This window comes from Nocardioides sp. Z40_12, assembly GCF_058215795.1.
The window spans coordinates 1-55312 of sequence record NZ_JBZAJA010000012.1 but is presented as its reverse complement, the minus strand read 5'-3'; the positions used below and the strand labels follow the sequence as shown (position 1 = coordinate 55312).

The 55312-nt window shown below is 73.2% G+C and carries 56 protein-coding genes and 1 tRNA gene (1 of these 57 cut by a window edge); 31 read left to right on the top strand and 26 right to left on the bottom strand.

All coding sequences use genetic code 11. The features are described 5' to 3' along the window. The 8 genes from AC4BG9_RS18130 to AC4BG9_RS18095 form a co-directional block, all read left to right on the top strand. Positions 1–374, top strand: partial view of a signal peptidase I gene (locus AC4BG9_RS18130; RefSeq protein ID WP_490572523.1) — the 3' portion only. 235 nt of this gene lie to the left of the window's left edge; the window shows 374 of its 609 coding nt (coding positions 236–609); its start codon lies off the left edge, out of view; the stop codon is at positions 372–374. Between the two features lie 82 nt (positions 375–456). Then, a complete protein-coding gene (locus tag AC4BG9_RS18125) occupies positions 457–936 on the top strand; it encodes a hypothetical protein (RefSeq protein WP_490572522.1) in 480 nt (159 codons plus the stop codon). A gap of 127 nt (positions 937–1063) precedes the next feature. After that, positions 1064–2359 carry a sensor histidine kinase gene (locus AC4BG9_RS18120; protein WP_490572521.1) on the top strand — a complete coding sequence of 432 codons (1296 nt, stop codon included), beginning with the start codon at positions 1064–1066 and terminating at the stop codon, positions 2357–2359. Next, the gene (locus AC4BG9_RS18115; RefSeq protein WP_490572520.1) at positions 2356–3021 is read left to right on the top strand and encodes a response regulator; all 666 of its coding nucleotides are present in this window, start codon (positions 2356–2358) and stop codon (positions 3019–3021) included. Before AC4BG9_RS18120 ends, AC4BG9_RS18115 begins: the two co-directional genes overlap by 4 nt. Before the next feature lie 147 nt (positions 3022–3168). Continuing rightward, positions 3169–3954, top strand: coding sequence for an ABC transporter ATP-binding protein (locus tag AC4BG9_RS18110; RefSeq protein ID WP_490572519.1), 786 nt, complete (start codon positions 3169–3171; stop codon positions 3952–3954). Next, on the top strand, positions 3951–5873 hold the full coding sequence (locus AC4BG9_RS18105; protein WP_490572518.1) for an FtsX-like permease family protein: 1923 nt from the start codon (positions 3951–3953) through the stop codon (positions 5871–5873). Before AC4BG9_RS18110 ends, AC4BG9_RS18105 begins: the two co-directional genes overlap by 4 nt. Before the next feature lie 26 nt (positions 5874–5899). After that, positions 5900–6583: an NAD-dependent deacylase gene (locus AC4BG9_RS18100; RefSeq protein ID WP_490572517.1), complete on the top strand. Its 684-nt coding sequence runs from the start codon at positions 5900–5902 to the stop codon at positions 6581–6583. A gap of 40 nt (positions 6584–6623) precedes the next feature. Beyond that, positions 6624–7139, top strand: coding sequence for a DUF4333 domain-containing protein (locus tag AC4BG9_RS18095; RefSeq protein ID WP_490572516.1), 516 nt, complete (start codon positions 6624–6626; stop codon positions 7137–7139). Positions 7140–7171: 32 nt separating this feature from the next. Here AC4BG9_RS18095 and AC4BG9_RS18090 read toward each other — a convergent pair whose 3' ends face one another. Beyond that, on the bottom strand, positions 7172–8956 hold the full coding sequence (locus AC4BG9_RS18090; RefSeq protein WP_490572515.1) for a GAF domain-containing sensor histidine kinase: 1785 nt from the start codon (positions 8954–8956) through the stop codon (positions 7172–7174). A gap of 106 nt (positions 8957–9062) precedes the next feature. On the opposite strand from AC4BG9_RS18090, the gene AC4BG9_RS18085 reads away from it, so the two are divergent. The 3 genes from AC4BG9_RS18085 (at position 9063) to AC4BG9_RS18075 (ending at position 12014) form a co-directional block, all read left to right on the top strand. Continuing rightward, the gene (locus AC4BG9_RS18085; RefSeq protein WP_490572514.1) at positions 9063–10208 is read left to right on the top strand and encodes an acyl-CoA dehydrogenase family protein; all 1146 of its coding nucleotides are present in this window, start codon (positions 9063–9065) and stop codon (positions 10206–10208) included. Between the two features lie 143 nt (positions 10209–10351). After that, complete coding sequence (locus tag AC4BG9_RS18080) at positions 10352–11080, top strand: VIT1/CCC1 transporter family protein (protein ID WP_490572513.1); 729 nt, start codon at positions 10352–10354, stop codon at positions 11078–11080. Between the two features lie 40 nt (positions 11081–11120). Further along, positions 11121–12014 carry a glycoside hydrolase family protein gene (locus AC4BG9_RS18075; RefSeq protein ID WP_490572512.1) on the top strand — a complete coding sequence of 298 codons (894 nt, stop codon included), beginning with the start codon at positions 11121–11123 and terminating at the stop codon, positions 12012–12014. Here the strand turns inward: AC4BG9_RS18075 and AC4BG9_RS18070 are convergent. Next, positions 12001–12975, bottom strand: a complete 975-nt coding sequence (locus AC4BG9_RS18070; protein ID WP_490572511.1) for a sulfotransferase family protein — start codon at positions 12973–12975, stop codon at positions 12001–12003. The genes AC4BG9_RS18075 and AC4BG9_RS18070 overlap by 14 nt on opposite strands. A gap of 192 nt (positions 12976–13167) precedes the next feature. Between AC4BG9_RS18070 and thpR the strand changes: the two genes are divergently transcribed. Then, positions 13168–13743, top strand: coding sequence for an RNA 2',3'-cyclic phosphodiesterase (gene thpR / locus AC4BG9_RS18065; protein WP_490572510.1), 576 nt, complete (start codon positions 13168–13170; stop codon positions 13741–13743). A 70-nt stretch (positions 13744–13813) separates the two neighbouring features. On the opposite strand, the gene pntB is transcribed toward thpR, so the two are convergent. The 5 genes from pntB to AC4BG9_RS18040 form a co-directional block, all read right to left on the bottom strand. Further along, the gene (pntB, locus tag AC4BG9_RS18060; RefSeq protein ID WP_490572509.1) at positions 13814–15280 is read right to left on the bottom strand and encodes a Re/Si-specific NAD(P)(+) transhydrogenase subunit beta; all 1467 of its coding nucleotides are present in this window, start codon (positions 15278–15280) and stop codon (positions 13814–13816) included. 3 nt (positions 15281–15283) lie between these two features. Continuing rightward, positions 15284–16813, bottom strand: coding sequence for a Re/Si-specific NAD(P)(+) transhydrogenase subunit alpha (locus AC4BG9_RS18055; protein ID WP_490572508.1), 1530 nt, complete (start codon positions 16811–16813; stop codon positions 15284–15286). Positions 16814–16984: 171 nt separating this feature from the next. Beyond that, positions 16985–19291, bottom strand: a complete 2307-nt coding sequence (locus AC4BG9_RS18050) for an MMPL family transporter (protein ID WP_490572507.1) — start codon at positions 19289–19291, stop codon at positions 16985–16987. Positions 19292–19368: 77 nt separating this feature from the next. After that, positions 19369–20007 carry a TetR/AcrR family transcriptional regulator gene (locus AC4BG9_RS18045; RefSeq protein WP_490572506.1) on the bottom strand — a complete coding sequence of 213 codons (639 nt, stop codon included), beginning with the start codon at positions 20005–20007 and terminating at the stop codon, positions 19369–19371. A 38-nt stretch (positions 20008–20045) separates the two neighbouring features. Continuing rightward, the gene (locus AC4BG9_RS18040; RefSeq protein WP_490572505.1) at positions 20046–21320 is read right to left on the bottom strand and encodes an MFS transporter; all 1275 of its coding nucleotides are present in this window, start codon (positions 21318–21320) and stop codon (positions 20046–20048) included. 75 nt (positions 21321–21395) lie between these two features. Here AC4BG9_RS18040 and AC4BG9_RS18035 point away from each other — a divergent pair, with 75 nt between their 5' ends. Then, positions 21396–22013, top strand: a complete 618-nt coding sequence (locus AC4BG9_RS18035) for a winged helix-turn-helix domain-containing protein (RefSeq protein ID WP_490572504.1) — start codon at positions 21396–21398, stop codon at positions 22011–22013. Positions 22014–22058: 45 nt separating this feature from the next. Here the strand turns inward: AC4BG9_RS18035 and upp are convergent, their stop codons facing one another. Further along, the gene (upp, locus tag AC4BG9_RS18030; RefSeq protein ID WP_490572503.1) at positions 22059–22700 is read right to left on the bottom strand and encodes a uracil phosphoribosyltransferase; all 642 of its coding nucleotides are present in this window, start codon (positions 22698–22700) and stop codon (positions 22059–22061) included. Positions 22701–22839: 139 nt separating this feature from the next. On the opposite strand from upp, the gene AC4BG9_RS18025 reads away from it, so the two are divergent. Further along, complete coding sequence (locus tag AC4BG9_RS18025) at positions 22840–23331, top strand: tRNA adenosine deaminase-associated protein (RefSeq protein ID WP_490572502.1); 492 nt, start codon at positions 22840–22842, stop codon at positions 23329–23331. Positions 23332–23362: 31 nt separating this feature from the next. Beyond that, entirely contained in the window at positions 23363–23812 is a 450-nt protein-coding gene (locus AC4BG9_RS18020) for a nucleoside deaminase (RefSeq protein ID WP_490572537.1), read from the top strand. Here the strand turns inward: AC4BG9_RS18020 and AC4BG9_RS18015 are convergent. Continuing rightward, positions 23793–24734 (bottom strand): SPFH domain-containing protein, encoded by a 942-nt coding sequence (locus AC4BG9_RS18015; RefSeq protein ID WP_490572501.1) that lies wholly within the window; start codon positions 24732–24734, stop codon positions 23793–23795. The genes AC4BG9_RS18020 and AC4BG9_RS18015 overlap by 20 nt on opposite strands. A gap of 106 nt (positions 24735–24840) precedes the next feature. Beyond that, positions 24841–25179: a hypothetical protein gene (locus tag AC4BG9_RS18010; RefSeq protein WP_490572500.1), complete on the bottom strand. Its 339-nt coding sequence runs from the start codon at positions 25177–25179 to the stop codon at positions 24841–24843. 72 nt (positions 25180–25251) lie between these two features. Between AC4BG9_RS18010 and AC4BG9_RS18005 the strand changes: the two genes are divergently transcribed. From AC4BG9_RS18005 to AC4BG9_RS17995, 3 genes are all read left to right on the top strand, one after another. Continuing rightward, the gene (locus AC4BG9_RS18005) at positions 25252–26763 is read left to right on the top strand and encodes a sulfatase family protein (RefSeq protein WP_490572499.1); all 1512 of its coding nucleotides are present in this window, start codon (positions 25252–25254) and stop codon (positions 26761–26763) included. A gap of 9 nt (positions 26764–26772) precedes the next feature. Continuing rightward, positions 26773–27240: an NUDIX hydrolase gene (locus tag AC4BG9_RS18000; RefSeq protein ID WP_490572498.1), complete on the top strand. Its 468-nt coding sequence runs from the start codon at positions 26773–26775 to the stop codon at positions 27238–27240. A 72-nt stretch (positions 27241–27312) separates the two neighbouring features. Continuing rightward, positions 27313–27402: transfer RNA gene (locus tag AC4BG9_RS17995), tRNA-Ser, on the top strand. A gap of 779 nt (positions 27403–28181) precedes the next feature. Here the strand turns inward: AC4BG9_RS17995 and AC4BG9_RS17990 are convergent. The 5 genes from AC4BG9_RS17990 to AC4BG9_RS17970 form a co-directional block, all read right to left on the bottom strand. Then, positions 28182–28877, bottom strand: a complete 696-nt coding sequence (locus tag AC4BG9_RS17990; RefSeq protein WP_490572497.1) for a hypothetical protein — start codon at positions 28875–28877, stop codon at positions 28182–28184. Between the two features lie 371 nt (positions 28878–29248). Beyond that, on the bottom strand, positions 29249–31630 hold the full coding sequence (locus AC4BG9_RS17985) for an SCO7613 C-terminal domain-containing membrane protein (protein WP_490572496.1): 2382 nt from the start codon (positions 31628–31630) through the stop codon (positions 29249–29251). A gap of 38 nt (positions 31631–31668) precedes the next feature. Then, a complete protein-coding gene (locus AC4BG9_RS17980; RefSeq protein WP_490572495.1) occupies positions 31669–31899 on the bottom strand; it encodes a biotin/lipoyl-binding carrier protein in 231 nt (76 codons plus the stop codon). 81 nt (positions 31900–31980) lie between these two features. After that, a complete protein-coding gene (locus AC4BG9_RS17975) occupies positions 31981–33246 on the bottom strand; it encodes a hypothetical protein (RefSeq protein ID WP_490572494.1) in 1266 nt (421 codons plus the stop codon). 108 nt (positions 33247–33354) lie between these two features. Next, a complete protein-coding gene (locus AC4BG9_RS17970; RefSeq protein ID WP_490572493.1) occupies positions 33355–34122 on the bottom strand; it encodes a carbon-nitrogen hydrolase family protein in 768 nt (255 codons plus the stop codon). Between the two features lie 26 nt (positions 34123–34148). Here AC4BG9_RS17970 and mobA point away from each other — a divergent pair, with 26 nt between their 5' ends. The 4 genes from mobA to AC4BG9_RS17950 are packed head-to-tail and all read left to right on the top strand — an operon-like array spanning position 34149 to position 36818. Beyond that, complete coding sequence (mobA, locus tag AC4BG9_RS17965) at positions 34149–34781, top strand: molybdenum cofactor guanylyltransferase (RefSeq protein ID WP_490572492.1); 633 nt, start codon at positions 34149–34151, stop codon at positions 34779–34781. A 14-nt stretch (positions 34782–34795) separates the two neighbouring features. Beyond that, positions 34796–35116: a DUF6457 domain-containing protein gene (locus tag AC4BG9_RS17960; RefSeq protein ID WP_490572491.1), complete on the top strand. Its 321-nt coding sequence runs from the start codon at positions 34796–34798 to the stop codon at positions 35114–35116. A gap of 24 nt (positions 35117–35140) precedes the next feature. Continuing rightward, complete coding sequence (locus tag AC4BG9_RS17955) at positions 35141–36130, top strand: NAD(P)H-quinone oxidoreductase (RefSeq protein ID WP_490572490.1); 990 nt, start codon at positions 35141–35143, stop codon at positions 36128–36130. Positions 36131–36152: 22 nt separating this feature from the next. Beyond that, positions 36153–36818 carry a bacterial proteasome activator family protein gene (locus tag AC4BG9_RS17950; RefSeq protein WP_490572489.1) on the top strand — a complete coding sequence of 222 codons (666 nt, stop codon included), beginning with the start codon at positions 36153–36155 and terminating at the stop codon, positions 36816–36818. A gap of 151 nt (positions 36819–36969) precedes the next feature. Here the strand turns inward: AC4BG9_RS17950 and AC4BG9_RS17945 are convergent, their stop codons facing one another. Genes AC4BG9_RS17945 through serS form a run of 4 tightly spaced genes read right to left on the bottom strand, consistent with a single transcriptional unit; the run spans position 36970 to position 40589 of the window. Then, on the bottom strand, positions 36970–37548 hold the full coding sequence (locus AC4BG9_RS17945; RefSeq protein WP_490572488.1) for a hypothetical protein: 579 nt from the start codon (positions 37546–37548) through the stop codon (positions 36970–36972). Positions 37549–37574: 26 nt separating this feature from the next. Continuing rightward, on the bottom strand, positions 37575–38432 hold the full coding sequence (locus AC4BG9_RS17940; RefSeq protein ID WP_490572487.1) for an HAD family hydrolase: 858 nt from the start codon (positions 38430–38432) through the stop codon (positions 37575–37577). After that, positions 38420–39307 carry an HAD family hydrolase gene (locus tag AC4BG9_RS17935; RefSeq protein WP_490572486.1) on the bottom strand — a complete coding sequence of 296 codons (888 nt, stop codon included), beginning with the start codon at positions 39305–39307 and terminating at the stop codon, positions 38420–38422. Before AC4BG9_RS17935 ends, AC4BG9_RS17940 begins: the two co-directional genes overlap by 13 nt. Continuing rightward, positions 39300–40589, bottom strand: coding sequence for a serine--tRNA ligase (gene serS / locus AC4BG9_RS17930; RefSeq protein ID WP_490572485.1), 1290 nt, complete (start codon positions 40587–40589; stop codon positions 39300–39302). Before serS ends, AC4BG9_RS17935 begins: the two co-directional genes overlap by 8 nt. 90 nt (positions 40590–40679) lie before the next feature. Between serS and AC4BG9_RS17925 the strand changes: the two genes are divergently transcribed. Continuing rightward, positions 40680–42254 carry a bifunctional phosphatase PAP2/diacylglycerol kinase family protein gene (locus tag AC4BG9_RS17925; protein WP_490572484.1) on the top strand — a complete coding sequence of 525 codons (1575 nt, stop codon included), beginning with the start codon at positions 40680–40682 and terminating at the stop codon, positions 42252–42254. Positions 42255–42278: 24 nt separating this feature from the next. On the opposite strand, the gene AC4BG9_RS17920 is transcribed toward AC4BG9_RS17925, so the two are convergent. The 3 genes from AC4BG9_RS17920 to AC4BG9_RS17910 all read right to left on the bottom strand — a co-directional run bounded on the left by AC4BG9_RS17920 (position 42279) and on the right by AC4BG9_RS17910 (position 43663). Beyond that, positions 42279–42875: a hypothetical protein gene (locus AC4BG9_RS17920; RefSeq protein ID WP_490572483.1), complete on the bottom strand. Its 597-nt coding sequence runs from the start codon at positions 42873–42875 to the stop codon at positions 42279–42281. Further along, a complete protein-coding gene (locus tag AC4BG9_RS17915; RefSeq protein WP_490572482.1) occupies positions 42862–43104 on the bottom strand; it encodes a hypothetical protein in 243 nt (80 codons plus the stop codon). The genes AC4BG9_RS17920 and AC4BG9_RS17915 overlap by 14 nt, the downstream gene beginning before the upstream one ends. Positions 43105–43264: 160 nt before the next feature. Continuing rightward, entirely contained in the window at positions 43265–43663 is a 399-nt protein-coding gene (locus AC4BG9_RS17910; RefSeq protein ID WP_490572481.1) for a DUF4446 family protein, read from the bottom strand. Between the two features lie 28 nt (positions 43664–43691). Between AC4BG9_RS17910 and AC4BG9_RS17905 the strand changes: the two genes are divergently transcribed. The 3 genes from AC4BG9_RS17905 (at position 43692) to AC4BG9_RS17895 (ending at position 48716) form a co-directional block, all read left to right on the top strand. Then, on the top strand, positions 43692–44540 hold the full coding sequence (locus tag AC4BG9_RS17905; protein ID WP_490572480.1) for a prephenate dehydratase: 849 nt from the start codon (positions 43692–43694) through the stop codon (positions 44538–44540). 123 nt (positions 44541–44663) lie between these two features. Continuing rightward, complete coding sequence (locus tag AC4BG9_RS17900) at positions 44664–46631, top strand: ATP-binding protein (RefSeq protein ID WP_490572479.1); 1968 nt, start codon at positions 44664–44666, stop codon at positions 46629–46631. Positions 46632–46787: 156 nt separating this feature from the next. Further along, positions 46788–48716 (top strand): sensor histidine kinase, encoded by a 1929-nt coding sequence (locus AC4BG9_RS17895; protein ID WP_490572478.1) that lies wholly within the window; start codon positions 46788–46790, stop codon positions 48714–48716. A 7-nt stretch (positions 48717–48723) separates the two neighbouring features. Here AC4BG9_RS17895 and AC4BG9_RS17890 read toward each other — a convergent pair whose 3' ends face one another. From AC4BG9_RS17890 to rimK, 3 genes are all read right to left on the bottom strand, one after another. Then, positions 48724–49731, bottom strand: a complete 1008-nt coding sequence (locus AC4BG9_RS17890; RefSeq protein ID WP_490572477.1) for a hypothetical protein — start codon at positions 49729–49731, stop codon at positions 48724–48726. Positions 49732–49910: 179 nt separating this feature from the next. Continuing rightward, positions 49911–50669: an alpha/beta fold hydrolase gene (locus tag AC4BG9_RS17885; protein WP_490572476.1), complete on the bottom strand. Its 759-nt coding sequence runs from the start codon at positions 50667–50669 to the stop codon at positions 49911–49913. Positions 50670–50826: 157 nt separating this feature from the next. Beyond that, positions 50827–52017: a 30S ribosomal protein S6--L-glutamate ligase gene (rimK, locus tag AC4BG9_RS17880; protein WP_490572475.1), complete on the bottom strand. Its 1191-nt coding sequence runs from the start codon at positions 52015–52017 to the stop codon at positions 50827–50829. A gap of 35 nt (positions 52018–52052) precedes the next feature. Between rimK and AC4BG9_RS17875 the strand changes: the two genes are divergently transcribed. The 3 genes from AC4BG9_RS17875 to AC4BG9_RS17865 are packed head-to-tail and all read left to right on the top strand — an operon-like array spanning position 52053 to position 53899. Next, positions 52053–52562: an ATP-dependent zinc protease family protein gene (locus tag AC4BG9_RS17875; protein ID WP_490572474.1), complete on the top strand. Its 510-nt coding sequence runs from the start codon at positions 52053–52055 to the stop codon at positions 52560–52562. Then, positions 52559–53530: a succinylglutamate desuccinylase/aspartoacylase family protein gene (locus AC4BG9_RS17870; RefSeq protein WP_490572473.1), complete on the top strand. Its 972-nt coding sequence runs from the start codon at positions 52559–52561 to the stop codon at positions 53528–53530. Before AC4BG9_RS17875 ends, AC4BG9_RS17870 begins: the two co-directional genes overlap by 4 nt. Positions 53531–53539: 9 nt before the next feature. Next, positions 53540–53899 (top strand): VOC family protein, encoded by a 360-nt coding sequence (locus AC4BG9_RS17865; protein WP_490572472.1) that lies wholly within the window; start codon positions 53540–53542, stop codon positions 53897–53899. 51 nt (positions 53900–53950) lie between these two features. Here AC4BG9_RS17865 and AC4BG9_RS17860 read toward each other — a convergent pair whose 3' ends face one another. Then, on the bottom strand, positions 53951–54379 hold the full coding sequence (locus tag AC4BG9_RS17860; RefSeq protein WP_490572471.1) for a nuclear transport factor 2 family protein: 429 nt from the start codon (positions 54377–54379) through the stop codon (positions 53951–53953). A 75-nt stretch (positions 54380–54454) separates the two neighbouring features. On the opposite strand from AC4BG9_RS17860, the gene AC4BG9_RS17855 reads away from it, so the two are divergent. Together AC4BG9_RS17855 and AC4BG9_RS17850 are read left to right on the top strand one after the other, a co-directional pair. After that, positions 54455–54664: a helix-turn-helix domain-containing protein gene (locus AC4BG9_RS17855; RefSeq protein WP_489965611.1), complete on the top strand. Its 210-nt coding sequence runs from the start codon at positions 54455–54457 to the stop codon at positions 54662–54664. Next, a complete protein-coding gene (locus tag AC4BG9_RS17850) occupies positions 54664–55194 on the top strand; it encodes a Clp protease N-terminal domain-containing protein (RefSeq protein ID WP_490572470.1) in 531 nt (176 codons plus the stop codon). Before AC4BG9_RS17855 ends, AC4BG9_RS17850 begins: the two co-directional genes overlap by 1 nt. The last annotated feature ends 118 nt before the right edge of the window (positions 55195–55312 follow it).

The following is a 55312-nucleotide window of genomic DNA, read 5'->3' as shown; positions in this document are numbered from 1 at the left end:
TGCGCAACGACGTCTCGGACCGGCTCGTCACGCACCGCGTCATCGACGTGGCGCAGCACGACGACGGTTCGTGGCACGTCCGGATGCAGGGCGACGCCAACGACAGCCCGGACGCGGGTGAGTACGTCGTCACCGACGACACGGTGCTCTCCCCGCGCTGGCAGTTCGCGGGCCTGGGTGAGGCCTGGATGCGGCTGACGCGCCCGAGCGTCGCCGTACCCCTGGTGATCGCGGTCGCCGCGATCCTCGCCCTGAGCCTGATGCCCCGGCCCTGCACCGCCCCGGCGGGCAGGCCCCAGCACGTGGCGCGCGACCCGCACCACGACGAAGGGGCAGGCGACCTGGTCGCCGCCTCGCCGAGCCAGACCCCGTGAGCGGGCTGCTGGGCGCGGCCGGTCACGGCCGCGCCCAGTCCCGCTCCAACCATGAAGACGTGATGAAGAAGGGAGCCAGCGCATGACCTGGCCCGCCACGCGCCGACGTCTGCTGGCCGCGACGGGCGCGCTCGTGGCCCTCGTCCTCATCGCCGCGACGACCGCGACCCGGACCGTCGCGGGGTGGAACGACGGGGCCGCCTTCGCCGCCCGGGCCACCTCCGGCACCTGGGCCACCGCAGGCGGCGACAGCTGCGAGATCCTGAACCGCACCACCAACGAGGTCGTCGGGACGTGCACCGTCGACGGGGTGACCTTCAGCGACCCGTGGTCCAACGGCACCAGGTTCTACGTGTCCATCAGCGGCTTCCAGCCGAGCAACGACCGGGTGGCCAGGGTGACCGTCGACATGGCGAAGTACGACCCCTCGTGGGACTGGGAGACCGGCCTGCTGCAGATGGACAGCGCGCAGAACATCCAGTGGAACGCGCCCGTCCTGACGTTCACGACGTACCCGAACGGCTTCTCCCCGTTCAGCGGCACCTTCGTGCAGCGCGCGTAGCGGCTCGGCTCGCACCACCCGGCCCGCCGGCGCGCGGCGGGAGCGGCGCCGGGCATGATGTCCCCGTGTGGGAGGTAGCTCAGTCGCGAGCCGGTGCCGCGCGTCTCCTGGTCGGGGACCGAGGCCGATGACTACCCACGTGCGCCTCACCGCGGTCGACCTGAGCGTCGCCGGGGCCTGCGGCGCGCTCGCGCTCGCCGGGCTGGCCGCCGTCCCCGCCCTCGCGGCGGCAGACCCCTCCGCCGAGCTGACGCTCCCCGCGCTGGGCGGGACGAGCTGGTGGCTGGGCTCCGGGACGCTGCTGGCCCAGGCCGCCGTCCTGCTGCTGCGCCGTACGGCGCCCCGGGCGGTGCTGCTGCTGGTCGCGGCGGCGGTGCCGGTGGCCGCCGCCTGCGGGCTGGGTGACGCGACGGGCCTGGCCACCCTGGCGGTCATGGTCGCGGTCCTCACCCTGGGGCTGGCGCTGCCGGCGTCCCGCTCCTGGCCCGCCCTGCTGGGCGCCGGTCTGCTGGTCGCCGTCGGCATCACGATGAGCGCCCTGGACGCCGGGGAGGCCACCGGGGCCGCGCTCGGTGGCGGCCTGCTGCAGGGCGTCGGCAGCGTCGGCCTCCCGCTGGTGCTCGCGGTCGTGCTCACCGCCAGGCGGGAGACCCGGCTGGCGCGGGAGAGCCAGGCCGCCGCGGTCGCCCGCGAGCAGGACGCGCTCCTGGCCGCCGCCGTGGCCCGCGAGCGGATCGCGATGGCGCGCGAGCTGCACGACATCGCCGCGCACCACCTCTCCGGCATCGCGGTGATGACGGCCGCCATCGGCACCCAGATCGACTCCGACCCCGCGGCCGCCAAGGATGGGGTCGCCCAGGTACGCCGGCAGAGCACCGCCGTGCTGCGCGACCTGCGCCGCCTGGTCGGGCTGCTGCGCGAGCAGGACCACCCGGCCGATCCGGCGCGGGTGCGCCCGGAGTCGCTGACCGGCGTCACCGCCCTGGTCGAGGACGCCGTCGCCGCCGGACGCACGGTCGGCCTGACCGTGCTCTCCGGGCCAGACCCGCTCGGCGCCCGCATCGGCCCGCTGGCCCAGCTGGCCGGCTACCGGATGGTGCAGGAGTCCCTGGCCAACGCCGCCCGCCACGCGCCCGGCGCCGAGGTCACCGTGGTCGTCGACGACCGCGACCCGGCCGTGGCCCAGCTCACGGTGCGCAACGGCCCGCCCCCGGCGCCGCCGGACACCGCGGCTCGCAGCGGCTTCGGGCTGCTGGGCATGCGCGAGCGGGCCGAGCTCACCGGGGCGCAGCTGGAGCACGGACCCACGCCCGAGGGCGGCTGGCAGGTGGTGCTGCGGATGCCGCGCGAGGGTGCGCTCGGGGCCGACCTCCCCGACCTGGACCGGGCCCCCCGCAACGAGATCGAGAGTGAGGACCGATGATCCGCGTCGTCGTCGCCGACGACCAGCCGCTGGTGCGAGCCGGGCTCGGCACCCTGCTCGGCGCCGAGCCGGACCTCACCGTCGTGGCGCTGGCCGCGGACGGCCGCGAGGCGGTCGAGGCCGCGCGCAGACTCCGCCCCGACGTGGTCTGCATGGATGTCCGGATGCCCCACCAGGACGGCATCAGCGCCACCCGCGAGCTCTGCGGTCCCGGGGTCGAGGACCCGATCCCGGTGCTGGTGCTGACCACCTTCGACATCGACGAGCACCTCTTCGGCGCGCTGGAGGCCGGGGCGTCGGGCTTCCTGCTCAAGGACGCCGAGCCCGAGGTGCTGGTCGCCGCGGTGCGCAGCGTGGCGCGCGGGCACGGCACCCTGGACGACGCGCTCACCAAGCGGGTGCTCCGCGAGGTGGTGACCCGGCGCGAGACCCGGCCGGTCACCGCCGGGCGGGCCTCGGAGCTCCTCACCGCCCGCGAGCTCGACATCCTGCTGCTGCTGGCCCAGGGGATGTCGAACGACGAGATCGCCGCCGAGCTGTTCCTGGAGACCTCGACGGTGAAGTCGCACCTGGCCCGGATGATGCCCAAGATCGGCGTGCGCTCACGTCTCCAGGCCGCGGTCTGGGCCTACCAGAACAAGGTCGTCGCCATCCCCGAGTGAGCCCGACCGGGGTGCCGCCGGGGTCGCAGCCGGCCGGTTGCATCGAAGGATGGAACCCGCCGATCTCCATCCCGCGGCGCTCGCGGCAGGGGTGGGCGGAAACCTAGCGTCGAAGGCGTTCCCCCCGCCTCGACCCAGGAGCCCCCGATGACCACCTCCACCCCCGACCGAAGCCCGGTCCACAGCACCGGCACCGGCACCGATGCCGGCACCGACGCCGTCCGGCTGCTCGACGTCCACCGCCAGTACGACGGCACCGCGGCGCCGGTCCACGCCCTGCGCGGCGTCTCGCTGACGCTGCCCACCGGCTCGTTCACCGCGGTGACCGGCCCGTCCGGCTCGGGCAAGTCGACCCTGCTCCACTGCGCGGCCGGACTCGACGTGCCGACCAGCGGCAGCGTCGTCGTCGGCGGCCACGACATCAGCCTCCTCTCCCCCGACGCCCTGACCCGGTTCCGCCGTGAGCACGTCGGCTTCGTCTTCCAGGAGTACAACCTGGTCGCCCACCTCAGCGTCACCGACAACGTGCAGCTCCCGCTCGTGCTGGCCGGTCGCGAGCCGGACCTGGCCTGGCAGACCCAGCTGCTGGAGACCGTCGGCCTGGCCGGGATGGAGGACCGCCGCCCGGGCGAGCTCTCCGGCGGGCAGGCCCAGCGGGTCGCGATCGCACGGGCGCTGCTGACCCGGCCCACCGTCGTCTTCGCCGACGAGCCGACCGGCGCGCTCGACTCGCGCACCGGCGCCGGGGTGCTCGCGCTGCTCCGCGACACCGCCCGACGGCTCGGGCAGACCGTGGTCGTGGTGACCCACGACGCCCAGGTGGCCGCCACCGCCGACCGGGTGCTCTTCCTCGCCGACGGCCGGCTGGTCGACCAGCTCGACGACCCGACCGCCGAGACCGTCGCCGCTCGCATGCTCGGACTGGGCCGATGAGCGCCATGTGGCGGCTGGCCCGCTCCGGTGCGACCGCGCACCTGCCCGGGCTCGCCGGCACCTTCCTGGTGCTCGCGCTGGCGGGGGCCCTGCTCTCGGCCACCGGCGTGCTGATCGAGTCCGGGCTCCGCTCCGGCGGCGACTCCGGACTGCTGGTCGCGCTCGCCACCTCGTTCTCCGGCACCGCGCTGATGATGGTCGTCCTGGTCGTCGCCGCCACGGTCTCGCTGGCCCTGCGGCAGCGGCAGCGCGACTTCGCCCTGCTCCGCGCTGTCGGGGCGACCCGCCGCCAGGTACGGCGGATGGTCGGCCTGGAGATCGTGCTGATCACCCTGGTCGCGGCGCCCCTCGGCGCGGTCCCCGGCCTCTTCGTCGTCCGGCTGCTGACCCCGCTGCTCGTCGACGACCAGGTGGTGGCGCCGGGGTTCGCGACGACGACCTCGCCGCTCCCGGTGGTCGCCGCCACGCTGATCCTGCTCCCCGTCTCCTACCTGGCGGCCCGGCTGGCCACCCGCGAGACCCTGCGCACCCCGCCCACCACCGCGGTCCGCGGCAGCGTCGTCGAGCCGCGCGGGCTCAACCGGGCCCGCCGCGTCTCCGCGCTCGTCCTGACGGTCGCCGGCCTCACCGCGGCGTTCAGCCCGCTCGTCGTCCCCGGGACGATCGGCAGCGCGGCCGCCGCGCTCTCGGCGTTCCTGCTCGTGGGGGCGGCGGCGCTCGCCGGTCCGCTGCTGGTCGGGTGGCTGCTCGGCACCACCAGCCGGCTCGGCGGCGGCCCCGCCACCCGGCTGGCGCTGGCCAACACCCGCGGCTTCTCGCGGCGGCTGACCACCGCGGTGGTCCCGCTCGCGCTGGCGGTCTCCGTGGGCACGGTGCAGAGCACCGTCGACGACACCGTGGTGGAGGCCGCCGCCCAGCAGCTGGCCGACGGCCTCCGGGCCGACCTGGTCGTCGCGCCCGGCAGCGGCACCGGCACCGGCACCGGGGAGGAGGCGCGCCTCGCGGAGCTCGCCGCCCTGCCCGGCGTCGAGGCGGCGGTCCCGCTCTCCTCGGTCGCGGCCCGGGTGCGCACCGACGACGAGATGGGGGGCTTCGGGGGCGACTCCACCAGCGCCCTTGCCTGGGAGTCGATGCGGCTCTCCGCCCTCCCCGCCGGCGGTGTCGGGGGGACGCTCGACGTGGGCGTCGTGGACGGCGCGCTCGCCGAGCTGGACCGCCTCGACACCGTGGCGATCAGCGTCGACGCCCGGCTCGAGACGGGCAAGGGGGTGGGCGAGGCGATCACCGTCCGCTGGGGGGAGGGCCCCGAGGTACAGGCGACGGTGGTCGCGGTCTACGACCGGGGCCTCGGGTTCGGCGACTTCCTGGTCGGCGGGGCCACCCCCGCTGCGCACGGCGTCGACCCCCGTCTGGAGAGCGTGCTGCTGCGTGCCCCGGACGCCGGGGGCGCCGGGGCCACCACCGTTCTGCGCGACGCCGTCACGGGCCTCGGCCTCACCGCGATGACCGAGCAGGAGTACGTCGCCTCCGCGCGCGCGGCGGGCTCCAGCGGCACGCTGTCGACGGTGCTGCTGCTCGCCCTGCTGGTCTTCGTGGGGGTGGCGGGCGCCAACACCCTGGCCCTCACCACGGCCGGCCGGCGCAGCGAGCTGAACCTGCTGCGCCGGACCGGTGCCACCGGCCGCCAGCTGGTCGCGATGGCCGGTGTCGAAGCCCTGGTGGTCGGGGTGGCGGCGTGGGCGATCGGCACGGTGGCGGTGGTCCCGGCCACGCTGGGCGTGGGACTGGGCCTCCTCGGTCCGACGGTTCCCCCCGTCGATCTGGCGACCTACGGCGCGCTCACCCTGGCCGTCTTCCTGGTGCCGCTGCTGACCATGGTGCCGGTGGTGCGCACCCTGGCCCGGTCCACGGCCGGGTGACGGCCCCCGTGGTAATACTCGTGACCATGAAGGTCGTCGTCCTCACCGGCGCGGGCATCTCCGCCGAGAGCGGGGTGCCCACCTTCCGCGACGCCGACGGGCTCTGGGAGGGCCACGACCCGATGATGGTCGCCACCCCGGAGGCCTACGACGCCGACCCGGATCTCGTGCACCGGTTCTACGACGAGCGCCGCGCGGCGCTGGGGCGGGTGGAGCCCAACGCGGCACACCGGGCGCTGGCGCGGCTCGAGGAGGCGCTGGGCGACGACCTGCTGCTGGTCACCCAGAACGTCGACGACCTGCACGAGCGCGGCGGCTCGGAGCGGGTGCACCACATGCACGGCCGCCTCGACTCCGCCTGGTGCACGGCCTGCGACGCCCGCCACGAGTGGCACGGGCCGCTCGGGCACCGTCCGCCCTGTCCGGCCTGCGGCGCCCGGGAGCTGCGGCCCGACATCGTCTGGTTCGGCGAGGTGCCCCACGGCATGGACCTGGTGGAGGACGCGCTGTGGGAGTGCGACCTCTTCGTCGCCGTCGGGACCTCCGGACTCGTCTACCCGGCCGCCGCCTTCGTGCACTGGGCGCGCGGCGACACCCTCGAGCTCAACCTGGGCGCCAGCGTGGGCGCAGGTGACTTCGCCCGCGCCCGCCAGGGCCCGGCCACCGAGCTGGTCCCGGCCTGGGTCGAGGAGATGCTCACCGGGCGCTGAGGCCGGTCCGCGGGCGCCGGTGTCTGGTTGACTGACCCGCATGCGACGCATGCCCTCCCGTCTCCTGCCCGCCGCCGGAGCCGCCCTGCTGCTGGCCCTCGGCGCCTGCGGCACCCAGGCCTCGGCGATCGACTCCGCCACGCTCAAGGAGCGGGTCGAGGAGGGCATCACCGGTGAGGACGCCGACACGCTGACCGTGGAGTGCACCGAGGACCTCGACGCCGAGGTCGACGCCACGGCCGACTGCGTCGTCTCCGACGCCGAGGACGGCCGCACCGGGGTGCGGTTCACCACCACCGAGGTCGACGGCGAGAAGCTCTCCTACGACACCATGCCGTTCCTGGAGCCCGAGACGCTGGAGACGACCCTGGCCGCCCAGCTCGGTGAGCAGGGGATCGACGTGACCGAGGTCGAGTGCCCCGAGGAGCTCGAGGGGATCCCCGACTCGACCACCGAGTGCACGGCCGTCTCCGCGGGTGAGGAGGGCGTCATCGAGCTGACCACGACCGACATCGACGGCCTGCGCGTCGGGTTCGACTGGAAGGTCGTGGGCTGACCCGAGCCCTCCCCTGTCCCCGGGCCGACGTCCTACTCCGCCCCCACCGGCAGCCAGATCCGGACGACGGTCCCGCGGCCGAGCTCGGACTCCACCGTCACGGTGCCGCCGTGGCCCTCGACGATCCGCTGCACGATCGGCAGGCCGAGACCCGTCCCCGGCCGGGCCAGTGCCTCGGGGTTGGTGGAGCGGAAGAAGTGCGCGAAGAGCCGGGCCTGGTCGGCCTGGCTGATGCCCAGCCCCTCGTCCTCGCAGGTGAGGAGCACGCCGCGGCCGCTCGGGGTCAGCCACAGCCGGACCGTGTCGCCGGCCGCGGAGTACTTGACCGCGTTGCCCACCACGTTGACCAGCACCCGCAGCAGGCCCTCGTGGTCCCCGAGCACGGTCGTCCCCGGGGGCGGAGGCGCCACCACCAGGGTGACCCGGTGCTGCTCGACGTCGAGGCGCAGGGCTTCCTCCACCTCCGCCATCAGGGCGCCGAGGTCCAACGGCGCCCGCCGGCGTGCGAGGCCGCCGGCCCCCAGCCGGCTCAGGACCAGCAGGTCGTCGGCCAGCGCCTGGACCCGGCGGGCGGCGCGGGCCATCGCGCGTCGACTCTCCTCCCCGGCGTCCTGCGGGAGCGACCCGGAGTCGAGCATCTCCAGGTGCCCCAGGATCACCCCGATCGGGTTCTTCAGCTCGTGGGCGACGGTGGAGAGGAGCTCCTGCCGGTAGTCGTCCATCCGCCGCAGCTCCTCGTTGAGCTGGCGCTCGCTCTCCAGCGCCCGCGCCTGGAGGATCGCGCTGGCCAGGTCCTGACCGACGTCGAGGGCCGCGGAGCTCTCGCTGTCGGTCCACCGGGCGCCACCCGGGCGGCGGTGGATGACCAGGGCGCCGAGCAGGCGGCCCGCCGTGCCGATCGGCACCAGCACCAGCGCCGCCATCCCGGCCTCGACCAGGCTCCGGCCGAGCAGCTCGTGGTGCTCGGCCTCGAGGTCGGGGTCGCCCCACACCTGCTCGGGCTCGACGATCAGCACCCGTTCGTGGCGCCAGGCCCGGATCATCGCCTCCTCGATGCCGACGAAGAAGTCGCGACCCACGCCGTCCGCCCCGCGCGTCTCGACCAGGGGGTCGAGGACGTGGAGCTCGAGACGCTCCGCGCAGAAGGCGTCCTTGAGCTCCTGGGTCGCCATCTGCAGCACCTCCGGCAGCTGGAGCCGGCCGCTCGCGCTCCGGATCATCGTCCGGGCCGCCTGGGCCATCCGGACCTGCTGGGCCAGCCCCTCCCGCTCGACGGTGGTGACGACGGCCCGGAACGCCAGCTGCAGGGCGTCCGAGAGCGCCAGCAGCTCGGCGGGCGTCGGCCGTCGCCCGCTCGCCGGCTGGTCGAGGTGGAGCACGGCCCGCAGCTCCCCGGCGTCGTCGTGGAGCCGCGCCACCAGCATGTCCTGGGGCCGCCACGCGTCCTGGTGCGGCGACTCGGGGAGCTCCGGCACGTAGGCGTACCGGCCGACGACGTCGTAGGCGTCGCGGCTGAGCCACTCGGCGGCCACGAAGGTCAGCTGCCCGAAGGTCGCCCCGCAGGTGAACGCCGGGGCCTTGGCCTCCAGCGGCACCCCGTGGCCCAGCAGCCACCCCTCCGGGGGCAGGCGGCCGGCGGCGGCCACCGTCTCCAGCATGCTGTCGGCCCGGAGCACCTCGATCGCGCACACCGCGAAGCCCGAACGGTGCGCCACGTCCTCCGCGATCTGCTGGAGCGCCTGACGGTCCGTGGCACCGCCCCAGGCCCCGGAGCGCGGCCGTGCCGCGGCCCGGTCCTCTCGGTCCTTGTCCTGCACAGCACCCCCCTACCCGCGGCAGCCCGGCCCGGGACGGCTCCTCCGCGAGTGACTGTATTCCCCGGCGCGCTGTCGCGCCTCCTGACTGGTGAGTAACCTTGAGGACATGACGCGCGACATCTACGACGAGGACCACGAGGCCTTCCGCGCCTCGGTCAAGGAATTCCTGGACCGGCAGGTCGTCCCCCACCTCGAGGAGTACGAGAAGAACCACGGCCTCACCCGCCAGTTCTGGCTCGACGCCGGGGCGCAGGGGCTGCTGGGGCTCGAGATCCCCGAGGAGCACGGCGGCGTCGACGCCGGCGACTACCGCTTCAACGCGGTCCTCACCGAGGAGCTGGCCAAGGTCAACATGACCCTGCCCTCGTGCGTGGGCATCCACGCCGACATCACCGCCCCCTACCTGGTGCACCTGACCAACGAGGAGCAGCGCAAGCGCTGGCTGCCCGGCGTCGCCTCCGGCGAGACGCTGCTCGCCATCGGCATGACCGAGCCCGGCGGTGGCTCCGACCTCGCCAACCTCAAGACCACCGCGGTCCGCGACGGCGACGACTGGATCATCAACGGCTCCAAGACCTTCATCACCAACGGCGGCTCCGCCGACATCGTGGTGGTGGCGGCGCGCACCGCCCCGGAGAAGAAGGCCAAGGGCATCTCCCTCTTCGCCGTCGACACCAAGACCCCCGGGTTCTCCGTCGGCCGGGTGCTGGACAAGGTCGGCCAGGACGACTCCGACACCGCCGAGCTCTCCTTCGAGGACGTCCGGGTCAGCAACGACGACCTGGTCGGCCCGCTCGACACCGGCTTCATCTCGATGATGCAGTTCCTGCCGCAGGAGCGCCTCGGCACCGCGATTACCGGGGTCGCGCACGCCAAGCAGATCCTCGAGGAGACCGTCCAGTACGCCAAGGACCGGGTGGCCTTCGGCCAGCCGATCGGCAAGTTCCAGAACACCCAGTTCCTGCTGGCCGACCTGGTCACCCGGGTCGAGGTGGCCGAGGCCTACATCGACCAGTGCGTCATGCGGCACACCCGCAAGGAGCTGACCGCGGTCGACGCCGCGAAGGCCAAGTGGTGGGCCACCCAGGTGCAGTCCGAGGTCCTCGACCACTGCCTGCAGATCCACGGCGGCTACGGCTACATGAACGAGTACCGCGTCGCGCGCGCCTGGCGCGACGCCCGCGTCACCAAGATCTGGGCCGGGTCCAACGAGATCATGAAGATGCTGATCGCGCGCGACCTGGGTCTCTGACCCGGCACCACCGCGCAGCGGTGCGGTGCGCCGGGCCTCGTCCTCGGCGCACCGCACCGGTTCCTCGGCCACCGGTCGACCAGCCCGCCACGCAGGGCCGCCCGACCCTTGCCCCACCCGCTCCGAGCGGGTCTGATGGGGCCATGAGCGACCCGACCACCGGCTCTCCGGGCCCGCACGAGGAGGAGCCGCACGAGCAGAGCTTCGCCTCGCGGCTCAACTGGCTGCGCGCGGGCGTGCTCGGGGCCAACGACGGCATCGTCTCCACCGCGGGCCTGGTGGTCGGCGTCGCCGGGGCCACCGAGGCCACCTCCGCCGTGCTGGTCGCCGGCGTCGCGGGGCTGGTCTCCGGCTCGATCAGCATGGCCGCCGGCGAGTACGTCTCGGTCAGCACCCAGCGCGACTCCGAGCTGGCCCTGCTCGAGAGGGAGCGGGCCGAGCTGCGCGACGACCCGGAGGCCGAGCTGTCCGAGCTGGCGGGGCTCTACGTCGCCCGGGGGGTCAGCGAGCGGGTCGCCCTGGAGGTGGCCAAGGAGCTCACCGAGCACGACGCCCTGGCCGCCCATGCGGAGGTCGAGCTGGGCATCGACTCCCAGGAGCAGACCAACCCCTGGCACGCCGCCTTGGCCTCGATGCTCTCGTTCACCCTCGGCGCCCTGCTGCCGTTGCTGGTGATCGTCTTCTCGCCGGTCGACCTGCGGGTCTACATCACCGCCGCGTCCGTGGCCGTGATGCTGGCCCTCACCGGCTGGGTCAGCGCCCGGCTCGGCGGCTCCCCGGCGGGGCGCGCGGTGGTCCGCAACGTCTGCGGCGGGGTCTTCGCCATGGTCGTCACCCACGTCGTGGGGCTGCTGATCGGCGGCCAGGTCTGAGCCCGTGCCCAAACTCGATAGGTTCGGTACGCTTTAACGCATGAGCCTGCCCACCCTGCCGCTGCCCGAGCTCGACGGAGCCGAGGTCGTCGTCGCCGCCCCGGGGTCCGGACCCGGCCACTGGGCCGGCGCGGCCACGGTCACCCTGGTCGACGACGCCTTCTGGCTGGCCTACCGGGTGCGCCGGCCGCTGAGCGCGGGCCGGGGCCTGTCCACGGTGGTGGCCACCTCGGCCGACGGCGTTCGCTTCCACACGGTGGCCCAGGTCTTCCGCGACGACCTCGGCGCCGAGTCGTTCGAGCGGCCGGTCGTGCTGCGCCGTCCCGACGGCGGCTGGCGCCTCTACCTCTCCTGCGCCACCCCCGGCTCCAAGCACTGGTGGATCGAGGCGCTGGACGCCGACACTCCGCAGGGCCTGCCCGCCGGCCGCCGCACGGTGGTGCTGCCCGGCGACGAGCGGGTGGCGGTCAAGGACCCGGTGATCCTCGAGCGCGACGGACGGTGGGAGATGTGGGTGTGCGAGCACCCGCTGACCGAGCCCGGCCAGGAGGACCGGATGAGCACCGCCTACCTGACCAGCGACGACGGCCTGGTCTGGCAGCGGCAGGGCACGGTGCTGGCACCGCGGCCCGGCGCCTGGGACGCCCGCGGCGCCCGCGTCACCGCCGTCCTCTCCCGGGAGCCGCTGACGGTGCTCTACGACGGCCGCGCCCGGGCCGAGGACAACTGGCACGAGACCACCGGGATCGCCCGGGCCGAGGACGGGGTCCTGGTCGCCGACGACTCCGTCCCCCCGCTGCGCTCGCCGCACTCCGACGGCGCGCTGCGCTACGCCTCGGCCGTCCCGCTGCCCGACGGCTCCACCCGGTTCTACGTCGAGGTCGCCCGCCCCGACGGGGCGCACGACCTGGTGACCTCGCTCAGCCGGCCCTGACCGCGCCGCTGCGACTGGAGAAGGTGCCGCCCTCGCGGTAGGCCCGCCAGTCGGCGAACGACTCGCCGGTCAGCTGCTCGAGCAGCGCGATGTCGGGCAGGTGCGGCTCCAGCAGGGAGGCCCGCTGCTCCGGGGTGAGCCGGGGGCGCGACTCGTCGCCCCCGCGGTGCAGCCGGGCGACCAGCGGGCGGCTCACGGTGCGCCAGACCTCCGGCGGGAGGAACTGCCCCACCGCCGCGCCGGCCCGGATCACCGGGGCCAGCGCACGCACCCGGGCACCGTCACGGACGAAGGGCCGCGAGTTGTCCCTCGGGATCGAGGCCACGTCGGCGGTGTCGACGCCGAGGAAGCGGAAGACCCGGTCGAGCGCCTGGGAGGGCTGGTCGACCAGCTCGCGGTAGCGCAGCAGCAGCAGCTGCTCGCGCGGGAAGTGGTCGAGCAGGTCGGCCAGCTGGCGGCCGTACATGCCCACGTTGCGGTAGTGCCAGAACGGCGCCCAGCCGGCGTCGATGCGCTGCTGCTCGCGTGCCACCGCCTCGAGGATGTCGCCGCGCGGCTCGAGGCCGTCGGTCCACAGGTGCATCCAGTTGGAGTAGGCGCGGTCGACCGGGTCGCGCAGCACCGCCACCAGCCTCGCGTCGGGCCGGTCCGCGGCGATCCGGCGGCGGGCGTCGCGGTTGTAGAGGTAGAACGGAGTGCTCTCGCCGGCCAGCACGCCCTCGGGCACGTCGCGGAAGAGGTCGAGGTAGCGCCGGCGCTGCCAGATCCACTCCCGGTTGCTGTGCGCGTCGCCCGGCCCCTTGTAGGCGGGAGGCGGCGAGTCGCCGCACATGTAGTACTTCGGCTCCTTGATCCGGCTCATGTGCAGCTGCGGGTGCTGGGCCAGCGCGGCGTGCAACGCGCTGGTGCCGGCCTTCGGGGCACCGATCAGGAAGAAGTCCGGGAGACGATCCGTCGCCATCCCAAAAGACTAGTGATCTAGGTGGGTTTGACAAGGGGCGTCCGTGCCCGGCGCGGGGCCGCCCGGCGACGACGTCCGGCCAGCGACCTCGCGGGCGGGTGGAGAAGTGCGCAGCGGACACCGCTGTCCCACACTGTGAGCAGCCGGACGGCAGAGGGCAGCGCCGGGCGCCTGAGCAGGAGGAGGTGGGTGATGAGGCTCTTCGTGGCCGTGGTGCCGCCGGCCGGGGCGGTGGAGGACCTCGACGACTTCCTCGAGGTCCGGCGCGACGCCGCGCCGTTCCGGTGGACCCTGGCAGACCAGCTCCACCTGACCCTGGCGTTCCTCCCCGAGGTCGCCGACCGGCACCTCGACGAGCTCGTGGAGCGGCTCGCCCGCGCCGCGAGCCGCCGCAGCCCCTTCCGCACCCGGATCGCCGGGGGCGGCGCCTTCCCCCACGCGGCGGGGGCCAAGGTGCTGTGGGCGGGCCTGGAGCTCGACGAGCCGGGCCGGCTCCAGCTGCGCCGGCTCGCCGAGGGCGCCCGCGCGGCGGCCTCCCGGACCGGGACCACCGTGGAGGGCCGGCGCTTCCGCCCGCACCTGACGGTGGCCAGGACGGGCCGCCCGACCGAGGTCACCCGCTGGGTGCGGCTGCTCGACTCCTACGCCGGACCGCAGTGGCCGGTCGACACCGTGTCGCTGGTCCGCTCGCACCTGGGCGAGGGGCCCCGCCGACGCCCGCGCTACGAGGTGCTCGCCGAGCTCCCGGTCGGGGTCCCCACGTCCTGACCGGGGCGCTCACCCGGGTCCTGCCCGGGTGCCGAGCGGAGGTGCTGGGCGGAGGACCGCCCAGCACCCGTCAGCGGACGCCGGCCTCCCGCGGCACCGAGCGCAGGATGTCCTCGACCCGCTCCTTGGCGTCGCCGAAGAGCATCCGGGTGTTCTCCTTGAAGAAGAGCGGGTTCTGGACGCCGGCGTAGCCGGTGGCCATGGAGCGCTTGAAGACGATGACCTCGCGGGCGTTCCACACCTCCAGCACGGGCATCCCGGCGATCGGGGAGTCCGGCTCCTCGACCGCGGCCGGGTTGACGGTGTCGTTGGCGCCGATCACCAGGACCACGTCGGTCTCGGGGAGGTCGTCGTTGATCTCGTCCATCTCGAGCACGATGTCGTAGGGCACCTTGGCCTCGGCGAGCAGCACGTTCATGTGACCGGGCAGCCGGCCGGCGACCGGGTGGATGCCGAAGCGCACCTCGACGCCCTTGGCGCGCAGCGCCGCGGTGAGCTCGGCGACCGGGTACTGCGCCTGCGCCACCGCCATGCCGTAGCCGGGGGTGATGACCACCGAGCTCGCGCCGGTGAGCAGCTCGGCGGTCTCCTCGGCGGTGATCTCGCGGTGCTCGCCGTAGTCGCGGTCCGCGCCGGCCGAGCCGCCGTCGGACCCGAAGCCGCCGGCGATGACGGAGATGAACGAGCGGTTCATCGCCTTGCACATGATGTAGCTCAGGATCGCACCCGAGGAGCCCACCAGGGAGCCGGTGATGATCAGCAGGTCGTTGCTCAGCATGAAGCCCGCCGCGGCCGCCGCCCAGCCCGAGTAGGAGTTCAGCATCGAGACCACGACCGGCATGTCGCCGCCACCGATGGCCGCCACCAGGTGGAAGCCCAGGACCAGCGCCAGGACCGTCATGATCACCAGCGGGACCACCCCGACCTCGACGTCGCCGGTGAGGGTCTCCTGCGACGACATGAACCAGACCATCAGGCCCAGCGAGACCAGCAGGATCGCGCCGTTGAGCAGGTGACGGCCGGGCAGCGTCAGCGGCGAGGACTTCATCTTCGCGCTCAGCTTGAGGTTGGCCACGATCGAGCCGGTGAAGGTGACCGCGCCGATGAAGACGCCGAGGAAGACCTCGACCGCGTGGACCTTGTCGCCGGTGCCGTGCTCGAAGAACGAGTTGAAGCCGACCAGCACGGCGGCCAGGCCGACGAAGCTGTGCAGCAGCGCGATCAGCTCGGGCATCCCGGTCATCTCGACCGTGCGCGCCCGCCAGGCGCCGATGGCACCGCCGATCAGCATCGGGACGGCGATCAGCACCAGGGTGATCGGCAGGTCGCGGTAGCCGGCGTACTGGGACTGGCGGGCGGCGAGCAGCACCGTGGCGACCAGCGCCAGGCCCATGCCGGCCATCCCGGCCTGGTTGCCGCGCATGGCGGTCTCGTGCTTGGAGAGACCGGCCAGCGCGGCGATGAAGAGCACGCCGGCGATGATGTAGAGGCCCTGGACCAGGCCCACCAGCTCCGAGGACGTCAGGAAGTCGTTCATGGCTCAGTCCTTCCGGAACATCTCGAGCATGCGGAGGGTGACCAGGAAGCCACCGAAGATGTTGATGCTCGCCACCAGCACGGCCACCACGGCCAGTGCGGAGACCAGCAGGCTCTCGGAGCCCACCTGCAGGATGCCGCCGACCACGATGATCCCGGAGATCGCGTTGGTCTCGCTCATCAGCGGGGTGTGCAGCGCGTGCGCCACGTTGGAGATCACGTAGTAGCCGACGAAGACGGCCAGCGCGAAGACGGTGAAGTGGTTGAGGAACGCCCCCGGCGAGACCGTGGCGAGCGCCGCGAAGGCGACCGCGCCCAGGGCGGCGGCGAAGACCTTGCGGCGGGGGTCCGGCGGCGGCTTCGGCGCCTTCGGCTCCACCGGGGCGGCGGGCGCGGCGGCCGGGGCGGCGGAGACCTGGACCGGCGGCGGCGGCCACATCGACTCGCCGTCGCGGACCACGGTGATGCCACGCTGGACGACGTCGTCCATGTCGAGGACGAGCTCGCCGTCCTTGCCGGGGGTGAGCAGCTTGAAGAGGTTGACGATGTTGGTGCCGTAGAGCTGGCTGGTCTGCGCGGCCAGCCGCCCGGCCAGGTCGGTGTAGCCCAGGATCGTGACCAGGTTGTCGGTCACGATCTTCTCGTCCTTGACCGTGACCTCGCAGTTGCCGCCGTTGGCGGCCGCCATGTCGACGATCACCGAGCCCGGCTTCATCTGGCTCACCGTCTCGGCGCTGATCAGCCGCGGCGCCGGACGCCCCGGGATCAGGGCGGTGGTGATGACGATGTCGGCGGCGCGCGCCTCCTCGTCGTACATCACCGCGGTCGCCTTCTCCTGCTCCGCGGTCATCTCACGCGCATAGCCGTCGGAGGAGACCTCCGCCTCCATGTCGACGGTGACGAACTCCGCGCCCATCGACTGCACCTGCTCGGCGACCTCGGGGCGGACGTCGAAGGCGCGGACGATCGCGCCCATCGCGCCGGCGGCCCCGATCGCGGCCAGGCCCGCCACCCCGGCACCGACCACGAAGACCCGCGCCGGCGGCACCTTGCCCGCCGCGGTCACCTGGCCGGTGAACTGGCGGCCGAAGGAGTGCGCGGCCTCCACCACGGCGCGGTAGCCCGCGACGTTGGCCATCGAGGAGAGCACGTCCATCGACTGGGCGCGCGAGATGCGCGGCACCGCGTCCATCGCCAGCCCGGTCACGCCGGCCGCCTGCAGCTGCTCGAGGAGCTCGGGGCTCCGCGCCGGCGCCATCAGCGAGACCACGCATCCGCCGCGGCGCATCCTGGCGATCTCGTCGGCGGTCGGGGCGTTGACCTTGACCACCACGTCGCTGGACCAGACCTCGGCCGAGTCGGTCACCCGGATGCCGGCCTCGGCGTACGACTCGTCGCGCAGGTCGGCCGCCTGCCCGGCGCCGGACTCCACCACGACCTCGTAGCCGAGCGCGGTGAGCTGCTCCGCCGTTTTGGCCGTGGCCGCGACGAGGGTCTCTCCGTCGCGTGACTCACGAGGGATACCGATCCGCACGAGTTCCTCCTAGTTGTGGGCGGGGTCACCGTACATCGGGTGCTGCGCGGGGCTGTCGTCGTCCACTCGTCGGGACCTCGGAACAGCACGGCACCTCCGGAAAGGACAAGGGCCGCGGCACCCGTGGGTGCCGCGGCCCGTGGCCGTCACGTCGCGCTGGACGCGCGGGGGTCAGACGTAGTCGTCCTCCCGGGTTCCCGCACGCAGGTGGGGACGGTCGAGCTTCTCGCCCTCCACGTCGACGTTGGGGAGGATCCGGTCCAGCCACTTCGGGATCCACCACGCCTTCTCGCCCATCATGTAGAGCAGCGCCGGGATCAGCACCAGCCGGACGATGAAGGCGTCGAAGACGATCGCCGCGGCGAGCGCGAAGCCCATGGACTTGATGATCGGCTCGGTCTGCAGGATGAAGGCGGCGAAGACGGCGATCATGATCGCCGCGGCGGCCGTCACCACCCGCGCGCTGTTGCGGAAGCCGTCGACCACCGCGTCGCGGGTCGACATGCCGTGCACGTGCGCCTCCCGCATCCGGGTCACCAGGAAGACCTGGTAGTCCATCGCGAGGCCGAAGACCATGCCGATCAGGATGATCGGCATGAAGGAGACGATCGGCTGCCCTTCGATGATGCCGAACGTGCCCTTCTGGAAGACCATCACCGTGGCGCCCAGGGTGGCCAGCACCGAGAGCAGGAAGCCCAGGGTGGCGGTCAGCGGGACCAGGATCGAGCGGAAGACCAGGACCAGCAGGATGAACGCCAGCCCGATCACGACCGCCAGGTAGACCGGCAGCGCATCACTGAGCCGGTCCGAGACGTCGGTGGTGATCGCGGTCAGGCCGGTGACGCCGGTGGTGGCGCCGGTCTCCTCCTCGATCTCGGGCTGGCCCTCGCGCAGCGCGTCGAGCAGCTCGGTGGTCTCCTCCTCGTCCGGCCCGGTGGTGGGGGTGACCAGCACCTGGGCACCGGTTCCCTCCTCGTTGGCCATGACGACCTGGGCGTTGGCGACGCCGTCCATCTCTGCCGCCCAGCCGGCGACCGCGCCGAAGGCCTGGCCGCGCTCCTCCTCGGGCAGGTCGCGGGCGTCCACGACGACCACGAGCGGACCCTCGCGGCCGGCGCCGAAGGCCTCAGCGGTCAGGTCGGTGGCCTGCCGCTGGGTGGTGGAGGTCGGCTTGGTGCCGTCGGTCGGGAAGGCCAGGTGCATGTCCTTGATCGGGAAGGCCAGCGCGCCCAGGACCACCACGACGAGCAGCGCGAAGGCGGCCGGCGCCTTGCCCAGCAGCCGGGCCCAGCGGACGCCGTTGTTGATGACGTGGCCGTCGGCCTCGCGCTTGGGGTTGTGCTTGATCACCTGGCCGCCGAAGGCCTTGGACTTGAGCACGCCCAGGAACGCCGGCAGCAGGGTGAGCGCGGCGAGCACGGCCAGCGCCACGCCCGAGGCGGCCGCGAAGCCCATCGAGGCGAGGAACGGGATGTCGACGACGACCAGCGCGGCGAGCGCGATGATCACGGTGAGGCCGGCGAAGACCACCGCGGAGCCGGCGGTGCCGACAGCGACGCCGACGGCCTCCTGCCGGTCGTCGGTGTGGTGCAGCTCGCTGCGGTAGCGGGCCAGGATGAAGAGCGTGTAGTCGATGCCGACCGCGAGGCCGATCATGGTGGCCAGCAGCGGGGTGGTGGAGCCGATGTCGGTGAACGCCGTCATGCCGATGATGCCGATGTTGGTCAGCCCCACGGCGACCAGGGCGATCAGGATCGGCATGCCCGCCGCGACCAGCGAGCCGAAGGTGATGAGCAGGACCAGGAGCGCCACCGCGACGCCGATCGCCTCGGAGGTCAGGCCGAGCTCGGTGATGGCGCTGGTGCCGGAGCCGTTGATCTCCAGGCGCAGGCCGCTGGAGTCCTCGACGTCGGCCATGAGCTCCTCGAGCTGCTCGATGGAGGTGCCCTCCACCTCGGTGGACGCCTCGACGTCCCACTCGAAGCTGACGATGCCGGTGGTCTTGTCCTCCGAGAGCGGGGAGAGCACCTGGGCGTTCTCGCGCGCCACGTCGAGCGGCATGCCGCTCTCCTTGGCCGCGTCGAGGACCATCTTCTGCTGGCCGGCGGCCGCGGTGGCCGGGTCGACCAGCTGCAGCTCCTCGGCCGGAGGCGTCTGGGGCAGGTCGGGGATGCCGGCGAGCAGCTCCTCGAGCGCCTCGACGTTCTCCGGGTCCTCCAGGGTCGTGCCCTCGGGCGCGACGGCGACGATGTTGACCGTCGCCTCGGCGAACGGGTCCTCGGCGTTGGGGAAGAGCTCCTGCTGGAGGTCCGAGGCCTTCTCCGAGGGGATGCCCGGGATGGTCAGCGCGTCGTTCATCGGCTTGGACTGGGTGGTCGCGAAGCCGCCGATCGCCAGGAACGCGATCAGCCACGCGAGCAGGAAGAACGGCCAGCGACGGTAGGCCGTCTTGCCGAGTCGGTAGAGCAGGGTTGCCATCTGGGTCAGATCTCCTGAGGAGGTGGGCGGGAACTTCGGTCTGCGGGAACTGCGTCGTACGTCGTGCGGGCCGGGGCCTAGGCGAGCAGCTCTCGGGCGGTGTCCAGGGCCTCGGCGAAGAGGTCGGGCAGGGGGCGGTCGTCGTGCTCCACGGCCAGGCTCTCCAGGCAGCTGTCGAAGAGGGCGACCATCAGCCGGACCAGCATCCGGGCCCGCTGGTCGCCGAACTCCTGCCCCTCGCGGGCGAGGATGTGCTCGACCAGCGTCCCGGCGACCGCCTCGAACCGCTGGTGCACGGCGACGAGCAGCCGCGGCACCTCGGTGAGCACCTGGCGCTGGAGCCGCAGGTCGCGCTCGTGGAACATGTTCTCCGCGAGCACCGCCCGGGCCAGGACCTTGCAGTCCTCCATCAGGTCGCCGGTCGGCCCGCCGGCCCGGAACTCGGCGAAGAGCTCCGGTCCGAGCGCGGGTGCAGGCCCGAGCACGGCGTCCAGCTTGGCGGGGTAGTAGTTGAACAAGGTGCGTCGGGAGACCTCGCTGGCGGCGGCGAGATCCTCCATCGTCCAGCCCTCGAGGCCGCGGTCGCAGGTGAGCCGCAGCGCCTCGCGCATGATCCGGCGGCTGGTCTCCTGGCGCTTCGCCTCGCGCGAGCCCGTCGCGGGCGCGCTCGGCGCCGGCTCGGACGCCGCGCGCTCGGGCGTTGCACTCTCGGACATGGAGTGCATTCTTGCACTCCGGTGGTTGAAGTGCAGGATTACGGCGACATCGCGCCGGTCACAGGGGGCGCGGGTTGCACCTCGGCGCCGGAGGCCCCCGGCCAGTCCCGGGGTCGCGGCACGGTCCGCACCGACGCGGTGAGCGTGGGGATCAGCGCCGCCAGGACCGTCAGCGCGAGCAGCACCAGCACGGCGCTGGTGCCACCGAGGGCCTCCAGCAGCCATCCGCCGAGCAGCGGGGCGACCGGAATGGTGACGAAGGAGAGGAACTGCGAGGAGGAGGCGAGCCGGCCCTGGAGCTCGTCGGGGGTGATGGCCACCCGGTAGGACTGGCTCGCGGCGTTGCCGGCGGGGTTGAGCAGCAGCCCGACGCACAGCACGGGACCGGCCACCCAGGGCGAGGACCAGAAGGCCAGCGGCACCAGCAGCGGCACCCAGATCCAGGCGGCCGCGACGGTGAGATGCCCCGTGCGCACCCGGTCGACCAGGAACGGCGCGACGAGTGCGCCCACCACTCCCCCGGCGCCGGCGAACGCCTCGACCAGGCCGATCGTGGTGGACGGCACCCCGGCCTGGGCCAGCCGGAGCACGGCGACGAAGAGGACCGCGTTGACCACCAGGTTGAAGGCCGCGGAGAAGGCAGCGCTGGCGCGGAAGTAGGACCGGGCCAGCAGGTAGCGCAGCCCCTCGACCAGCTCGCGCCCCGGCGTGCCGCGCACCCGGTCGGTCGGGGAGAGGTCTGCCTGCACCCGGGAGACGCTGACCAGGGAGACCGCGAAGGTGGCGGCGTCCACCAGGAACGGCAGCGGCCTGGCCACGGCGTACAGGGCACCGCCGAGCGGCCCGCCGAGCAGCGAGGCGACGTGGTGGCGCGCCTGGTTCTGGCTGATCGCGGTCGGGAGCTCGGCGCGGGTCACCACGCTGCGGACGGCCGAGAGCTCGGTCGGCATGTAGATCCCCGCGACCGCCCCGGAGCCCAGCGCCGCCAGCACCAGGTGGGTCAGGGTCAGCGAGCCGAGCAGCCCTGCGATCCCGAGCGAGGCGCTGAGCACCAGCCCGACCGCGCTCGCCGCCAGCAGCACCCGGCGGCGGTCCAGCTGGTCGGCGACCACCCCGGCGGGCAGCAGGGCGAGCGCGATGCCGAGGCTGTACGCCGCGACCGGGACCGCGGCGTGCAGCGCCGAGCCGGTGAGGGCGTAGCCGATCAGCGGCAGGACGAAGAGGGTCGAGACGGTGCCGAGCTGGCTCACGGCCTCGCCGACCCACAGGCGGGTGAAGTCGCGGTTGCGGGCGAGGGAGCGGTAGCCGGTCACGGTCCGACGGTAGATGCGCACGACATGTTGCGCAACTAGTCTTGCGCAATATCTGTGGCGGGTAGTCTGCCGGCCATGGCCTACGTGCACGACCCGACGGTGCTGCGCGCCCTCGCCCACCCGGTCCGCAACCGGATCCTGGGCGAGCTCTCAGCCCAGGGACCGCTGCGGGCCGCCGACCTCTCCCGCGAGCTGGGCATCCCGGCCAACCAGGCCTCCTTCCACCTGCGCCAGCTCGCCAAGTACGGACTGGTCGAGGAGGCTCCGGACGAGGGCCGGGACCGTCGCGACCGCGTCTGGCGCCGGGTGCGGGAGGAGAGTCTCGACTTCGACCTGCGCGAGCTGGAGAAGCAGCCCGGCGGCCCGGCCGCCGCGGCCGTCTTCCGCTCCCAGGCCGCCGCTTGGGCGCACACCCTGGTCGACGCGGCGCACACCGGCGGCCCGCAGGACGGGGCGCACCGGGCGGTCACCGAGCAGTCCCTGCGACTCACCGAGGACGAGGCGCTCGCTCTCACCCGCGAGCTGAGCGACCTGCTGCAGGAGTGGGGTCACCGGACCCGTGGCCGGGACGCGTCCCGGCGCACCTACGTGTTCCTCTCGATGCTCCAGCCGCACCCCGGCTCGCCGGACCCGGCGGACCCGGCGGACCCGCCGGCCTCTGGGGCGAGGGCTCCGGGTGAGGGCTCCGGGTGAGGGCTCCGACGTGGGGGCTCCGACGTGGGGGCTCCGGCGTGAGGCTCAGTCGGCCAGGCCGTAGAGCCGGTCGCCCGCGTCGCCGAGCCCGGGCACGATGTAGCCCTTCTCGTTGAGCCGCTCGTCCATCGCCGCAGTCACCACCGCGACCGGCACCTCGAGGTCGGCCAGCTCCTGCTCGAGCCGCTCGCAGCCTTCCGGTGCCACCAGCAGGCACAGGGCGGTGATGTCGTCGGCGCCTCGGTCGGTGAGGAACCTGACCGCGGCGGCCAGGGTGCCGCCGGTGGCCAGCATCGGGTCGAGCACGTAGCACTGGCGGCCCGAGAGGTCGTCGGGCAGGCGCTCGGCGTACGTCGCGACCTCGAGCGTCTCCTCGTTGCGCGCCATCCCGAGGAAGCCGACCTCCGCAGTCGGCAGCAGCCGCATCATCCCCTCGAGCATGCCCAGCCCGGCGCGCAGGATCGGCACGACCAGCGGGCGCGGCGTGGCCATCTTGACCCCGGTGGTCGGCGAGACCGGCGTGTGGATCTCGACCGTTCCCACCCGGACGTCGCGGGTCGCCTCGTAGGCGAGCAGGGTGACCAGCTCGTCGGTGAGACGACGGAACGTCGGGGAGTCCGTGTCCTGGTCGCGCAGAGCGGTGAGCTTGTGGGCCACGAGCGGGTGGTCGACGACCTGGATGCGCATGCTGCCGACTTTAGTCGAGGCGCTCGCCCCGACGTGTCCCGGCGGGCCCGCACGGGCCGCGGGGGTTGGCCGGGTCCTGCTTCCGTGCCACGCTTGGACCTCGGACAAGGTCCACCAGGCGCGTGGGAAGGGGTCGACCATGGCACTGGCCCCGGAGCAGGCCGACGACATCGACTTCGCCCTGGCCGCCTACCGCCAGGAGGGGTCCTGGCAGGTCGCCCCGCTCGCGGAGACCTCGTGCGCCTCGGTCGAGGCGATGGCCCAGGGCCTGCGCCGGCTGCCCGGCGACGCCGGGGCGATCGGCATGGTCTCGATCGACGAGGACTTCTTCGTGATGGTGCGGGCGCACGGCACGGTGGCCCGGGTGCTGCTCAGCGACGTCAGCGCCGCGATCGAGTGGGAGCTGGCCAGCTCCGCGGTGGAGTTCCTGGGGCTGATCCCCGAGGACGACGAGGATCCGCAGCCGGCCGGCGACCTCGACCTGGTCGGCGACCTGGGGATGCCCGCGACCGACATGCGCGTGCTGCTCGACGACGCCGAGCTCTACCCTGACGAGATGCTCTCCGAGATCGCCGGCCGCCTGGGCTTCGGCCCCGAGTTCGACGCCACCGTCGGGCTCAGGTCCGCCTGAACGCGTGCAGACCTCCAGGTGGGAGGAGGCCATGCGCCTCGCCCTCGACCTCGCCGCTGGGGCGTCGGCGTCGACCGACGTGCCGGTCGGCGCGGTCGTGCTCGGCGAGGACGGCGAGGTGCTCGGCGCCGGGCGCAACGTGCGGGAGGCCGAGGCCGACCCGACCGGCCACGCCGAGGTGGTCGCGCTGCGCGAGGCCGCCCGCGCCCGCGGCGAGTGGCGGCTCGACGGCTGCACCCTGGTGGTCACCCTGGAGCCGTGCACCATGTGCGCGGGCGCGGCGGTGCTCGCCCGCGTCGACCGCGTCGTCTTCGGCGCGTTCGACGAGAAGGCCGGGGCGGTGGGCAGCCTGTGGGACGTCGTCCGGGACCGGCGCCTCAACCACCGCCCCGAGGTGGTGGCCGGGGTGCTGGCCGCGGAGTCGACCGCCCTGCTGGACGGCTTCTTCCGCGGCCGGCGGCTCACTCCCGGTTCTGGATGATCCCGCTGGTGCTCGGCTGGTAGGGGTTGAGGCCCTTGTCGATGGCGTACTGGCGCAGGTAGCCGTCGCGACCCAGGACGTTGATCCGCTCCTGGATCTTCTGCGCCTCCGCCTTCTCGACCTGGACCTGGGCCTGGGCCGCCTTCACCTGGGCGTCGGCCTCGGCCTCCTTGGCCTTGGCCTTGGCGACCGCCTCCTGCTGGGCGGTCAGCGCCGCCTTCACCGACTCCGGCGGGACCGGCTTCTGCAGGGTGATGGAGAAGTTGGTGAAGAACTCCTCGTCGCCGTCGATCTGCCGGCCGACCAGGTCGGGGAGCTGGTCCAGCACGTCGCGCTCCCACTGGGCCTTGACGTTGGGGTCCATGTAGAGGTCGGTGTAGGTGTAGTTCTGGCTGGCCCGGTCGACGGCGGTCTCCAGCGGCTTGGAGAGGTAGACCGAGAGCATGGAGAGCCAGCCGTGCGACCCGTTGCCGTCGGAGGAGTCCATGTAGGCGCTGTAGCGGTTGCCGATCAGGTCGTGGAAGCGGCGCAGCGTCTGGCACTCGGTGTTGAGCATGAACGACGCGACCCCGTCGACGCTCATCTCGATGCCGTCCTTGGTCACGAAGGTCATGCCCTCACGGTCGCCGCCGGCGCCGAAGACGTAGTTGCGCTGCGACGACGGGTAGGAGAAGTGCTTGTCGCCGGGGCCGTGCCAGGCCCGCGAGGAGGTGCCGACGCAGTCGCCGAACCGGGTCGGGGTGAAGGCGCCGCCGGTGTAGTGCAGGGCCACCTGGTCGGGCCCGGTCGAGACCGTGGTGGGGCGGACGAAGACCAGCGTCACGAGGAGCGCCAGCACCAGGACGGCGACCGCCGTGCCGACCTTGGCGACGCCGCGGCCGCGGCGTCCGGACATCTGTGGGACGGATGGGTTCTCGGGCATGCGGATGTTCCCCCTGTGGTCTGTGGCAGCGCTGGCCGGGCTGCGCCGGCTGCGTGACGTGCTCCCCCGGGACGTCCGGGACGGGCACATCATGCCGAAGGCGGGATCAGCCCAGCTCGTTGGTCCGCACGGTGTCGATCACGATGGCGGCCAGGTCGGGCTCGGCGGCCCGGTGCTCGCGGGCCAGGGCCAGCACGTCGTCGAGGGCCGACTCGAGCTGGTGGACCGCCGAGTCCGGCCCGAGGCCCCGGGTGCGCTCGATCAGGACGCCGGCCAGCGCCGGCGAGATCTCGTCGTGGTGGTAGGCCAGGTCGGTGACCTGCCGGACCCGGCCCAGGGCGGCGGCGTGGCGCCCGGACTCCCTGCGCTGCCCGGCGAGCAGCACCAGGGCCATCGCCACGAGGGCGGACACCACGACGACGAGGAGCAGGAGCCGGAGGATCACGCCCCGCAGCCTAGCCAGCGCCGGCGTCCGGGCGCGGTCGCCGTGTCGTGGCCGACTGACTAGCCTGCTCGGGTGCCGCCCCGTCTTCACCGCCTCGCCCTGCTCTGCTGCGCCGCCCTGCTCCTGGTCACCGGCTGCACCGCCGGGGACGGCGGGGGCGGGCCGAGCGGCGAGGGGCCCGCGACGCCGTCGCTGGCGCCGTCCAAGGACGCCGCCCCGGACGCGCCCAACATCGTGCTGATCACCTCCGACGACCAGACCGCCGTCGAGCTGGAGTGGATGCCGCGGACCAGGCGTCTCCTGGGCCGCGCCGGCGTCACCTTCGACGACATGGTCGCGCCGCACCCCAACTGCTGCCCGGCGCGGGCCCAGATCCTGTCGGGCCAGTACGCCCACAACAACGGCGTGCGGACCAACTCGCCGCCCTGGGGCGGCCACGAGGGCTTCGACCCGGCGACTGCGCTGCCGGTCTGGCTCCAGCGGGCCGGGTACGCGACCGGCTTCGTCGGCAAGTACATGCACGGCTACGACGACCAGGACGGGATCGAGCCCGGCTGGGACCGGTGGCGGCCGATCATCGGCGTGCTCTCCAACTACCGCAACTTCCTCCAGTACGACGACGGCGAGCTGGTGCGGTTCGGGCCCGACGACTACCACACCGACACCGTGGCGCAGCAGTCGCGCGAGATGGTCGGCGACTTCGCGGCCGCCGGCAAGCCGTTCTTCCTCTGGTCTAGCTTCATCGCCCCGCACGGCACCTGCGAGGGCTACACCAAGAAGGACTGCTCGGGGCCGCCGCCGGCCGCCGACCGGCACACCGACATCCTGGGCGACGTCGCGCTGCCGTCGCTGGAGTCCCCGGCGTTCAACGAGGACGACGTCTCCGACAAGCCCAAGCACAGCCAGGGCGGCAAGGTCGTCCCGGCCGGGCAGCAGGAGCTGTTCACCCAGCGCATCCGCACCCTGGCCGCCCTCGACGAGGGGGTAGCCGGGATCGTCGGCGCGCTCGAGGAGGCGGGCGAGCTCGACAACACGGTCGTGATGTTCACCTCCGACAACGGCTACCTCTTCGGGGAGCACCGGCTGGTCGGCAAGAACGTGCCCTACGAGGGGGCGCTGCGGGTGCCGCTGGTGATGCGCGGGCCGGGCATCCCCGCCGGGGAGCGCCGCTCCCAGACGGTGGCGATGGTCGACTTCGCCCCCACCATCGCCGAGCTCGCCGACGCCACCCCGGCGCGGGAGATGGACGGTGCCAGCATGCTCCCCTACGCGGTGGCCGACGAGCCGCAGGACGACCGGGCGCTGCTGCTCCAGGCCGGGTCCTCGGGCGAGGTGAGGGCGAGGGCCTGGAAGTACCGCGCGGTCCGCACCGACCGCTACACCCTGGCGCGCTGGAAGGTCCCGCGGTTCTGGGAGCTCTACGACCGCGAGACGGACCCGGCTCAGCTCACCAACGTCTACGACGACCCGCGCTACGCCGGGGTCCGGGAGGTCCTCGAGCCGTTCCTGATGGAGTCGCTGGCCGACTGCCGCGGCGACGCGTGCCGGGTCGACGTCCCCGACCTGCCGGAGCCCGGCCTCTAGGCTGCCCGGGTGCCCATCCCGGACTTCGTCGTCGCCCTCCGCGCCCTGGTGGGCGACCTGCCGCTGTGGTTGCCCGGGGTGACCGCGGTGATCACCCGGGGCGAGGAGGTCCTGCTCGTCCGTCGCAGCGACAACGGGCAGTGGGCGCCCGTCACCGGGATCATCGACCCGCAGGAGGAGCCTGCGGTCTGCGCGCGCCGCGAAGCCCTCGAGGAGACCGGCGTCGAGATCCGGGTGGACCGGCTCGCCTCGACCTCGGTGCTTCCGAGCGTGGTGCACGCGAACGGCGACCGCGCGTCGTACCTCGACCTGACCTTCGCCTGCACCTGGCTCGCCGGGGAGGCGCACGTGGCCGACGACGAGTCGGTCGACGTCCGCTGGTGGCCGGTCGACGCGCTGCCCGAGATGGCCCCTCACATGCGGGCCCGGATCGACGCCGCCCTGTCCGACGAGGACCGCGCGCGCTTCCTCGCGTGAACCACGCGGGACCACACACGGACCCGGGAGGCGATTTCGGCGCCGCCCACGAGGTCCGGTAGCCTCTCCCGCGGTGGCGTGTCCGAGCGGCCGAAGGTGCAACACTCGAAATGTTGTGTGGGGTCAAACCCACCGTGGGTTCAAATCCCACCGCCACCGCCAGGGGTCCTGACGAAACTCAGGACCCGATAGTGACGAAACCCCACCGAGAATTGGTTCTCGGTGGGGTTTCGTGCGTCACCAGACTCTTCCGCGCTTCGTGGGCACGTGCGTGCTGCCCATCGTCGGCGCCGCGTCGGCTGGACGGGCTTGCGTGGGGTGTCCGGGCAGCACTGTGAGCCCGTCAGCGCATGGCTGACGGGCTCGGTGTGGGGCTACTGGGGCTGGACTCTGTCGGTGGGGGCCGGCTCAGTGTTGAGGAGGCCCGTTTTCTGCGGGCAGGTTGCCTGCTTCGTCTACTTCGACGAACCCGTAGGCAGCGACGTCCAATGTGGTCAGAGGGTCGCGGACGTCCCCTCAGGTTTGGCGATGGGGAGCCGGGCTGCGGCGGAAGAGGCCGGAAAAGTGTGGGACGAGTTCCCGAAACTGTGTGGAAGCCACTGAACCCACCCCCGATCTCAAGCCCTTGACCTGCGGCGATGGAGTTCCGTCACCACCCCAGGGATGGGGTCCTGACGAAACTCAGGACCCGATAGTGACGAAACCCCACCGAGAATTGGTTCTCGGTGGGGTTTCGTGGTCGAGTGAGGCTGGCTGCGAAGCCGCTGCCCAGATCCACGCTCCAGAGGACCGGTCCCCGCCCTCCTGGCCGAGGATGGTTGCGTTGGACTCCTGGCCGAGAACTGTCTATGCTTAGCGAAGCAAGACTTCGGCTCCTTGCTTAGGCTCGTGAGCGAGGTTGGCCCCCGGTGTAGCTACGGCAGCCGGGGGTTGCTTCTTTTCTACTCCAGTTCGATGACCTGCGTGAGGTCCTGGATCTGGGAGAAGAGATCGGACTTCCCCATCACCCGCTTCTGCCTGTAGGCACTGCATGCCAGGTCCGGGAGCCACAGGAGATGCTCGGAGCCAGGCGAGGCGTGGATCATCTGAAGCTTTGAGCTGATCGCCTGCTGTGCGATGAGGGCCTTCCGGATGGAACGGTCCCAGTTGTTCTTGCGAGCCTCCCGCTGTTCCTCGGTGATGACCAGCCGAACTGGTTCATGAGAGCCAGCATCCGGCGAGTCCACCGCGGTGAGGAGTCGTCGAAGGACTGCCTCGCGAGCCTCGAATCCCTCCTTGTCGTGCGCAGCGACCTCGATCTTGTCGACGATGACGCAAGTCTCGTCAGGCACGCGAAAGGTGCCGAGCAACTCGCGCGCCCGTTCGCGCCCGCCGTGCTGTTGGAGCGCGTCCGTGGTGTGCCACCAGCCGTCCGGAACGAGTTCGTCGAGCTCATTGCGAAGCGGGTCGAGGTCGCCGGGCAGGACCACCACGGCTGCCATCACGTAGAAGCGCTGCCTTCCCGGCTGCAATGAGTACGTCTCGTCGAGGTAGGCAACTGGGCTATCGGGAACTCGCTCGTAGTGGGACTTCAGAACGACTCGCTGTCCCGGACCTGCGGGTGGTGCCATCACGCCCTCTGGATGGTTGCGCAGCACCTTGTGGCCGCCTGACGTACTTGTCTCAACGGGCGGAGCCTACTCCGAGCACGCCGGGAGTTTGGCCGCAGCAGTCGCGACATGCGTCGGAGCGACGGTGCGTCAGGTCGCGGAGTCGTCGCCGTGGCGAGGGCGGTTGGAGAGAAAGTGTGGGACGGGTTCCCGAATTTGTGTGGAAGGCCCAAGGCTCACCCGCCTTGGCGACGCCCTGACCTGCGACTAGGGAGTTTCGTCACCTCCCCGCCAGCGGACCATGACAGGTGCATGGCCCACGAGATCCCGCCCGGGGCTGCCCCGGGCGGGATCTGTCGTCCTGCGCTCATTGCTCGACCCAGGACCGAGCGCCCGCCTGTCGCAGGCCCGGCGCCTGCTCAGCGCAGGGTGACGTACCAGCCCGCCGCCCGCCGCCCGGCCAGGACCGCCTTCTCCCACCAGACGCCGATCGCGAGGAGCAGGGCACCGGAGCCGAGGAGCAGCAGCCAGCCGGAGACGTAGGCCAGCAACGGCCCGCCCTGGGTGAGCGCGACCAGGACCAGCACGGCCCCGCCGACGCTCACCGGCGCCCGCCACTGCCGGGCCAGCCCGATGACGAGCACCGCGACGGCCACCAGGCAGACCAGCGTCAGGCGCAGTGCCTCGCCCCGGTCGATACCGACCGCGACGCTCGGCAGCAGGGCGACGACCAGGGCGGGAGCCATCGTGACCGCGGTCGGCGCTCCGGGGGTCCGACGCCACTGGACGAGGCCCACGACGGCCAGCAGCGCGGCCAGCGGGAGGGTGTAGGCCTCCACCGCCGGCACGCCCGCGTTGCGCTCCAGCTCCCAGATCCCGCCGGAGACCAGGAGCGCCGCCAGGTAGGCCAGCGGCAGCCGGCCCCGGCTGGCGGCGTGGGCCCCGGTACAGGCGCCCACCACGACCAGGCAGGCCGCCCGCACCCCCGGCGGGAGGTCGAGGCTCTGGACCAGCGCGGTCCCGGCGTACGCCGCGGCCAGCACCAGCGCCAGCGCCTCGAGCAGGTCGTGGTCGCGCGACGGCGGCAGCGAGCGGGCGTACGAGGCCACCAGGATGCTCAGGGCGCAGGCGACCAGGGCGACCACCACCAGGGCCGTCGGCGGCGAGTCGCGGAAGGCCACGGCCAGTGTGACCAGCACCGCGAGCTGGGCCATGACCGACCACACCAGCGCCCGGGTCAGGGCGATCCCGGCGGCGGCCGCCAGCGTCCACGCGAGCGCCGGGACCACCGGCAGCCACCCGGGTGCCGGGTGGCCGATCTCCCCCTGGCCCACCGCCAGCAGGTCGACCGCCGCGCCGTCGGTGAGTCGCAGGGTCGTCCAGGTGAGCACCGGCAGCAGGATCCAGCCGACCGCCCCGACCGCGCCGACGGTCGAGGGGCGTCCCCGCCGCAGCGCGAGCTCCGCGACCAGCGACGCGGCCAGCACCAAGGAGAACGCGACCACCACCCAGCGGTCGGCGTCGGCGAGGAGCACCGCGCCCGCCGGCAGGGCGGTGACGACGGCGACCTCGGCCAGCCGGCTGCCGGCCGCCCCGAGCCAGTGGCCCCGCCGGGCCGCCAGGACCGCCAGGCTCGCGAGCGGGACGGCGAGGAGCACCGCCACGGCCGCGTAGCGCGTCGCCGGGCCGGTCTCCGGGTCGAGCCCGACCTCGAGCCCGGCCGCCAGGTGGACGAGGTAGGCGCCGACCGCGACGAGGACCGGCGGCACCAGGGACCAGGGCACGCCCCTTCTCGGGGCGCCGGCCGGCGGGACAGCGGGGGCGCCGGCCTGGGGGACGGGAGGCGGGACGTGCGGGGCCCATCCCAGGCGCCGGGGCAGGGGCAGGGCCGGGCGGTCCAGCCTGAGCGCCACCACGGCCCCGGCCACGCAGAGGACCGCAAGGAGGAGGCTCAGCACCGAGAGTCCGAGCGGGCCCTGGGCGAGGGCGGCGACCGCGGCGGCGCCGGCCCCGCTGGCGAAGGCGGACGCCGCGGGACGGAGCACGACCACCGGTCGCAGCGGCCCGTCGGCCCGCCCGCGCGGCAGCAGCCGGTCGACGCCGAGCAGCAGCCCGGCACCCAGCAGCCCGGCACCGGCCCAGTAGCCGCTCTCGGACAGGCCGCCGAGGCCGCCCAGGTCCAGCCGGTAGGCGCCCTCGAGGTCGAGGAGGAGCAGCCCGGTGGTGATCACCGCGAAGGTCTCGGCCGCGGCCGGCAGCCGGCGCCGCGTCGTCTCGACGGTGGCCAGCGCGGCCGCCGCGGTGAGCGCCACCATCATCGCCGCCTGGCCGGCCGGGCCCACCACGACCCAGACCACCACCAGGAAGAAGGAGGCCCCGGAGAGCAGCAGCAGCGCGCCGAGGCCGAGCAGCACCTGCTGGCCGGAGAGCTGCCGCCGGGGAGCCGGGCGCGGCGCCGGGTACGGAGGCTGCGCCGGGTACGGAGCTGGGCCGGCGTACGGGGGCTGCGCCGGGTACGGAGGCTGCGCCGGGTACGGGGGCCGCGCCGGGTACGGAGCTGGGCCGGCGTGCGGCGCCTGCGCCGCCGGAGTCGGGGCCGGGGGCTGGCCGGCCGGACCGCGCAGCTGCCTGAGCAGGTGGTCGGCCTCCGCGCGGAGCGCCGAGATCTGCTGGGTGACCTGCCACAACCGGGCGGCCTCGGGGCCGACGAGCCGGAGCCGGCAGCGCGGGCACTCCGTGGCGGCCGGTGGCAGCGGGGCACCGCACTGGGGGCACGGGACGGCGGGTGGTGGAGTGCTCACGCGCACATCCTGCTGCACCGCGCCCCCGCGCGCAGGCCTCAGGCTCCGAGCACCACCAGCACGTCGCCCTCCTGGACCACGTCCCCCGGCGCGACCTTGACCGCGACCACGGTCCCGGCGGCCTCGGCCAGCACCGGGATCTCCATCTTCATCGACTCCAGCAGGACCACGGCGTCCCCGACGGCGACCTCGTCGCCCGGGCCGACCGCGACCTCCATGACCGCGGCCACCATCTCGGCGAGCACCTCGGTCGTTCGCTCACGTGCCATGAGGACGACGCTAGGGGTTACCGGAAGGTACCCGTGAAACCGCCGCCCGGACCCGGCCCGGGGGTCGGCCCGGGGGTCGGCTCACAGCGAGCTGAAGCGGCTGGGCTCGGGCCGCAGCGCGTGCTCGGCCTCCGCGGCGCGGGCGCGCCGGCCGCGCTGCCCGGTCAGGAGCAGGTCGAGCCGGATCACGGCGTAGCCGACCAGCAGCCCCAACGCCACGCCGTACACCTGCTGGAGCCCGGCCTCCACGTAGGAGGTGTCCCAGTTGACCAGCGTCTGGGCCACCACCAGGCTGGCGGCGGCGCCGAAGACGCAGACCCACCAGCCCTGGCGGCGCCGGGCGCGCATGTGGACGCCCCAGGCGAGGGCGGGCACCCCCAGCAGCACCATGATCGGGCTGGGGAAGGCGCCGAGCGTGTCGCGACTCCACTGCACCGCGGCGTTGGTCGGCTCGACCACGCCGGCGACGTCGTAGCGGCGCAGCGCCTCGGCGTAGAGCAGGCTGCCGCCGAGCAGCACCGTGCCGACCACGACCGTGACCAGCCCCCGGGTGCCGAGGCCGTGGAAGCCGGCGCCGAAGCGCCAGACCAGGATCGAGACGACTGCGAAGCCGAGCGCCAGGGTGATGTACTCGAAGCGGACCGAGCTGGCGACCGGCTCGAAGCCGACGGTCGCGAAGGCGCCCACGGAGGCGACCGTGGTCGCCACCACCACCTCGCGGACCACCCCGACATAGGTCCGGGCCGGCACCGTGATCACCACCGCGAGCACCCCGCTGACCACGCAGGTCATCACCGCGGCGCCGCTGCGCAGCACCTCGCTCCCCTCCAGCACCGCGATCACGCCGATGGTGACGGCCAGCAGGCTGAAGACGAGCTGACGACCGCCGACCCGGGCCATCAGCGCCCAGGTGTAGGTGGAGAGGACGGCGACGGCGCCCGCGCCGTCGAGCCACGCCGGGCCGATGTGGAGCGCGGCGAGGGCCAGCGCCACGCAGCCGAGCAGCAGCACCGCACCGCCGGCGGAGATCGAGCGCGACCTGCCGCGTGGAGCCGGTGCGAGCCCCGTCACCCCGGGAGCCGGCTCGATCACGGAGGCGGGAGACAGCGCGGGGGCGAGCAACGAGGCGGGCGCGAGCACCGGGCCGGGGACGATCCCGGGGGCGGGCTCGATCACCGGGGCCTGCTCGATGACGGGTGCGAGCTCGATCACCGGCGGCGCCGGCGTCTCCGGCTCGAGGATGGGCTCGGCGGCGGGGAGCGGGTCGGGCTCCGGCACCGGCACCGGCGGGGCGGACGTGGGCGGAAGCGGGTCGGGGGTGACGCCCTTCGACCGGGGGGAGGCCACCCGACGACCCGCCGGCTGGCCGCCACCGCGGCTCATGCGGACCCGCGACCACCTGGAGGTCCTGGGTGCGGCGCGGCGGCCAGAGGGTGGGGTGGGCACCTGAGGAGATTACCTGCGCCGGTTGGCCAGCGACGGGTTGATGCGGCGAGCGCTCTCCAGGTCGTCACGGGAGAGCACCACGTCGGCCCGGGTCGCCTCCGGACCGGTCTGGACCAGGACGTCGCCGAGCGGCGAGAACGCGGCGGAGTGCCCCGTGTAGCGCGGCGCGGGCTGGCCCACCCCGACGACGTGCACGGTGTTCTCGATGGCCCGGGCCCGCAGCAGCGTGAGCCAGTGGTCGGCCTTCCGCTCGCCGGCCACCCAGGCGGCCGGCACGACGAGGACCTCCGCGCCCGCCAGCACCAGCTCCCGGGCCAGCTCGGGGAAGCGCAGGTCGTAGCAGGTCATCAGGCCCACCGCGAAGCCTGCGACGTCGACCACCACCGGTCGCCACTCACCCGCGCTCAACCGGTCGGACTCGCGGTAGCCGAAGGAGTCGTAGAGGTGGATCTTGTCGTAGGAGGCCTCGCTGCGCCCGCGGACCAGGAGCGTGTTGAAGGGGCGCTCGGCGTCGTCCCCGGTGCGGAACATCCCGGCCACCACGGTGGTGCCACGCTCCGCCGCCACTCGGGCGAGCTCGGTCGCGAAGGGGCCGTCCAGCGGCTCGGCGAACGGGGCGACGTCCGAGCCCGGCGTCCCGAAGTCACGGGCGTACGCCTCGGGCAGCACCACCAGGTCGCTGCCCTCGGGCACCAGCGTCGCCAGCCGCTCGCGGTTGACCGCCGGGTCGAGGTCGGAGGGCTCCTGGACGAGGATGACGCGCAGCTGTTCGGCCATGCTCCCAACCCTGACAGACTGCCCGGATGGACGCTCGCGAGGACCCGGGGACCTTCGCCGCGGTGGTGCTCGCCGGCGGCACCGGCGCCCGGCTCGGCGGCGTCGACAAGGCCGGCCTCGAGCTGGAGGGCCGGCCCCTGCTGGCGTGGGCGCTGGAGGCCCTCACCGACGCCGCCCACGTGGCCGTCGTCGGGCCGGCGGCAACGCCCACCCACCTCCCCCGCCCGGTGCTGCTCACCCGCGAGGACCCGCCCGGGGGCGGCCCTGCGGCCGGACTGCTCGCCGGCCGGGACGCGCTCGCGGCCAGGGCGCCGGCCTGGCTCGCGGTGCTGGCCGTCGACATGCCGCGGGTGCGACCGGAGACCTTCACCCGCCTCCTCGCCGCGGCCCGGGGGCACGACGGCGCCTTCCTCCACGACGACGCCGGCAGGCGCCAGCTCTGCGGCGTCCTGGCGGTGCCGCGACTCGACGAGGTGCGTCCCGGCGGCCCTCGGGACGGCGCGCCGGACCACTCGCTGACCCACGCGCTGCGGGGCTCCGGTCACGGCATGTCGATGCGCCGACTGCTGGGTCCCCTGGACCTGGCGCGGGTCGGCGCCGAGGGGGACGAGGGGCGCGACGTCGACACCTGGCGGGACTTGCGGGACCTCGCAGAGTGACGGAGGCTGGACGGGTGAACCTCCACGACTGGATCGACGAGCTGTGCGACGTCCTCGATCTCGAGCTCGAGGTCGACGAGGCGCTGGTGCTCGACCTGGCCCGCGACGTCGCGCACAACGTGGAGCGCAAGGCCGCCCCGGTGAGCACCTTCATGCTCGGCTACGCCGCCGGGGCCGCGGGGGCGAGCCCGGAGCAGCTGGAGCAGCTGGCCGACCGGGCCCAGGTCCTCGCGCTCAGCTGGGACAGACCGGCCGACGCCGCCGACCCCGACGAGGTCACGCCGCCGGTGCCCGACGACAGCGAGATCGACCACACGGGCGACCGGCTCGACTGAGGCGTCGCTGACTAGGGTGGCGCCATGCGAGCCGCCCACATCAGCGCCCCCGGAGGGCCCGAGGTCCTCTCCGTCACCGACGTCCCCGCCCCCGTGGCCGGGCCCGGCGAGGTGCTCCTCGACGTGGTGGCCACCGCCGTCAACAAGGCCGACACCCTGCAGCGCCAGGGGCACTACCCGGTGCCGCCGGGCGCCTCGGAGATCCTGGGTCTGGAGTGCAGCGGTCGCATCGCGGCCCTGGGCGAGGGCGTGACCGGGTGGTCGGTGGGCGACGAGGCGTGCGCCCTGCTGGTCGGCGGCGGCTACGCCGAGCAGGTGGCGGTGCCCGTGGGCCAGCTCATGCCGGTGCCCGACGGGGTCGACCTGGTCACTGCGGCCGCCCTGCCGGAGGTGGCCTGCACGGTGTGGTCCAACGTCTTCATGACCGCCGGCCTCCAGGCCGGCGAGACCTTCCTGGTGCACGGCGGCGCCGGCGGCATCGGCACCTTCGCCATCCAGCTGGCCTCCGCGTTCGGGGCCAAGGTGGTCACGACCGCGGGATCGGCCGAGAAGCTCGCCGTCTGCGCCGAGCTGGGGGCCGACGTGACCGTCAACTACCGCGAGGAGGACTTCGTCGAGGTGACGCGCCAGGCCACCGGCGGCCGTGGTGCCGACGTGGTCCTGGACAACATGGGCGCCAAGTACCTGGCCCGCAACGTGGACGTGCTGGCCCCGGACGGCCGCCTGGTGGTGATCGGCATGCAGGGCGGGACCAAGGCCGAGCTCGACCTCGGCAGGCTGCTGCGCAAGCGGGCCTCGGTGACCGCCACCGCGCTGCGCGGCCGCCCGCTGGACCAGAAGGCGGCGATCTGCCGCGAGGTGGTCGAGCAGGTGTGGCCGCTGGTCGCCGACGGGCAGGTCAAGCCGGTGGTGCACACCACCCTCCCGCTGGAGGAGCTCGGCGCCGCGCACGCCCTGATGGACGGGAGCGGGCACGTCGGCAAGATCCTGCTCACGGTGGGCGACCCGGGCTAGGTGCACGACCTAGGCTAGAAGAATGACTGAGCGCACCCCGGCCCCCGAGGCCGACCCCGCAGCCCCGAAGACCACCCCGGGGCCGGAGGTCCCCGAGGGCCACGTGCTGGTCCTCGGGCCCGACGGCGAGCCCGTCGGCAGCGTCCCCGCCGAGATGGTCGCGCAGGCGGTGGAGTCCCAGGAGTCCGACGCCGAGCGCGAGGAGCGTGGCCTCACCGAGCTGGTCGAGCAGCCCGCCAAGGTGCTGCGGATCGGCAGCATGATCCGCCAGCTCCTGGACGAGGTGAAGGCCGCCCCGCTCGACGAGGCGAGCCGGGCCCGGCTCAAGGACATCCACCGCGCCTCCATCAAGGAGCTGGAGACCGGCCTGGCGCCCGAGCTGATCGAGGAGCTCGAGCGGATCGCGCTGCCGTTCACCGAGGAGGAGACACCGTCGGAGAGCGAGCTGCGGATCGCCCAGGCCCAGCTCGTGGGCTGGCTCGAGGGGCTCTTCCACGGCATCCAGACCGCGATCTACGCCCAGCAGATGGTCAGCCGCGCCCAGCTCGAGCAGATGCGCCGGGCGCTGCCGCCCGGCATCGCGGGCCAGCCCGGCGGACCCGGCCTCGGCGCGACGGGTCAGCCCGCCGTCCAGCCCACCGCCGCCCGCGAAGAGGGCGGCGCCAGCTCCGGCGGCATGTACCTCTGACCGCTCCGCACCTCTGACCTGACCCGACCTCCGCCGTCGCCGTACGCCGTCGCCGTCCCCTCGCCGTACGCCGTCCGCCGTACGAGCCCGCGGGACGTCATCACGAGCGGTCGCCCGTGGAGCCACCCCCGATGACGTCCGGGGAGCCGGCTCAGTGAGGGCGGCCGACGCGAGCGACGACGGCGAGCCCGAGCAGCCCGAGCAGCACCAGCGCGGCCCCCGGAGCGACCAGCCGGGCGAGCTCGGGCGGCTCCGAGGTCTCGATCCGGGTCCGGGTGGCCTCGGTCGGTGTCGGCGCGGCCAGTCGGGTGCCGATACCGAGGAGCCGCTGGACGCGCTCCATCACCGCGGTGCTGGCCGGGGCCGACCCGGAGCAGCTGCTGGTGGTGCCGTCGGCGGTCAGGAAGAGCCAGTTCTCCTCGGGCTGCACCGGGCCGATCCCGCAGGCGGCCTCGCCGAGGGCCGAGGCGACCTGCACCTCGGCGGTGTCCAGCTGGCCCTTGAAGACACGGGAGGCGACCACGTCGTAGATCACGTCGTTGCCCGACGGGGTGCCCTCCGCGGCGACCCGGCCCAGGAAGACGGTGTCGGCCCGCTTGATCTGCTGCTTGAACGACAGGGGGGCGCAGCTGCACGCGGAGGCCGGGGTGGCGGTCGCCAGCAGGCCGACCAGGACGAGGGGGCCGGCCAGCAGGAGCGCGAGGAGCGGGCGCAGGGCACGGGCGAACATGGCCCGAAGACTAGCCTTCGTGCGGCTCACGGGTTCAAGCCCGCCAGCCCGAAGATCTCCGCCAGGGTGCGTGCGACGCCCTCGTCGTCGTGGCGCGGCGCGACGTGGTGGGCCAGCTCCAGCACCGTGGGATGGGCGTTGCCCATCGCGTAGGAGGTGCCCGCCCACTCCAGCAGCGGCAGGTCGTTGGGCATGTCGCCGAAGGCGACCACCTCGGCCGGGGCCACCCCCAGCTCGGCGCAGAGCTCGGCGAGCGTGGAGGCCTTGGTGACGCCGGCCGCGCTCATCTCCACCAGGGCGCCGACCGACGACCAGGTGGTGGTCACCTCCGTCCCGACGGCCTCCTCCACGACGTCCCAGAACTCCTGGGGGGCCAGCTCCTCGTGCCGGGCCAGCAGCTTGACCACGGCGCCGTCGGAGATCTCCTCCAGGGGCCCGCGGGTCACCCGCGCCCCCCGGCGGTCGTCACGGTGGTTGAGGAACCCCTCCTCGAGCGCGAAGCCCGTGGTGCTCTCCACCGCGAACGTCGTACCCGGGACCTCGGTGCGCAGTGTGCGGCCGACGTCCAGGAGCACCTCACGGGGGATCGACCGTGCCTTGCGCACCGAGTGGCTCGGTACGTCGTACACGATGCCGCCGTTGCTGCAGATGGCCAGGCCGTGGCCACCGACCGCCTCCCAGAGCGTCTCCATCCAGCGCATCGGCCGCCCGGTCACGAAGACCACCGGCACGCCCATCTCGTCGAGCGCCGTGATCACCTCGCGGGTGCGGGCGGTGACCGCGCCGGCGGAGTCCAGCAGGGTCCCGTCGAGGTCGGTGGCGACCAGACGGGGCCGGGGCGGCGTGGCGTCCCCCGCGGCCCCGTCGCCGGTCAGGACGACCACGTCCCCTGCCGGGCGGCGACCGGGGGGAACCAGCGGTTGATCTCGACCGCGGCACCGTTGTCGTGGACGGTCTCGGTCACGGCGTCGGCGGCGGCCCGGACCTCCTCGACGGCCTGGCCCATCGCCACCCCGCGGCCCGCCCAGGCGAGCATCTCGATGTCGTTGCGGCCGTCGCCGATCGCGAGCACGTCGGCGGGGTCGATGCCCAGCCGGTCGCAGACGTGCTGGAGCCCGGAGGCCTTGGAGATGCCCACCGGCGAGAGGTCCATCCAGGCCGTCCAGCCGACCACGTAGTCGGTGCCGTGCAGCCCGAGGCGGTCGGCCAGCTCGACGAAGTCCTCGGCGGTGGCCTCGGGGTCGCGGACCACCACGCGGCTGACCGGCTCGCCGACGATCTCGTCGACGGAGGTGACCAGCTGCTCGCCCGTGAGCTCGCCCTCGGGGAAGACCATGCTGACCCGGTAGCCGCCGATGCCGCGCTCCTCGACCGCCACCAGGGCGTCGGGGTGGTGCTCGAGGACGGCGGCCACCGCGGGCGCGGCGTCGAAGGTCTCCTCGTGGACGACCTCCATCGGCGGGTAGCGCAGGATCACCGCGCCGTTGGAGGCGACGATCCACAGCCGGTCGTCGGGGTCGCCGCCGGGGCCCTCGACCGGCAGGTCCAGCAGGTCGGCGATCGGGACCATGGCGTGCGGCGACCGGCCGCTGGCCAGCACGATGTGGGCGCCCGCGGCGCGCGCCCGGTGGACGGCGTCGTAGATCTCGGGCCGGATGGTCTCGTAGACCTGGCCCGACCCCTCGACCCAGGCCAGCAGCGTGCCGTCGATGTCGAGGGCGACCATCTTCGGCTGCCAGTCGGCGTCCTTCTCAGGCACCGTGCCCCCCGGTCACGACCGGCTCCAGCACCTCGCGGCCCATCCACTTCTGCAGCGCCTTCGGCACCCGGACCGAGCCGTCGGCCTGCTGGTGGGTCTCCAGGACGGCGACGATGGCCCGGGTCACCGCGGTGAGGGTGCCGTTGAGGGTGGCCACCGGGACGGTGCCCGACTCGCCGCGGGTGCGGATCTCGAGGCGGCGGGACTGGAAGTCGGTGCAGTTGGAGGTCGAGGTGAGCTCGCGGTACTTGCCCTGGGTGGGGATCCACGCCTCGCAGTCGAACTTGCGCAGCGCGCTGGCGCCGAGGTCGCCCGCGGCGATGTCGACCACCTGGTAGGCGAGCTCGAGCTTGTCGAGGAACGCCTTCTCCCAGCCCAGCAGCCGGGCGTGCTCGGCCTCGGCGTCCTCCAGCGTGGTGTAGACGAACATCTCGACCTTGTCGAACCAGTGCACCCGGATGATGCCCTTGGTGTCCTTGCCGTGCGAGCCGGCCTCCTTGCGGAAGCACGGGCTGAACGCCGCGTAGCGCCGGGGCAGCGACTCGGCGTCGAGGATCTCCTCGGAGTGGTACGCCGCCATCGCGACCTCCGAGGTGCCGACGAGGTAGAGGTCCTCGCCCTCGATCCGGTAGACGTCGTCGGCCGCCTGGCCGAGGAAGCCGGTGCCCTCCATCGCGGCCGGCTTGACCAGGGACGGCGCGATCACCTGGGTGAAGCCCGCCTCGCGGGCCTGCTCCATCGCCATGTTGACCAGCGCCAGCTCCAGCTCGGCGCCCACGCCGGTGAGGAAGTAGAAGCGCGACCCGCTGACCTTGGCGCCCCGCTCGAGGTCGATCGCCCCGAGGAGCCGGCCGAGCTCGATGTGGTCGCGCGGCTCGAAGCCCTCCGCGGCGAAGTCGCGCGGCGTCCCGACCGTCTCGATGACGACGGAGTCGTCCTCCCCGCCCTCGGGGGTCTGGTCGTGGACCAGGTTGGGCATGGCCCGGATGGCCTCCTGCCAGGCCTGCTCGGCGGCGCCCTGGGCGGCCTCCGCGGCCTTGACCTCGGCGGCGAGCTCCTTGGTGCGCGCGAGGAGCCGCTGCTTCTCCTCGCCCTGGGCCTGGGCGATCAGCTTGCCCTGCTGCTTCTGCTCGCCGCGCTTCTGCTCGAAGAGGACGATCGCCTCGCGGCGCGCCGCGTCGGCGGCCACCGCGCGGTCGACCAGGTCGGTGGGGGCGCCGCGCTTGGTCAGGGAGGCGCGCACACGGTCGGGGTCGTCACGGAGCAGGCGCGGATCGATCATGGGGTCAGGTTATCCGCCGGGCCGACAACGACCTCGGTGGCGGGCGCCGCGAGGCGACCCCGACGGGCTCGGGGAGGCATACTCACCTGCGTGCTGGATCGATCTCGCGGGAGCCACCTCGCCCGGGCCGCCGCGTGCGCGGCCGTCTTCGTCGTACTCGCGGTCCTGGTGACCTGGGACCGCGCGCCCCTCGAGGGCTTCGACACCTGGGGCCGCGAGGCCGAGGACTGGGCCGACGAGTACGGCTGGCTCCACCAGCTGCTGCTGTGGATCGAGGACGGCTTCAACACCATCGGCATGACCGTGCTGACGGTGCTCGTCGCCGGCCTGCTGCTGCTCAAGCGGCACCCGCGGGCCGCCGCCTTCGTCGCCGGGACGATGCTGGTCACCGCCCTGGTCACCAGCGGCCTCAAGCTCCTGCTGAGCCGGGCCCGGCCCGACTGGCAGGAGACGGTGGGCCTGCACGACACCCACTCCTTCCCCTCGGGGCACGCCTCCTCCATCGCGGCGTTCACCCTGCTGCTGTGGGTGCTTGCCTCGGTCTTCGTGCGCCGCGCCAACATGCGCCGCGCGGCTGCGCTGGGGCTGGTCGCGCTGTGGCTCGTGGTGGTCCTCGACCGGGTGCTGCTCGGCCGTCACTTCCCCAGCGACGTGATCGCCGGCAGCCTGGTCGGGATCACGGTCGTGCTGGTCGGCATGACGCTCGTCGACCCCCGGCCCCGCAGCATCGCGGAGACCAGCGAGCCGCTGCAGGAGGTCTACGTCTCGGAGCGACGGCTGGCGGTCGTGCTCAACCCGATCAAGGTCGAGGACATCGGGCAGTTCCGCCACCTGGTCGCCTCGATGGCCCAGGAGTCCGGCTGGCAGGAGCCGACCTGGCACTACACCACCGTGGAGGACCCGGGCACCGGGATGGCCGCCAAGGCCGCGGCGGCCGGCGTCGACCTGGTCCTCGTCTGCGGCGGCGACGGCACCGTCCGCGAGGTCTGCGCCGAGCTGGCCGGCACCGGCGTCCCCGTCGGGATCATCCCGGCCGGCACGGGCAACCTGCTGGCCCGCAACCTCGACATCCCGCTCTACCTGAGGTCGGCGATCGACGTCGGGCTCAACGGGCAGGACCGGGCCATCGACATGGTCCGTGTCAGCGGCGACGGCATCGAGGACACCCACTTCATGGTGATGGCGGGGATGGGCTTCGACGCCGCCATCATGGAGGGGGTCAACGAGGACATCAAGAAGCGGATCGGCTGGGTCGCCTACGTGTTCTCCGGCCTGAAGTCGCTGATGTTCCCCGCCTACCGGATCGAGATCTCCGTCGACGGAGCCGAGTTCACCACGCACCGGGCGCGCACCGTGGTGGTCGGCAACGTCGGCTACCTGCAGGCCGGGATGCCCCTGCTGCCCGACGCCGCCATCGACGACGGCCTCCTGGACGTCGTCATCCTGCACCCCAAGCGCTTCCTCTCCTGGGTGCCCCTGGCGTGGCGGGTGATGGCGCGGAGCTCGCGCGTCGACGACACGATCGACCGGCTCACCGGCGCCACCGTGACGCTGCGCGCGACCGCGGAGACGCCGCGCCAGCTCGACGGCGACTCCATCGGGCTCGGCAAGGAGCTGACGATGGAGTGCATCCCGGGCCGGCTGCTGGTCCGGGTCCCCCGCTGACCTACGTGGGGACCAGCCCGGTGGTCACCGGGCGCCGGTGGCCTCATCGCCGGCCTGGGCGGCGGCGCCCCGGTCGGCCGGGATCCCGGTGTCGCGGACGAGGTAGATCCACGGGAAGGCGAGCACCGCGACCTCCCAGCCGTCGCGCTCGAAGCTCGAGGGACGGCGGGTCCAGACGACCCGGCGGTGCTCCCACTGGGTGGGGGTCCGCCGTACCCGGTGCTTGAGCATCCCGGCTCCGACGGTGCGCCAGCCGAGGCGACCGGCGATCTCCAGCTCGGCCATCTCGTCGAACGCCGTGATCGGGGCCAGCCAGCGCTCCTCGCCCACCGCGTCGCCGGGCTCCGTCGGGTCTGAGCCGCTGTCGGGCTCGCCGAAGCGCTGCTGGGCGGCCTGCCGGCTCATCCCGAGCTCGGCGCCCAGCGCCGCCCAGCTGTGCCCGGCCGCGCGAGCCGCGGCGACGGACTGGCGCAGCAGCGCCCGGACCTCGGTCTCCGCCTGGGCGGTCCGGCGCACGATGGCGAGGTGGTCCTGCTCCTGGTCCGCGGGCGGCAGACCGTCCAGGATGGCTGCCCCGAGAGCCTCGGCGAGGTCGCGGGGGCCCTGCTCAGCTGTCGCCATCACGACTCGGCAGCCAGGTCTGGGCGGGGCCCTTGGGCTGGCGCCACAGGAGACCCACCATGTAGACGCCACTGAGGATCAGGGCGACTCCGGCTCCCTGGCCCATGCCGCCGAGGAAGCCGTCGAACCTGTTGCCGATCGTCGCCAGGGCGATGCCGATCATGATGAGGGCGAGCGAGCCCCCTGACAATCCACCCTTGAGGGCGGTTCTCTTCTCGGATGCGTTCATGCGTCAACATTAAGTTGACACCTGGACGGTGTCAATCATTTGTTGACATTTCTGGCCCGTGGGCTGGGACTTGCTGACAATTACTCCCGCTTCTTGACCGTTGCAACGGTCAAGAAGTGCTGGTTTCACCGGGGCCCCGGTGAAACCGGCAGGCGGGAGCTCAGGCCTTGGCGTGCGCCACGGCCTCCTCCTCCTCGGGGGAGAGCTGCTGCTCGCTGGCCCAGGTGGAGATCGTCTTGGCGTAGGTGCGGGCCTCGCTGCGGCCGTGGATGGTGGTCAGCACCACCCCGTCACCGGCGTCGTCGAGCAGGGCCACCGACCAGGAGAGGTGGCCGCCGACGTCGCCGAAGGCGTCGTACCGGACGACGGCCAGGTGGCGCAGCGCACCACGGGTGGCCTCCTGCAGGGCCGCGACCTCGCGCCGCAGCCCGCCGACGTCCTCGGGCAGCGGTGCGGCACCGTCCCGCGGTCGCAACGACGCCGTCCGCCGCAGGGCGACGACGGAGAAGACGACCGAGACGACGGCCAGGACCAGGGCGGGGACCACGACGAACCACACGCCCCGCACCCTATGGGACCATCGCTGCGTGAGCCGTCCCCCACGCCCCCGCATCGCCTACCAGGGCGAGCCGGGCGCCAACTCCCACATCGTCTGCGCGCAGCACTACCCCGACTGGGAGGCGGTGCCGTGCGCCTCCTTCGAGGACGTCTTCGCCGCCGTCGAGGGCGGGGACGCCGACCTCGCGATGATCCCGATCGACAACTCGCTGGCCGGGCGGGTGGCCGACATCCACCACTTCCTGCCCGCCTCGAGCCTGCACATCATCGGCGAGCACTTCCTGCGCATCGTCTTCAACCTGGTCGCCGTCGAGGGCGCGACCCTGGAGACCATCCGCACCGTCCACAGCCACGTGCACGCCCTGGGGCAGTGCCGCCGGGTGATCCGGGAGCTCGGCCTGACCCCGGTCATCTCGGGCGACACCGCCGGGGCCGCCCGCGAGGTGGCCGAGGCGGGCGACGTCACCCAGGCGGCGCTCGCGCCCCCGCTGGCAGCGGAGATCTACGGCCTCCAGGTGCTGCGCACCGACGTCGAGGACGAGGCCCACAACACCACCCGGTTCGTGGTGCTCTCCCGCGACCTGGTGGAGGCCCCCGCCGGCAACGGGCCGGTGGTGACCAGCTTCATCTTCAACGTGCGCAACCTGCCGGCGGCGCTCTACAAGGCGCTCGGCGGCTTCGCCACCAACGGGGTCAACATGACCAAGCTGGAGAGCTACATGGTGGGCGGCGAGTTCGCCGCCACCCAGTTCCTCGCCGAGGTCGACGGGCACCCCGCCGACCCGGCGGTGGCCCGCGCCCTGGAGGAGCTGGCCTTCTTCACCACCGAGATCAAGGTGCTCGGCGTCTACCCCGCCTCCCCCGACCGGGCCCGCTGAGCCCAGGCCCACGGCGGGTTTGCCGCAATTTCGTCCTGCTCGGGCCCCCGCTGTGGCAGGCTTCGGCGCGGTGACATGCGGCCGCAGGACGGCTCGCAGCGCCGGTCGTACTCGGAGGGACCCATGGCGGGCGCTCAGATCGTCGCTTGGAGCGTGCTGGCGTACTCCGCCCTGCCGCTCGGCTACGCCCTGCGCCGCTGGCACGTCCAGTTCCTGCTCCTCTACACCCACCTCGCCGCACTGCTGGCCTTCGGGGCGATCCTCGGCGGCCTCTACGAGGTGCGCCTGGCCGACGGCCTGGTGCTGGTGCCCGGCGAGATCTCCTTCGCCGGCTTCCTCTTCACCGTGATGATCACCGTGGTGGTCGGGCGCGACCTCCAGGTGGTGCGCAACATCGTCGCCCTCACCGCCGTGGTCGGGGCGCTCGGCCTGGCCTTCTTCACCATCGCCCGCCGGGCGCTCGAGGCCTCCCCGCCCGGCTCCTCCGAGGTCGACATCACCCTGCCCGGCCAGAGCACGGGCGACGCGCTGGTCTTCCTGGTCTTCGTCGTGCTCGAGCTGCTGCTCCTGCTCAACCTGCTCGAGCTCGCCAAGCGCCGCCTGCCCGGCTACCTGATGCCGGCGGTCTACCCGCTGGCCTTCGTCGTGGTGCTGCTGACCCACGGCGTGCTGACCTCCCTGATCTCCGGCCAGTCGGCGGTCGGCGACCTGCTCGACAAGCTGGTCCTGGCGACGTTCTTCCTGCCCTCGCTCCTGGTCTTCGTGGCGCTCTACCGCGGCCCGGTCTCGGCGTTCGAGGCCCGGCCCCTGCACCTGCGCCACCTCACCTCCACCTCGCGCAACCCCCTCCTCGACGAGCTGGAGAGCAAGGTCCACGAGCTCGACGAGCAGCGCTCCCTGACGCTGGCGAGCGCCGCCTCGATCGGCCGGATCAACGCCACCGTCGAGCGGATCCTCGACTCGGCGACCAACACGATCCTGATCGCGCTCGACGAGGAGCTGCGGATCACCCACTTCAACGCCGGCGCCCAGGCGCTGCTCGGCTGGACCCCTACCGAGGTCTGCGGGCAGGGCCTGGAGGTGCTGCTGCCGGCGGAGGAGATCGTCCGGCACGCCTCCGCGCTGGGCACCGGGCCCGACCTGGCCCAGGTGCTCCGGGTGCAGATGGCGGTCGACGCGCGGCGCGACTGGCTGATGCTCGCCCGCGACGAGGCCTGCCCCACCATCTCGATGAGCGTGAGCGAGGTGAAGGTCGACGGGCAGCTGGTCGGGCACATCCTGGCCGGGGAGGACGTCACCTCCCGGCTCCGGGTGGAGACCGCGATGATGACCGCGCTGACCCGCGAGCACGACGCCCTGGTGCGCCTCCAGGAGGCGGACCGGGTCAAGCACGAGCTGGTCTCCACCGTCAGCCACGAGCTGCGTACGCCGATCGCGAGCATCACCGGCTACACCGAGATGCTCCACGACGGGGCCTACGGGGCGCTCAGCAAGGACCAGGTCGCCGCCCTGGACCGGGTGCTGCGCAACACCTCGCGGCTCGAGCAGCTCGTCGACGACCTGCTCGTCCTGGAGCGGGTCGAGCAGGCGCCCCTGCCGCTGACCTGCGAGCCCGTCGACCTGTGCGACGTCGTCCGCGGGACCCAGGCGATCGTGGCCGAGATGGTCCGCGGCCGGGACCTGAAGTTCAACGTCTCGCTGCCCGCCAACCCCGTCGTCCTCGACGGGGACCCCGCCGCCCTGGAGCGGCTGGTGATCAACCTCCTCAGCAACGCCGTGAAGTTCACGCCGGGCCGCGGCACCGTCACCCTGCGGGTCACCTCCCACTCGGGCCAGGCGTGGCTCACCGTCGCCGACACCGGCCTGGGGGTCCCCGAGGCCGACCAGCAACACGTCTTCGCCCGCTTCTTCCGCAGCAACCAGGCCAACGAGCTCGCCATCCCCGGCTCCGGGCTGGGCCTGAGCATCGTGCAGGCCGTGGTGGCCGGCCACGGCGGCGAGGTCACGCTCGCCTCGGCCCCCGGCGAGGGTACGACGGTGACCGTCAGCCTCCCGCTCGACACCGCCGCCGGAGCCGTCCGCGCCGGCTGAGCCCCCCCGAGAGCGGGGGACGCGGGCCGGCCCCCGCCGCTGGTCTGGACCGGGGGGTGGCCGATCGGCTCACTTGTCGTCATTCCGGGGACGCTGCCAGCCCCGTCCCTCTACGTTCCTCCCGGATAGACCCGGATCCAGACTCAGAAGGTTGCCATGGAAGGGCCCGAACTCTTCGTCGCGTGTGTCGCGGCCTACACCATCGCGCCGCTCGTCCTCGCGATCCGCCAGACCGTCTTCCAGTTCGTCCTGCTGTACGCCTACATCGCCACGGTGGCGGCGGTCTCCGGCCTCGTCAGCCTCTCCTACCGGATCCCGCTGTCGGGCTCGCTCAGCGTCACCTCCGGAGAGATCGCCTACGCCGGGCTGCTCTTCGCGGTGCTGGTCACCGTGGTGGCGGGGCGTGACCTCCAGGTCGTGCGCAACGTGGTGGTGCTGACCTTCGGGGTGCACGCGCTGCTGCTCATCGTCCACGTGCTCGACGGGGCCGCGCAGAACCGCCCGGACATCCTCGACGCCCGGCCGATCCCCTCCGAGCTGGCCTCGGGCCCGCCGTTCGCGATGCTCCTGGCCGGGCTGCTGCTGGCGGGCGAGATCGTCCTCCTGGTCAGCCTGCTCGAGCTGTGCAAGCGGCGGCTGCCCTCCCTGGCGATGGTCCTGGTCTATCCCGCGGCGATGGCCGTCACCCTGGTCCTCGACGGGCTCCTCCACCCCCTGGTGGTCCCGCGGGACGGTGTTCCCCTGTGGGACGAGATCCAGCAGGCGACCGGGTCCCGGCTGCTGCTGGCCTGGGGCCTGATCATGCCGATCTTCATCTTCGTCGCGCTCTACCGGCGCCTGGTGCTGGCCTTCGAGAACGAGCCGCTCAAGCTGGACGCCCTGGGCCGCCTCTCCCGCGACGAGCTGCTGCTGGGCCGGGCCACCGCGACCGTCGAGCGGATCCTCGACGCGGCGGTCAACACCATCCTGATCGCGCTCGACACCGACCTGCGGATCACCCACTTCAACGTCGGCGCGGAGCAGCTGCTCGGCTACACCTCCGACGAGATGCGCGGCCGCACCACCGCGCTGCTCGTCGACCGGGACGAGGGCCTGCGCCACGCCATGGCCCTGGGCACCGGCAGCGCCGACGTCCACGTGCTCACCCACGCCCAGATCAGCCACGGCGGCCGCCGCGAGTGGGAGCTGGTCGACAAGGACGGGCAGGCCCACATCGTGTCGCTGAGCATCAGCGAGATCGTCGCCGGCGGCCGGGTCGTCGGCTACCTGGCCGCCGGCGAGGACGTCACCAGCCGGGTGCGCAGCGAGCGCGCCATGCTGCAGGCGATGTCGCGCGAACACACCGCCTCGCTGGCACTGCAGGAGGCCGAGGGGGTCAAGCACGAGCTGGTCTCCACGGTCAGCCACGAGCTGCGGACCCCCATCACCAGCATCACCGGCTACACCGAGCTGCTCGAGGAGGGCGTCTTCGGCGAGCTCAACGACAAGCAGGCCAACGCCCTGCGGCGCGTCATCCGCAACACCGAGCGGCTGGAGAGCCTGGTCGAGGACCTGCTGGTGCTCGAGCGCGCCGAGTCGGGCCTGCTCCAGCTCGACCTGACCCACATCGACCTGCGCAAGGTCGTGCACGACGTCGAGGACATGCTCACCGAGATGGTCCGCGGTCGCGACCTGGAGCTCCGCCTCGAGCTGGGTCAGGGGCCGATCCACGTGCGGGGCGACCACTCGGCCCTGGAGCGGGTGGTGCTCAACCTGGTCAGCAACGCGGTCAAGTTCACCCCCGCGGGCGGCCGGATCACCGTCGAGGCCTATGCCCGCGACGACAGCGCCGGCCTGCTGGTCTCCGACACCGGAGTGGGCATCTCAGCCGAGGACCAGGAGCGGCTCTTCGAGCGCTTCTTCCGCACCCACGAGTCCTACAAGAAGGCGGTGCCCGGCACCGGTCTCGGCCTCTCCATCGTGCAGGCGATCGTCGCGGGCCACGACGGCAAGGTCACCGTGATGTCGGCGCCCGGCCGGGGCACCACGTTCGCGGTCTCGATCCCGCTCGACCTGCAGTTCACCCGCTTCGGCATCTCGGCCTGAGCGAGCCTCACTCGCGCCCGCAGGCCTCCTGGGCGAAGTCGAGGGCGGCCGCCGCGCCGCGGTCCGACATCCGTACGACGACCTCGCCCGGCTCGCCGTCCAGCCGCAGCCGGACCCGGAAGGCGGTGGCCCCGCCGGACTCCGCGAACGCGTGGCCGTCGCAGCGCGCCGGCCTCACCGGCAGGGCCAGCTCGACGGGCTCGCCGTCGCTGACCACGGTGACCTCGGGCCGCCAGAACGGCTCCCCGACCGGGGTGAGCACCGGCGTCCCGGCCACGGTACGCAGCACCACCCGCCCGCCCGGACGCCCCGACGGGGTGACCCGCAGCGTCAGCGTGCCGACCCGCTCGGCCGCCTCGCCGACAGTGCTGTCAGGGGTGCTGTCGGCGGTGCTGGGGACGGTGTCGGCGAAGGAGAGGGTGACCGCCCGCTCGAGCTCCAGCTCGAAGCAACGGGCGGCGACGTGCCTGGCCACCACGTCGGCCTCGTCCTCGACGGCCACCCGCAGCCGCCTGTCGCCGAACCGGACCTCCACGACCGGAGCCGGCCCGGCGCCCGGACGCGCCGTCGCGCAGCGCGGCCGGTCGGGCAGGGCGAGCAGGAACCCGCGCTCGGTCCCGGCGGGGATGCGACGAAGGCGCTGCCCCGGCAGGGGCAGGGGGTAGCGGGGGTCGAGGTAGGAGACCCGGGTCGGGAGCACCGGCCGGTCGAGCCCGTTGCCGACCCACACCTGGAACTGGCCGGCCGCGACGTCGCGCGAGGACTGCCGCAGGTCGGCGACGAGCCGACCCTCGGGAGGGTCCTCGTCGACCGCCGGCATCGGCGGCAGGGTGCGGATCGACGCGCTGGCCGTGTCGCCGGCTGACGGAGGCTGCTCGGCCGGTGACCGGCCTGGACCTTGGCTGCAGGCCGCGGCGCCCACCGGCAGCAGCAGGCAGGCGGTCAGCGCGAGGGCAGCACGCCGCGGGCCCGCCGCCGCGCGTGCCCCGCGGCTCAGCCCGGCTCCAGTGCCCATCGGCGCTGCTGGTCTGGTGCGCTCATCCGGCTCCCCGTGGTCGCTCTCCCGCCAGTGTGCCGCAGCCGGCCGCGGCGCGCAGCAGACGGCTTCGGGCCACTGTCTGGCGCGCACCGGTCGTCCACGGGCTCGGCGGAGCGCGCGACCCGGAAGCGGTCGGGAGCGTTCGGCAGGAGCGGTCAGCCGGTCCGGCCGACGCGGATCGTGGTGGCCCGCGCCTCGGTGGCGAGAGCCGCGAGCAGCACCACGCCGAGCTCCTCGGGGTGAGTCAGCTGGGGCCAGTGGCTGCTCGGCAGGTCGACCCAGGTGACGTCGCGGAGCAGCGCCAGGTCGTCGGAGCCCGGCCGGGCGCGCATCAGGTCGTGCCTCAGCGCCGAGGTGGGCCGGGTGGTCGCCACGACGGTGACCGGCACGTCGAGCCGGCGCGGGTCGGCCAGCTCCTGGGGCTGGGTGAGCACCCCCTCGGGCGACGGGACGGCGCGCGCCCGGATCGCCGTCCGGGTCTCGTCGTCGAGACCGGTCGCCATCCCCTCCGGGAGCTCCCACCACTCCGGCATCGGGACCTCCCCGCGGACGCCGGGCAGGGCCGGACCGGTCCGCCCGTCGCTGCGCGGCGTGCCGGCGACGTAGACGACCCGGGAGACCAGCCCGGGGCGGGCGTCGACCGCCGCGTACGCCGCCGCCCCGCCCTCGGCGTGGGCGACCAGGGCGATGCCGCCGCCCCGAAGACCGCCGTGCTGCGAGGCCAGGCGGTCGACCCGGGAGACCAGGTCGTCGACGTGGTGACGCAGCGTGATCCGGGAGCGGTCCAGCCGGCGAGCGCCCATCCCCGGCGGGGTCACCGGGTGCGGGCGGTGGCCCGCCGCCTCGAGGACCGGGACGACCCGGTCCCAGGAGGCCCCGTCCAGCCACAGGCCGGGAACCAGGATGACGTGCATGGTCGGGAATCTAGGTCCGCGCAGCCGGTTCCGAGGCCCGAACGGCGACCCCGTGACCGTTCGGTCACCCGGGGTGGTCACCGCGGGCCCCGAAGGTCCCGGGTGCTCCTCACGGACGGCTCACGGACGGCCTCCCGGGCCGGCTCGGCCTCGGCCCTCAGCTGTCGTGGATGGGCTGCTTGGGCAGCTTGCGGACCCGGGCGCGGCGGCGCTTGCGCTCGGGGATCATCGAGCGCATCTCCTCGAGCTTGCCGAAGCAGAGCAGCCGGTCGCCGTCCTCGAGCAGCGTCTTGTTGCGCGGGTTGGGGATCACCGTGGTGCCGCGGTGCAGGGTGAGCACGCTGATGTCGCGCTCGTCGAGGCCGGACTCGCCGAGCTTCTTGCCCACCAGGTCGGCCCCCGGGAGCACCACGATCTCGGCGACGCCGTACCCGGTGGAGACGGTGAGCCGCTGCCGCACGTCGATCTCGGGGAAGGCGACCTGGTTGTCGATGTAGTCGATGATCGCGCCGGCGACGTCGAGCTTGGTGGCCATCTCGATGCCCTCCAGCCCCGGCGAGGAGTTGACCTCCATCACCAGCGGCCCGGCGTCGCCCTCGAGCATGTCGACGCCGGCGACCCGCAGGCCCATGATCTGCGCGGAGCGCACCGCGACCCGCTCGTACTCCGGGGGCAGGTCGATGCCCTCCACCGACCCGCCGCGGTGGACGTTGGAGCGGAACTCGTCGCCCTGGGCGCTGCGCCGCATCGCCGCGACCACCCGGTCGCCGACGACGAGGGCGCGGATGTCGCGGCCCCGGGACTCCTTGACGTAGCGCTGGATCAGCACGTTCTGACGGGTGCTCTGCAGCGTCTCGATGATCGCCTCCGCGACCTTGAGCTCGGGGGCCAGGATCACCCCGATGCCCTGGGTGCCCTCGAGCAGCTTGATCACCACCGGCGCCCCGCCGACCTGCTCGATCGCCGGGATCACGTCGGCGCGGTTGCGCACGAACATGGTCGCCGGCATCTCGATGCCGTGCCGCGACAGGATCTGGGTGGCGCGCAGCTTGTCGCGGGAGTTGGAGATCCCGTACGACGGGTTGGGGGTGTAGACGTCCATCTGCTCGAACTGGCGCACCACGGCGGTGCCGTAGTAGGTGATCGAGTTCCCGATCCGCGGCAGGATCGCGTCGTAGTGCGAGAGCTGCTTGCCCCGGAACTGGAGGTCGGGCTCGTCGTGGGAGATGTCGATCGCGAAGCGCAGGGTGTCCAGCACCTTGACCGCGTGCCCGCGATCGAGAGCAGCGGTCCGCAGGCGCTGCGTACTGTAGGCGCGTGGCGCCCGGGACAGGATTGCCAGCTTCAACGAGATTCCCTCTGGAGAGCGTTGTGAGGAGTGGGGTGACGAGCGCGAGTACCGCCGACAGCGGCCATTCAAACATCGTTGCCGGGTGGCGCGAGTGGGTGAGCCTGCCCGACGCCGGCGTGCCGTGGCTGAAGGCCAAGCTCGACACCGGTGCGCGGACCTCCGCCCTGCACGCCTTCGACATCGAGGAGCTGACCCGCGACGGCCTCCCGTGGGTGCGCTACTCCCTGCACCCGTGGCAGCGCTCGACCGACGACTCGGTCGTGGTGGAGAGCCCGCTGCACGACCGGCGCCTGGTCCGCAGCTCCTCGGGGCACTCCGAGGAGCGCCTGGTCGTGCGGATGAACCTCTCCCTGGTCGGCCGCCTGGTGACCGCGGAGATGACGCTGAGCCGGCGTGACGAGATGGGCTTCCGGATGCTGATCGGCCGTGAGGCGCTGCGGCAGGGCTTCCTGGTCGACCCGGCCCGCTCCTACCTCGGCGGCCGCCCCAAGCGCGGCACCCGGCGCAAGAACAGAGGACGCACCGAGGACGTGGCCGGGTGAGCCGCACCACTCGCGACTCCTTCGCCATCGGCACGGTCCGGATCCGCCCCGGCTCGGCGCGCGAGCTCGAGCTGCCGGTGACCCGGCTGGTCACCGGCGCCGAGGTGAGCCTGCCGGTGCGGGTGCTCCACGGCCGCGAGGACGGCCCCACGGTCTGGATCAACGCCGCCATCCACGGCGACGAGCTGGTCGGCGTCGAGGTGGTGCGACGGGTGCTCGCCGCGCTCTCCCCCAAGACGCTGCGCGGCACCCTGATCGCCGTCCCGGTGGTCAACGTGCTGGGCGCGATGACCGCCGACCGCTACCTGCCGGACCGCCGCGACCTCAACCGGTCGTTCCCCGGCTCCGCGCGCGGCTCGCTGGCCGCCCGGATCGCGCACCTGATGATGACCGAGGTGGTCGCCAAGTGCTCGGTGGGCATCGACCTGCACACCGGCTCCGACCGGCGGACCAACCTGCCGCAGGTCCGCGCCGACCTCGACGACCCCAGGACCCGCGAGCTCGCCGAGGCCTTCGGTGCCCCGGTGATGCTGCACGCCAAGCTCCGCGACGGCTCGCTGCGGCACGCCGGGGGCAAGGTGGGGGCGACCGTGCTGCTCTACGAGGCCGGTGAGGCGTGGCGCTTCGACGAGTGGGCGATCAGTGCCGGCGTCGACGGCGTACGCCGGGTGCTGGCGTCGCTGGGCATGGTCGACCCCGACGAGCTCGCGGTGACGCCGCCCGAGACGCCGAGCGTGGAGTGCCGGGAGAGCTACTGGGTCCGCGCCCGGCACACCGGCTTCCTCCACCTCGACGTGGCGCTCGGCCAGGAGGTCGAGGAGGGCGACCGGCTCGGTCACCTCTCCAACTCGTTCGGCCGGACGCTGCGGGTGGTGCGGGCCAGGCGGCGGGGGATCGTGATCGGGCGGACCGAGGCGCCGCTGGTCAACTCGGGCGACGCGGTGGTGCACGTCGCCACTCCGTCGTAGCCTGCAGTGATGGCGATCGCGCGCTACCCCACCACCGTCCTGGACTGCCCCGACCCCGCCCTGCTCGCGGGCTTCTACGCCGAGCTGCTCGGCTGGGAGATCGAGGGTGACGACGACGACTGGAGGGACGTGAAGGCCGACTACGGCCAGTGCCTCTCCTTCCAGCGGGTCGCCGACTACCGCGCCCCCGAGTGGCCCGATCAGGCGGCTCCCCAGCAGATGCACCTGGACGTCATGGTCGACGACCTCGACGAGGCCGAGACGGCCGTCGTGGCCCTGGGCGCCCGGAAGCACGAGCACCAGCCGGGTGAGACGTTCCGGGTCTTCCTCGACCCCGCCGGGCACCCGTTCTGCCTCTGCGTCAGCTGAGGGTCGGCCGCCGGCCGCGAACTCAGCGCAGCGGCTCCCGTCAGCAGCGCGTCAGCGCAGCGGCTCGACGGGGCGGGCGGCGGCCGGCGCGGGCTGACCGACGTCGGCCCAGACCTCGGTCATCTCGCGGACGAGGCCGTCCTGCACGGTCACGAAGGTGGCCACCTCGAAGTGCTGCAGCGCTCCGCCGGGCTCGCCTGTGTCCTGGCCGATGTGCTGGCCCGCGACGTGGCCCGTGACGTGGCCCGTGACGTGGCAGCGCGCCACCGCACGGTCGCCGTCGCCGACCAGCTCCTCCAGGACCAGGCGGTCGAAGCCGGGGTACTCCGCGTTGAGCCGCACCCACGCGTCGCGGTCGAACGTCTCCCCCGTGTGCACGTAGCGGCATGTGAAGTCAGGGTGCAGCAGCCCCGGGAGGTCGTCCCAGCGGCGGTCGTCGATCGCCCGGCAGAGGGCGGCCAGCAGGCTCGCGGCGTCCATGGGAGGCGAGTCTGACATCCCCGACTGAGTCAACGTTGGTTGACACTTGCCAAGGACGTCAACTACGGTTGACAGATGAGCAACCAGACGCTGACCAGCCAGGCCGCCGGGGACGACCCGGGCACCGGACTGCGGGCGATCCGCTCGCTGCGCGAGCTGGCCGACCGGTTGGAGACCCTCCAGGTGGCCCGAGCCCGCGAACTGGGGTGGTCGTGGCAGGAGGTCGCCGACGCGCTGGGCGTGACTAGGCAGGCAGTGCACAAGAAGCACGGAAGGAGAGGCTGATGTTCGAACGATTCACCAAGGACGCCCGCGCCACGGTCGTCGCCGCCCAGGAGGTCGCCCGACAGACGGGCTCACGGGCCATCGACACCCGGCACCTGCTCGTCGTCCTGCTGGAACGGGCCGGGCCGCCGTCCCGCGCGGTCGCCGACGTGGGCGCCGACGTGCGCGCGGTGGCTGCGGGAACCCGGGCCGACCTGCGGTCCGACGGCCTCGACGCGGACGCGCTCGCAGGCATCGGCATCGACCTGGAGGCCGTCCGCCGACAGACCGACGCGGTCTTCGGCACCGGTGCCCTGGAGCGGGCCGGCCGCACCCCCGGCGGGCACATCCCCTTCGCCCGCGACGCCAAGAAGGCACTCGAGCTCGCACTCCGCGAGACCACCCGGCTGAAGCAGCGGTCGATCCGCGCCGAGCACCTCCTGCTGGGGATCATGAGGGGTGAGTGCCCGGGGCGCACCGCGCTGGAGGAGGCGGGGATCGACCTGGAGGCGCTGCGGGCGGCGTTGGAGGAGCGCTCGCAGGCGGCGTGAGCCATCGCTTCGAACATATGTCCATATAGTGGCACAAGCGGGCTGTTCTGAGCGTCAGTTGTCGGTGGTGCCTGGTTGACTCGGGTCATCGGTCGGGGCCCGTTCGGGGTGGCTCCGA

Bases quoted from the DNA above. Each gene is read 5' to 3' on its own strand.
- AC4BG9_RS18125 (WP_490572522.1), top strand. From the start codon at position 457: ATGACCTGGCCCGCCACGCGCCGACGTCTGCTGGCCGCGACGGGCGCG.
- AC4BG9_RS18120 (WP_490572521.1), top strand. From the start codon at position 1,064: ATGACTACCCACGTGCGCCTCACCGCGGTCGACCTGAGCGTCGCCGGG.
- AC4BG9_RS18115 (WP_490572520.1), top strand. From the start codon at position 2,356: ATGATCCGCGTCGTCGTCGCCGACGACCAGCCGCTGGTGCGAGCCGGG.
- AC4BG9_RS18110 (WP_490572519.1), top strand. From the start codon at position 3,169: ATGACCACCTCCACCCCCGACCGAAGCCCGGTCCACAGCACCGGCACC.
- AC4BG9_RS18105 (WP_490572518.1), top strand. From the start codon at position 3,951: ATGAGCGCCATGTGGCGGCTGGCCCGCTCCGGTGCGACCGCGCACCTG.
- AC4BG9_RS18100 (WP_490572517.1), top strand. From the start codon at position 5,900: ATGAAGGTCGTCGTCCTCACCGGCGCGGGCATCTCCGCCGAGAGCGGG.
- AC4BG9_RS18095 (WP_490572516.1), top strand. From the start codon at position 6,624: ATGCGACGCATGCCCTCCCGTCTCCTGCCCGCCGCCGGAGCCGCCCTG.
- AC4BG9_RS18085 (WP_490572514.1), top strand. From the start codon at position 9,063: ATGACGCGCGACATCTACGACGAGGACCACGAGGCCTTCCGCGCCTCG.
- AC4BG9_RS18080 (WP_490572513.1), top strand. From the start codon at position 10,352: ATGAGCGACCCGACCACCGGCTCTCCGGGCCCGCACGAGGAGGAGCCG.
- AC4BG9_RS18075 (WP_490572512.1), top strand. From the start codon at position 11,121: ATGAGCCTGCCCACCCTGCCGCTGCCCGAGCTCGACGGAGCCGAGGTC.
- AC4BG9_RS18070 (WP_490572511.1), bottom strand. From the start codon at position 12,975: ATGGCGACGGATCGTCTCCCGGACTTCTTCCTGATCGGTGCCCCGAAG.
- thpR (WP_490572510.1), top strand. From the start codon at position 13,168: ATGAGGCTCTTCGTGGCCGTGGTGCCGCCGGCCGGGGCGGTGGAGGAC.
- pntB (WP_490572509.1), bottom strand. From the start codon at position 15,280: ATGAACGACTTCCTGACGTCCTCGGAGCTGGTGGGCCTGGTCCAGGGC.
- AC4BG9_RS18050 (WP_490572507.1), bottom strand. From the start codon at position 19,291: ATGGCAACCCTGCTCTACCGACTCGGCAAGACGGCCTACCGTCGCTGG.
- AC4BG9_RS18045 (WP_490572506.1), bottom strand. From the start codon at position 20,007: ATGTCCGAGAGTGCAACGCCCGAGCGCGCGGCGTCCGAGCCGGCGCCG.
- AC4BG9_RS18035 (WP_490572504.1), top strand. From the start codon at position 21,396: ATGGCCTACGTGCACGACCCGACGGTGCTGCGCGCCCTCGCCCACCCG.
- upp (WP_490572503.1), bottom strand. From the start codon at position 22,700: ATGCGCATCCAGGTCGTCGACCACCCGCTCGTGGCCCACAAGCTCACC.
- AC4BG9_RS18025 (WP_490572502.1), top strand. From the start codon at position 22,840: ATGGCACTGGCCCCGGAGCAGGCCGACGACATCGACTTCGCCCTGGCC.
- AC4BG9_RS18020 (WP_490572537.1), top strand. From the start codon at position 23,363: ATGCGCCTCGCCCTCGACCTCGCCGCTGGGGCGTCGGCGTCGACCGAC.
- AC4BG9_RS18015 (WP_490572501.1), bottom strand. From the start codon at position 24,734: ATGCCCGAGAACCCATCCGTCCCACAGATGTCCGGACGCCGCGGCCGC.
- AC4BG9_RS17980 (WP_490572495.1), bottom strand. From the start codon at position 31,899: ATGGCACGTGAGCGAACGACCGAGGTGCTCGCCGAGATGGTGGCCGCG.
- AC4BG9_RS17970 (WP_490572493.1), bottom strand. From the start codon at position 34,122: ATGGCCGAACAGCTGCGCGTCATCCTCGTCCAGGAGCCCTCCGACCTC.
- mobA (WP_490572492.1), top strand. From the start codon at position 34,149: ATGGACGCTCGCGAGGACCCGGGGACCTTCGCCGCGGTGGTGCTCGCC.
- AC4BG9_RS17955 (WP_490572490.1), top strand. From the start codon at position 35,141: ATGCGAGCCGCCCACATCAGCGCCCCCGGAGGGCCCGAGGTCCTCTCC.
- AC4BG9_RS17950 (WP_490572489.1), top strand. From the start codon at position 36,153: ATGACTGAGCGCACCCCGGCCCCCGAGGCCGACCCCGCAGCCCCGAAG.
- AC4BG9_RS17945 (WP_490572488.1), bottom strand. From the start codon at position 37,548: ATGTTCGCCCGTGCCCTGCGCCCGCTCCTCGCGCTCCTGCTGGCCGGC.
- serS (WP_490572485.1), bottom strand. From the start codon at position 40,589: ATGATCGATCCGCGCCTGCTCCGTGACGACCCCGACCGTGTGCGCGCC.
- AC4BG9_RS17920 (WP_490572483.1), bottom strand. From the start codon at position 42,875: ATGGCGACAGCTGAGCAGGGCCCCCGCGACCTCGCCGAGGCTCTCGGG.
- AC4BG9_RS17915 (WP_490572482.1), bottom strand. From the start codon at position 43,104: ATGAACGCATCCGAGAAGAGAACCGCCCTCAAGGGTGGATTGTCAGGG.
- AC4BG9_RS17900 (WP_490572479.1), top strand. From the start codon at position 44,664: ATGGCGGGCGCTCAGATCGTCGCTTGGAGCGTGCTGGCGTACTCCGCC.
- AC4BG9_RS17895 (WP_490572478.1), top strand. From the start codon at position 46,788: ATGGAAGGGCCCGAACTCTTCGTCGCGTGTGTCGCGGCCTACACCATC.
- AC4BG9_RS17890 (WP_490572477.1), bottom strand. From the start codon at position 49,731: ATGGGCACTGGAGCCGGGCTGAGCCGCGGGGCACGCGCGGCGGCGGGC.
- AC4BG9_RS17885 (WP_490572476.1), bottom strand. From the start codon at position 50,669: ATGCACGTCATCCTGGTTCCCGGCCTGTGGCTGGACGGGGCCTCCTGG.
- AC4BG9_RS17865 (WP_490572472.1), top strand. From the start codon at position 53,540: ATGGCGATCGCGCGCTACCCCACCACCGTCCTGGACTGCCCCGACCCC.
- AC4BG9_RS17860 (WP_490572471.1), bottom strand. From the start codon at position 54,379: ATGGACGCCGCGAGCCTGCTGGCCGCCCTCTGCCGGGCGATCGACGAC.
- AC4BG9_RS17855 (WP_489965611.1), top strand. From the start codon at position 54,455: ATGAGCAACCAGACGCTGACCAGCCAGGCCGCCGGGGACGACCCGGGC.
- AC4BG9_RS17850 (WP_490572470.1), top strand. From the start codon at position 54,664: ATGTTCGAACGATTCACCAAGGACGCCCGCGCCACGGTCGTCGCCGCC.